Origin of the sequence: Streptosporangium sp. NPDC020072 (genome assembly GCF_040631445.1) — a bacterium.
Classification (GTDB): Bacteria; Actinomycetota; Actinomycetes; order Streptosporangiales; family Streptosporangiaceae; genus Streptosporangium.
In genome coordinates this window covers 392,771-449,142 of record NZ_JBEYAB010000004.1, presented here as the reverse complement: position 1 = coordinate 449,142, position 56,372 = coordinate 392,771, and the positions used below count along the sequence as shown (strand labels likewise).

54 protein-coding genes and 1 CRISPR repeat array (1 of these 55 cut by a window edge) are annotated in these 56,372 nt (G+C 69.7%); of the genes, 28 read left to right on the top strand and 26 right to left on the bottom strand.

What is annotated here, in order from left to right; translation table 11 throughout:
• The first annotated feature begins 895 nt into the window (after positions 1–895).
• The 3 genes from ABZ470_RS11705 to ABZ470_RS11695 all read left to right on the top strand — a co-directional run bounded on the left by ABZ470_RS11705 (position 896) and on the right by ABZ470_RS11695 (position 5,211).
• Positions 896–2,998, top strand: coding sequence for an ATP-dependent DNA helicase (locus ABZ470_RS11705; protein WP_362911282.1), 2,103 nt, complete (start codon positions 896–898; stop codon positions 2,996–2,998).
• 301 nt (positions 2,999–3,299) lie between these two features.
• Positions 3,300–3,872 carry a TetR/AcrR family transcriptional regulator gene (locus ABZ470_RS11700; RefSeq protein WP_362911281.1) on the top strand — a complete coding sequence of 191 codons (573 nt, stop codon included), beginning with the start codon at positions 3,300–3,302 and terminating at the stop codon, positions 3,870–3,872.
• Between the two features lie 28 nt (positions 3,873–3,900).
• The gene (locus ABZ470_RS11695; protein ID WP_362911280.1) at positions 3,901–5,211 is read left to right on the top strand and encodes an NAD(P)/FAD-dependent oxidoreductase; all 1,311 of its coding nucleotides are present in this window, start codon (positions 3,901–3,903) and stop codon (positions 5,209–5,211) included.
• 209 nt (positions 5,212–5,420) lie between these two features.
• Here the strand turns inward: ABZ470_RS11695 and ABZ470_RS11690 are convergent, their stop codons facing one another.
• Entirely contained in the window at positions 5,421–6,365 is a 945-nt protein-coding gene (locus ABZ470_RS11690) for an alpha/beta hydrolase (RefSeq protein WP_362911279.1), read from the bottom strand.
• A gap of 147 nt (positions 6,366–6,512) precedes the next feature.
• Between ABZ470_RS11690 and ABZ470_RS11685 the strand changes: the two genes are divergently transcribed.
• Both ABZ470_RS11685 and ABZ470_RS11680 read left to right on the top strand, forming a co-directional pair.
• Entirely contained in the window at positions 6,513–7,460 is a 948-nt protein-coding gene (locus ABZ470_RS11685) for a WYL domain-containing protein (protein WP_362911278.1), read from the top strand.
• 194 nt (positions 7,461–7,654) lie between these two features.
• Positions 7,655–8,071, top strand: coding sequence for a ribonuclease domain-containing protein (locus ABZ470_RS11680; protein ID WP_362911277.1), 417 nt, complete (start codon positions 7,655–7,657; stop codon positions 8,069–8,071).
• Between the two features lie 172 nt (positions 8,072–8,243).
• On the opposite strand, the gene ABZ470_RS11675 is transcribed toward ABZ470_RS11680, so the two are convergent.
• The 3 genes from ABZ470_RS11675 to ABZ470_RS11665 form a co-directional block, all read right to left on the bottom strand.
• Entirely contained in the window at positions 8,244–8,561 is a 318-nt protein-coding gene (locus ABZ470_RS11675; protein ID WP_362911276.1) for a hypothetical protein, read from the bottom strand.
• Between the two features lie 197 nt (positions 8,562–8,758).
• Positions 8,759–9,868 (bottom strand): serine hydrolase domain-containing protein, encoded by a 1,110-nt coding sequence (locus tag ABZ470_RS11670; protein WP_362911275.1) that lies wholly within the window; start codon positions 9,866–9,868, stop codon positions 8,759–8,761.
• A 140-nt stretch (positions 9,869–10,008) separates the two neighbouring features.
• Positions 10,009–10,536, bottom strand: a complete 528-nt coding sequence (locus ABZ470_RS11665; protein WP_362911274.1) for a hypothetical protein — start codon at positions 10,534–10,536, stop codon at positions 10,009–10,011.
• A 258-nt stretch (positions 10,537–10,794) separates the two neighbouring features.
• Here ABZ470_RS11665 and ABZ470_RS11660 point away from each other — a divergent pair, with 258 nt between their 5' ends.
• Both ABZ470_RS11660 and ABZ470_RS11655 read left to right on the top strand, forming a co-directional pair.
• The gene (locus ABZ470_RS11660; protein ID WP_362784599.1) at positions 10,795–12,063 is read left to right on the top strand and encodes an MFS transporter; all 1,269 of its coding nucleotides are present in this window, start codon (positions 10,795–10,797) and stop codon (positions 12,061–12,063) included.
• A 97-nt stretch (positions 12,064–12,160) separates the two neighbouring features.
• On the top strand, positions 12,161–12,844 hold the full coding sequence (locus ABZ470_RS11655; protein WP_352013962.1) for a TetR family transcriptional regulator: 684 nt from the start codon (positions 12,161–12,163) through the stop codon (positions 12,842–12,844).
• Here the strand turns inward: ABZ470_RS11655 and ABZ470_RS11650 are convergent.
• Positions 12,796–14,085: a cytochrome P450 gene (locus tag ABZ470_RS11650; protein ID WP_362911273.1), complete on the bottom strand. Its 1,290-nt coding sequence runs from the start codon at positions 14,083–14,085 to the stop codon at positions 12,796–12,798. The genes ABZ470_RS11655 and ABZ470_RS11650 overlap by 49 nt on opposite strands.
• 293 nt (positions 14,086–14,378) lie before the next feature.
• On the opposite strand from ABZ470_RS11650, the gene ABZ470_RS11645 reads away from it, so the two are divergent.
• The 3 genes from ABZ470_RS11645 (at position 14,379) to ABZ470_RS11635 (ending at position 16,933) form a co-directional block, all read left to right on the top strand.
• Complete coding sequence (locus ABZ470_RS11645) at positions 14,379–15,155, top strand: hypothetical protein (protein WP_362911272.1); 777 nt, start codon at positions 14,379–14,381, stop codon at positions 15,153–15,155.
• A gap of 318 nt (positions 15,156–15,473) precedes the next feature.
• Positions 15,474–16,049, top strand: a complete 576-nt coding sequence (locus ABZ470_RS11640; protein WP_362784615.1) for an RNA polymerase sigma factor — start codon at positions 15,474–15,476, stop codon at positions 16,047–16,049.
• The gene (locus ABZ470_RS11635; RefSeq protein ID WP_362911271.1) at positions 16,046–16,933 is read left to right on the top strand and encodes a hypothetical protein; all 888 of its coding nucleotides are present in this window, start codon (positions 16,046–16,048) and stop codon (positions 16,931–16,933) included. The genes ABZ470_RS11640 and ABZ470_RS11635 overlap by 4 nt, the downstream gene beginning before the upstream one ends.
• Before the next feature lie 132 nt (positions 16,934–17,065).
• Here the strand turns inward: ABZ470_RS11635 and ABZ470_RS11630 are convergent, their stop codons facing one another.
• Both ABZ470_RS11630 and ABZ470_RS11625 read right to left on the bottom strand, forming a co-directional pair.
• A complete protein-coding gene (locus tag ABZ470_RS11630) occupies positions 17,066–17,878 on the bottom strand; it encodes a hypothetical protein (protein ID WP_362911270.1) in 813 nt (270 codons plus the stop codon).
• Positions 17,879–18,039: 161 nt separating this feature from the next.
• A complete protein-coding gene (locus ABZ470_RS11625) occupies positions 18,040–18,624 on the bottom strand; it encodes a TetR/AcrR family transcriptional regulator (protein WP_362911269.1) in 585 nt (194 codons plus the stop codon).
• A 116-nt stretch (positions 18,625–18,740) separates the two neighbouring features.
• Here ABZ470_RS11625 and ABZ470_RS11620 point away from each other — a divergent pair, with 116 nt between their 5' ends.
• The 5 genes from ABZ470_RS11620 (at position 18,741) to ABZ470_RS11600 (ending at position 24,460) form a co-directional block, all read left to right on the top strand.
• Positions 18,741–19,820 (top strand): Gfo/Idh/MocA family oxidoreductase, encoded by a 1,080-nt coding sequence (locus tag ABZ470_RS11620; protein WP_362911268.1) that lies wholly within the window; start codon positions 18,741–18,743, stop codon positions 19,818–19,820.
• A 407-nt stretch (positions 19,821–20,227) separates the two neighbouring features.
• Entirely contained in the window at positions 20,228–21,991 is a 1,764-nt protein-coding gene (locus ABZ470_RS11615) for a hypothetical protein (protein WP_362911267.1), read from the top strand.
• Between the two features lie 474 nt (positions 21,992–22,465).
• Positions 22,466–22,978: a GNAT family N-acetyltransferase gene (locus ABZ470_RS11610; protein WP_362911266.1), complete on the top strand. Its 513-nt coding sequence runs from the start codon at positions 22,466–22,468 to the stop codon at positions 22,976–22,978.
• A gap of 315 nt (positions 22,979–23,293) precedes the next feature.
• Complete coding sequence (locus tag ABZ470_RS11605) at positions 23,294–23,578, top strand: hypothetical protein (protein ID WP_362911265.1); 285 nt, start codon at positions 23,294–23,296, stop codon at positions 23,576–23,578.
• A gap of 102 nt (positions 23,579–23,680) precedes the next feature.
• On the top strand, positions 23,681–24,460 hold the full coding sequence (locus ABZ470_RS11600; protein WP_362911264.1) for a MerR family transcriptional regulator: 780 nt from the start codon (positions 23,681–23,683) through the stop codon (positions 24,458–24,460).
• Here the strand turns inward: ABZ470_RS11600 and ABZ470_RS11595 are convergent.
• Positions 24,438–25,313: a helix-turn-helix transcriptional regulator gene (locus tag ABZ470_RS11595; protein ID WP_362911263.1), complete on the bottom strand. Its 876-nt coding sequence runs from the start codon at positions 25,311–25,313 to the stop codon at positions 24,438–24,440. The genes ABZ470_RS11600 and ABZ470_RS11595 overlap by 23 nt on opposite strands.
• Positions 25,314–25,445: 132 nt before the next feature.
• Here ABZ470_RS11595 and ABZ470_RS11590 point away from each other — a divergent pair, with 132 nt between their 5' ends.
• Together ABZ470_RS11590 and ABZ470_RS11585 are read left to right on the top strand one after the other, a co-directional pair.
• Positions 25,446–26,486: an aldo/keto reductase gene (locus ABZ470_RS11590; RefSeq protein WP_362911262.1), complete on the top strand. Its 1,041-nt coding sequence runs from the start codon at positions 25,446–25,448 to the stop codon at positions 26,484–26,486.
• 33 nt (positions 26,487–26,519) lie between these two features.
• Positions 26,520–26,819: a putative quinol monooxygenase gene (locus ABZ470_RS11585; RefSeq protein WP_362911261.1), complete on the top strand. Its 300-nt coding sequence runs from the start codon at positions 26,520–26,522 to the stop codon at positions 26,817–26,819.
• 75 nt (positions 26,820–26,894) lie between these two features.
• On the opposite strand, the gene hutI is transcribed toward ABZ470_RS11585, so the two are convergent.
• The 5 genes from hutI to ABZ470_RS11560 form a co-directional block, all read right to left on the bottom strand.
• Complete coding sequence (hutI, locus tag ABZ470_RS11580; protein WP_362911260.1) at positions 26,895–28,055, bottom strand: imidazolonepropionase; 1,161 nt, start codon at positions 28,053–28,055, stop codon at positions 26,895–26,897.
• Between the two features lie 231 nt (positions 28,056–28,286).
• Complete coding sequence (locus tag ABZ470_RS11575; protein ID WP_362911405.1) at positions 28,287–29,567, bottom strand: formimidoylglutamate deiminase; 1,281 nt, start codon at positions 29,565–29,567, stop codon at positions 28,287–28,289.
• Positions 29,568–29,686: 119 nt separating this feature from the next.
• Positions 29,687–30,844 carry an allantoate amidohydrolase gene (locus ABZ470_RS11570; RefSeq protein WP_362911404.1) on the bottom strand — a complete coding sequence of 386 codons (1,158 nt, stop codon included), beginning with the start codon at positions 30,842–30,844 and terminating at the stop codon, positions 29,687–29,689.
• A 47-nt stretch (positions 30,845–30,891) separates the two neighbouring features.
• On the bottom strand, positions 30,892–32,562 hold the full coding sequence (hutU, locus tag ABZ470_RS11565; protein WP_362911259.1) for a urocanate hydratase: 1,671 nt from the start codon (positions 32,560–32,562) through the stop codon (positions 30,892–30,894).
• A gap of 90 nt (positions 32,563–32,652) precedes the next feature.
• The gene (locus tag ABZ470_RS11560; protein ID WP_352013983.1) at positions 32,653–33,516 is read right to left on the bottom strand and encodes a MurR/RpiR family transcriptional regulator; all 864 of its coding nucleotides are present in this window, start codon (positions 33,514–33,516) and stop codon (positions 32,653–32,655) included.
• Positions 33,517–33,918: 402 nt separating this feature from the next.
• On the opposite strand from ABZ470_RS11560, the gene ABZ470_RS11555 reads away from it, so the two are divergent.
• The 3 genes from ABZ470_RS11555 (at position 33,919) to ABZ470_RS11545 (ending at position 36,015) form a co-directional block, all read left to right on the top strand.
• Positions 33,919–34,737, top strand: a complete 819-nt coding sequence (locus tag ABZ470_RS11555; RefSeq protein ID WP_352013984.1) for an SAM-dependent methyltransferase — start codon at positions 33,919–33,921, stop codon at positions 34,735–34,737.
• 538 nt (positions 34,738–35,275) lie between these two features.
• A complete protein-coding gene (locus tag ABZ470_RS11550) occupies positions 35,276–35,596 on the top strand; it encodes a prevent-host-death protein (RefSeq protein ID WP_362911258.1) in 321 nt (106 codons plus the stop codon).
• Complete coding sequence (locus ABZ470_RS11545) at positions 35,593–36,015, top strand: type II toxin-antitoxin system VapC family toxin (protein ID WP_362911257.1); 423 nt, start codon at positions 35,593–35,595, stop codon at positions 36,013–36,015. Before ABZ470_RS11550 ends, ABZ470_RS11545 begins: the two co-directional genes overlap by 4 nt.
• Before the next feature lie 178 nt (positions 36,016–36,193).
• Positions 36,194–36,401: a CRISPR direct-repeat array (repeat unit 25 nt; unit sequence CATCCCCGCGTGCGCGGGGAGCACC).
• Between the two features lie 483 nt (positions 36,402–36,884).
• Here the strand turns inward: ABZ470_RS11545 and ABZ470_RS11540 are convergent.
• From ABZ470_RS11540 to ABZ470_RS11525, 4 genes are all read right to left on the bottom strand, one after another.
• Complete coding sequence (locus ABZ470_RS11540; RefSeq protein ID WP_362911256.1) at positions 36,885–37,109, bottom strand: BldC family transcriptional regulator; 225 nt, start codon at positions 37,107–37,109, stop codon at positions 36,885–36,887.
• Between the two features lie 18 nt (positions 37,110–37,127).
• Entirely contained in the window at positions 37,128–37,361 is a 234-nt protein-coding gene (locus ABZ470_RS11535; protein WP_362911255.1) for a hypothetical protein, read from the bottom strand.
• Between the two features lie 370 nt (positions 37,362–37,731).
• On the bottom strand, positions 37,732–38,070 hold the full coding sequence (locus tag ABZ470_RS11530; protein WP_362911254.1) for a hypothetical protein: 339 nt from the start codon (positions 38,068–38,070) through the stop codon (positions 37,732–37,734).
• A 406-nt stretch (positions 38,071–38,476) separates the two neighbouring features.
• A complete protein-coding gene (locus ABZ470_RS11525) occupies positions 38,477–38,704 on the bottom strand; it encodes a hypothetical protein (RefSeq protein ID WP_362911253.1) in 228 nt (75 codons plus the stop codon).
• 394 nt (positions 38,705–39,098) lie between these two features.
• Here ABZ470_RS11525 and ABZ470_RS11520 point away from each other — a divergent pair, with 394 nt between their 5' ends.
• Positions 39,099–40,367, top strand: coding sequence for a transcriptional regulator (locus tag ABZ470_RS11520; protein ID WP_362911252.1), 1,269 nt, complete (start codon positions 39,099–39,101; stop codon positions 40,365–40,367).
• Here the strand turns inward: ABZ470_RS11520 and ABZ470_RS11515 are convergent.
• Both ABZ470_RS11515 and ABZ470_RS11510 read right to left on the bottom strand, forming a co-directional pair.
• Complete coding sequence (locus ABZ470_RS11515) at positions 40,348–41,010, bottom strand: HAD family hydrolase (RefSeq protein ID WP_362911251.1); 663 nt, start codon at positions 41,008–41,010, stop codon at positions 40,348–40,350. The genes ABZ470_RS11520 and ABZ470_RS11515 overlap by 20 nt on opposite strands.
• An 82-nt stretch (positions 41,011–41,092) precedes the next feature.
• The gene (locus ABZ470_RS11510) at positions 41,093–41,980 is read right to left on the bottom strand and encodes a helix-turn-helix transcriptional regulator (protein WP_362911403.1); all 888 of its coding nucleotides are present in this window, start codon (positions 41,978–41,980) and stop codon (positions 41,093–41,095) included.
• A 146-nt stretch (positions 41,981–42,126) separates the two neighbouring features.
• Between ABZ470_RS11510 and ABZ470_RS11505 the strand changes: the two genes are divergently transcribed.
• Complete coding sequence (locus ABZ470_RS11505) at positions 42,127–42,966, top strand: SAM-dependent methyltransferase (RefSeq protein ID WP_362911250.1); 840 nt, start codon at positions 42,127–42,129, stop codon at positions 42,964–42,966.
• A gap of 3 nt (positions 42,967–42,969) precedes the next feature.
• Here the strand turns inward: ABZ470_RS11505 and ABZ470_RS11500 are convergent, their stop codons facing one another.
• The 3 genes from ABZ470_RS11500 to ABZ470_RS11490 form a co-directional block, all read right to left on the bottom strand.
• Positions 42,970–44,136 carry a polysaccharide deacetylase family protein gene (locus tag ABZ470_RS11500; RefSeq protein WP_362911249.1) on the bottom strand — a complete coding sequence of 389 codons (1,167 nt, stop codon included), beginning with the start codon at positions 44,134–44,136 and terminating at the stop codon, positions 42,970–42,972.
• The gene (locus tag ABZ470_RS11495) at positions 44,133–45,536 is read right to left on the bottom strand and encodes a hypothetical protein (RefSeq protein ID WP_362911248.1); all 1,404 of its coding nucleotides are present in this window, start codon (positions 45,534–45,536) and stop codon (positions 44,133–44,135) included. The genes ABZ470_RS11500 and ABZ470_RS11495 overlap by 4 nt, the downstream gene beginning before the upstream one ends.
• 184 nt (positions 45,537–45,720) lie before the next feature.
• Positions 45,721–46,344 (bottom strand): TetR/AcrR family transcriptional regulator, encoded by a 624-nt coding sequence (locus ABZ470_RS11490; protein ID WP_352014001.1) that lies wholly within the window; start codon positions 46,342–46,344, stop codon positions 45,721–45,723.
• Positions 46,345–46,472: 128 nt separating this feature from the next.
• Here ABZ470_RS11490 and ABZ470_RS11485 point away from each other — a divergent pair, with 128 nt between their 5' ends.
• Complete coding sequence (locus tag ABZ470_RS11485) at positions 46,473–46,673, top strand: ferredoxin (RefSeq protein ID WP_352014002.1); 201 nt, start codon at positions 46,473–46,475, stop codon at positions 46,671–46,673.
• Between the two features lie 61 nt (positions 46,674–46,734).
• Here ABZ470_RS11485 and ABZ470_RS11480 read toward each other — a convergent pair whose 3' ends face one another.
• Positions 46,735–48,099 (bottom strand): glutamine synthetase family protein, encoded by a 1,365-nt coding sequence (locus ABZ470_RS11480; protein WP_362911247.1) that lies wholly within the window; start codon positions 48,097–48,099, stop codon positions 46,735–46,737.
• A gap of 175 nt (positions 48,100–48,274) precedes the next feature.
• Here ABZ470_RS11480 and ABZ470_RS11475 point away from each other — a divergent pair, with 175 nt between their 5' ends.
• The 3 genes from ABZ470_RS11475 to ABZ470_RS11465 all read left to right on the top strand — a co-directional run bounded on the left by ABZ470_RS11475 (position 48,275) and on the right by ABZ470_RS11465 (position 51,238).
• The gene (locus tag ABZ470_RS11475) at positions 48,275–49,084 is read left to right on the top strand and encodes an acetoacetate decarboxylase family protein (RefSeq protein ID WP_352014004.1); all 810 of its coding nucleotides are present in this window, start codon (positions 48,275–48,277) and stop codon (positions 49,082–49,084) included.
• A 211-nt stretch (positions 49,085–49,295) separates the two neighbouring features.
• A complete protein-coding gene (locus ABZ470_RS11470) occupies positions 49,296–49,868 on the top strand; it encodes a MarR family transcriptional regulator (RefSeq protein WP_352014005.1) in 573 nt (190 codons plus the stop codon).
• A gap of 380 nt (positions 49,869–50,248) precedes the next feature.
• Complete coding sequence (locus ABZ470_RS11465; RefSeq protein ID WP_362911246.1) at positions 50,249–51,238, top strand: DUF11 domain-containing protein; 990 nt, start codon at positions 50,249–50,251, stop codon at positions 51,236–51,238.
• A 170-nt stretch (positions 51,239–51,408) separates the two neighbouring features.
• Here the strand turns inward: ABZ470_RS11465 and ABZ470_RS11460 are convergent, their stop codons facing one another.
• From ABZ470_RS11460 to ABZ470_RS11450, 3 genes are all read right to left on the bottom strand, one after another.
• Positions 51,409–51,954 carry a DUF11 domain-containing protein gene (locus ABZ470_RS11460; RefSeq protein WP_362911245.1) on the bottom strand — a complete coding sequence of 182 codons (546 nt, stop codon included), beginning with the start codon at positions 51,952–51,954 and terminating at the stop codon, positions 51,409–51,411.
• A gap of 197 nt (positions 51,955–52,151) precedes the next feature.
• Complete coding sequence (locus ABZ470_RS11455) at positions 52,152–53,090, bottom strand: hypothetical protein (RefSeq protein ID WP_362911244.1); 939 nt, start codon at positions 53,088–53,090, stop codon at positions 52,152–52,154.
• 240 nt (positions 53,091–53,330) lie between these two features.
• Positions 53,331–54,023, bottom strand: a complete 693-nt coding sequence (locus ABZ470_RS11450) for a gamma-glutamyl-gamma-aminobutyrate hydrolase family protein (RefSeq protein ID WP_362911243.1) — start codon at positions 54,021–54,023, stop codon at positions 53,331–53,333.
• Between the two features lie 119 nt (positions 54,024–54,142).
• On the opposite strand from ABZ470_RS11450, the gene ABZ470_RS11445 reads away from it, so the two are divergent.
• On the top strand, positions 54,143–55,591 hold the full coding sequence (locus ABZ470_RS11445; protein ID WP_362911242.1) for an aldehyde dehydrogenase: 1,449 nt from the start codon (positions 54,143–54,145) through the stop codon (positions 55,589–55,591).
• On the top strand, positions 55,579–56,372 hold the 5' portion of the coding sequence (locus ABZ470_RS11440) for a catechol 1,2-dioxygenase (RefSeq protein ID WP_362911241.1). Its footprint extends 136 nt past the window's final position; only the first 794 of its 930 coding nucleotides appear in the window; its start codon is at positions 55,579–55,581; its stop codon lies off the right edge, out of view. The genes ABZ470_RS11445 and ABZ470_RS11440 overlap by 13 nt, the downstream gene beginning before the upstream one ends.

Genomic DNA, 56,372 nt, shown 5'->3' with positions numbered 1-56,372 from the left:
GCATCCGGTTGCTCGATCGTCTGAGCGAGGTCGGTGGTGATGGTCATCGTTCTCCGGTCTTCGTCGATCTCGTCACGACCCGGTCCGTGGCCGAGCCGACGGTGAATGAAAGGGCAGGGTGCGAGCGGGCCGGCTTGGGCTTACAGGCTCCGGACCGCATCTCCAGGCGGCTGCCTCGCGGCAGGGCGACGGCCGTTGGAAGGCCATCAGCCGTCGGCCGTCCCAGCCGGAGTCCGTGAGTCTTCTCCTCGCGTTGGTCTCGCCGACTTGGCGCAAGCCGATGGAGGACTCATCGGGGAGGACGAGTGCGGGGGCACGTGGGTGCCGTCCTGGCACACGTAGACGTCTCCGTCGTCCAGGGCCGGGATCGAACCCCCCGGGGTGCCGTCAGGAATGGCCATGGGCCCACTGTCGCCGCTGGTGCGCGTCGGCGGATTGGACAAATGTTCCTCTAGCCGCGACTTGGGAGCGTCTTCGGCTGCGACATGAGGTCACAACCGAACGTGTCCCCAGTCACCACGTAACCGATCGCAGGTCCTCAGTCGTTGCCGGTCACTCCGATTCCGGGGACGTCGTGGGGGTGGAGGTCCTTGGTTCACTCGTAAGTACTCGCGGAGAACCAGCTCGCAGCCCAGCTGTCTGGCCGGCTGCCGACCGGCGTGCAGGATCGGGTCCGGGTCGAGGCGCGGGCCGGGTTCGTGACGCGTCGTCCGGCTCGCTCGTCGGGAGGTGTGTCGTCGCGAGCGGTTGCGCGACAAGCGCGTTCATGCCTTGGCGCGGTGTCGCGCGTTCCTCGTAAAGGCTGGTCAGAAGGCCAAATTCCGCCGGGAAAGTCAAATTTGTCTTTGACGAACTCGCCCCCCAAGATGGACGCCCGACGAGGGGAGCACCGGTGGTGGACACGGTCGCCGGCAAGGTGGGGCAGATCGCGGACGAGCAGCGTTCGATCGAGGTGATGTACGCGCGTCTTGACGCGGAGGAGGCCGAGAGCGTCGCGGCGCGGGAGAAGGTGATGGCCGCTCCGGTCGAGGGCCCGGAAGGTCATCAGGCGAGAGACGCGGAAGTCTCACGGCTGGCCGGGGTCATCGGTCGGCTCCGGTTGGCTGAGCGGTCTCTGTGCTTCGGGCGCATCGACGGTTCAGAAGGCGGCGCGTCCTTGCACGTCGGCCGCATCGGACTGCGTTCCGAGTCGGGCGAGATACTGCTGGTGGACTGGCGGGCCGAGGCCGCGCGGCCCTTCTACGCGGCCACGATGGCCTCACCGCTGGGGTTGCGTCGTCGTCGTCACCTGCGTGTCGAGGATCGCCGGGTCGTCGACGTCACCGACGAGATCCTTGACGGGACCGACCCGACCGCCGAGGACGTCGTCGGCGACGGCCCTCTCGTTTCGGCGTTGAGCGGGGCGCGGACGGGGCGTATGCGCGAGGCCGCCTCGACCCTGCAGCGGGAGCAGGACGAGATCGTCAGGTCCGAGCATCGCGGGATCACGGTCGTCGACGGCGGCCCAGGAACGGGCAAGACCATCGTCGCCCTGCATCGGGCGGCGTACGTGCTGTACGCGTTTCCCGCGATCGCGGAGCGCGGTGTGCTCGTCTTCGGCCCGAACAGACGCTTCCTGGCCTACATCTCCAACGTGCTGCCATCGCTCGGTGAGAACGACGTCGAGTTGGCCACGGCGCCTGATCTCGTGGGGGTCGAGGCGACGAGAACCGAGCCGGAGGCGATCGCCCGCGTCAAGGGACGCGCGCGCTTCGCCGAGGCACTCGCGCGGCGGGTCCGGGCGCGAGAGCCGTACGGCGTGCCCCTGCCGCTCACCACGGCACACGGCAGCGTCACCTTGGACTCCACGCGTGTCGACGCCGCCCGACGCGGCGCCCTGCAGGGCGGTATCGGTCACAACCGCGCGAGGGAACTGTTCCTTGAGTACATCGTCGACGAACTCGTGAACGAACTGGAGCAGCAGACCGCGAAAGAGATCGCGGACTTCGAGGACGAGCTCAGGGAACTCAGCGGAATCGACCTCGATCGCATGTTCGCGCACCGCCCGGGAGATCCTGAACCGGAGGAGGACGGGCTCGACATCGACTGGGACCGCATCCGGGACGACCTCCTCGGCGACGCCGACATCGACCGGATGGTCGACACGGTCTGGCCCCGCCTTCGCGCGGAGGACGTCCTGCGCGGCCTGCTCTCTGATCCCGGTGCGCTCGCCCACGCGTTCGCCGAGCTCACCGAAGAAGACATCGACTCGATCGTCGAGGGAGTAAGGGCGGGGTGGAGCAGCGCGGACCTCCCGTTGCTGGACGAGGCGCGAGCGCTCGTCGACGGGCCCCCGGAAAGGGTCTACGGGCACATCGTCGTCGATGAGGCGCAGCAGCTCTCCGAGATGCGGTGGCGGATGCTCATGCGTCGCTGCCCGAACCGTTCGATGACCATCGTGGGTGACCTCGCCCAGACGGGGTCGACGACCACCGTCACGAGCTGGGAGGACGCGCTGGAGCCGTTCGTCGCGGACCGGTACGTCCATCACACGCTCACGGTCAACTACCGCACGACCGCCGAGATCCTGGAGGCGACCAGGCCCCTGCTCGCCCGAATCGCCCCCGCGCAGCGCCTCTCCCGCTCCATCCGCCACGGCGAACCCCCGGCCTCCGTCACGGTCGCCGAGGCCGACGTCGGCACCGGCGTCGGCGACCTCCTCGCCCGGCTTCGGGAGGACCACCCCGAAGAACTCGTCGGCGTCGTCGTCTCGTCTCGGCGCGCGATGGAGGTCGAACCGGGATCCCTCGGAGGCGACGCCACGGTCGTGGCCGCGCCCGACGCGCGGGGCCTGGAGTTCGACACGGTGATCATCGTCGACCCGGACGAGATCGAGGGGGCGAGCGAGGCCGGCCTCCGGGACCTCTACGTGGCGCAGACCCGGGCGACCAAGCGCCTCATCACGCTCACGATCGATCGCACTGTCACCCCCACCGGAGCGGCGGCGCCCGAAGGGTGAACCGCGAAGCATGACGTCGAACGGCCGGTGCTCGGGGCCGCCCCCCAGAAAGCCGGTCAGGGCAGGTCACGAGCCACCGGCCGCAGGCGTCTCGTCGAACGTCGCCGCACCGGGCCGGGGATCACCCGGCGTGCGAGAGGGTGATCGGACGGCTGTCGCCCTGTCCGGGGAGCGTTGGTCCACGGCCGAGAACGGCTGATCCCGAAGCGCCGCGGGATCTCATTTCGCCGATCGTATTGACACCCCGTCGGCGCCCTTGATATTAATCCACCAAGTGGTTGGTGGATTAAAGGGGACGGACATGGCGACGACGCGACGAGGCAGACCGCCGGGCGGTCCGGAGCGTTGGAACGCGCTGGTGCAGGCGGCGTACCGATGTCTGGCCGAAGGCGGGTTCGAGCGGTTGCGGATGCGGGACGTGGCCGCCCAGGTGGGCATCGACCACTCGTCGATCCACCACCACTTCCCCACCAAGCAGGACCTGGTGATAGCGGTCGTGGACCACACCACCCGGCAGTTCTGGTCGACCACGCCACCGGAAGGAAGCGCCGTCGAGCGGCTGCGGGGCCACCTGGCCACACTCCGCCAGAAGATCGCCGACCAGCCCGAGCTCCACATCGTCCTGCGTGAGCTGGATCTGCGGGCCCGGCGCGACCCCGAGCTACGGGAGATCATCGCCGGCAGGGAGGAGGGCTGGCGGAACTCACTGCGCACTCTGCTGACCGACGCCGCCGCTGCCGGAGCACTGGCCCCGGGCGTCGATCCGGCGACGGGGGCGGAGCTGGTCATCGCCACCGTCAAGGGAGCGAGCCTGGCCTCCGACCACGCCGACGACGTCCTCGAACTCCTCGAACGGTTACTGATCCGTACCTGACCCCGGTTCGCTCTCAGGAGGAGCATCCATGTCCACACGTACGCTCCGGGTCGTCATCGTCGGCGGCGGCATCGGTGGCCTGTGCCTGGCCCAGGGCCTGCACGCCGCCGGGATCGACGTGGCGGTCTTCGAGCGCGACGCCGCGCCCGACGCCCGGTTACAGGGATACCGGCTCAACATCGAACCGGTCGGCAGCCGGGCGCTGCACGACTGCCTTCCTCCACACCTCTGGCAGATCCTGGTGGCCACCGCCGGTGATCCCGGACCCGGCATGGGGGTGTTCACCGAGCGGATGCGGCTGCTGATGCGGGAGGACGCCCCGCCCGCGGGGCTCGACCCGTCCGAGCGGACGCACGCGGTCAGCCGGATCACGTTGCGGCGGCTGCTGCTCGCCGGTCTGGATGACGTCGTCCACTTCGGCAAGGAGTTCACCGGCTACCGGCAGAACCCCGACGGCACCGTCACCGCCCTTTTCGCCGACGGCACCTCGGTCACCGGCGACCTGCTGGTCGGCGCGGACGGTGCCAACTCGCGCGTGCGGCGGCAACTGTTGCCGCACGCGCGGCGGTCCTCCGTACCCGGCGTCGGGATCGGCGGCAAACTCCGGCTCGAAGACGGAGCGGCGTGGCTGCCCGAGGAGGTGACCAGCGCCAAGAACATGTTCCTGCCGAAACGGGACTTCCTGTTCACTGCGGTGTTCCGCCGCCGGGAGACGGACGAGGCCGTCGTCGAGCGTGTCGGTGACCGGATGCGGGCCGTGGGCCTGGACCCGGATCTCCTCGTCCAGGACGCCGGGGACGACGACTACGTCATGTGGGCCTACGTCGCCCATCGGCGCGTGTCGCCCACGGATCCGTCCGGCACCCAGGAGAGCGGGCGCGGGCAACGGCTGCGCGAGGTGGTCGCGTCCCGCCTGACGGACTGGCACCCCGGCCTGCGCGAGCTGATCACCCGGACGCCCGCGGACACCGTCGAGCGGTTCGACTTCGCCGCCGCCGAACGGGTGAGGCCGTGGACGACCACGAACGTGACGGTGCTGGGCGACGCCGTCCACTCCATGCCGCCGGTCGGCGGCCTCGGCGGCAACGCCGCGCTGTACGACGCCAACGTGCTGCGCCGCACGTTGGTCGCGGTCGACCGGGGCGAACTCGACCTGCTGCCCGCCCTCGCCGAGTACGAGCGCGCGATGTTGAGGAACGGCTTCGCCGCCGTGCGGGCCGCCACCATGTACCTGCGCCTGGCCACCCTGCCCAGCCGTACGGTCCGGACCGTCGCACGGACGTTCTTCCGGCTGTGCGGTGCGATCTCCCCGCTGCGCCGCGCGATCTTCTCGGACTGACCGTTCACCGAGCGTTCCAGCCGACCGGTCGGTGTCCGGGCCGTGGCACCGCCCGCCGCGCGTCGGTCAGGTCGTGCCGCCCCGAGGTCCCCGGTCTCGTTCCTCCTGGTCGTCGAACGGCCTACCGGAGACCTCGCCCTCCGTCCATGGCCGGCACATGCTTCTGCGGGCCGTCGGGCGACCGGCTCACAGCGCTCCTGGAACACGCGTCAGGTGGCGTCCCGCCGGCCCAGCCACTCCAGGATCACCTGGTTTGTTTCCTCCGGCTTCTCCTGCTGGATCCAGTGACCGCAATCCAGGCTGACCGTTTCCGCGTTGGGTACGAAATCCGTCAGTCTTTCGGACTTCGCGACCACGTCCCGGTCACCGTAGATCATCAGTGTGGGCTGTTGGATGATCGGGTCCACGTCCGCCAGCAGGTGCCAGTTGCGGTCAAGGTTCCTGTACCAGTTCATACCTCCTGTGAACCCTGTCGACTCGAAGGCGGAGACGAAAACGGCCAGTTCGCCGTCGCTCATCACGGGCTCACCGAGTGGCTTCTCCGCTCTGGCGAGATCGATCAACGCCATACCCGGCCGAGGCTCTCTTGGAGGCTCGTTCTTCCGGTAGATGTTGCGGAGGAACCGAAAGGTGTTCTCTTCGAACACGGCGTCTGCGACACCCGGCCGCCGGTTGAAGTGGACGAAGTAGAAGTCGCCGCCGAACGCCTCTTCCATGGACTCGATCCAGGGCCTCTCCCCGCGCTCCAGGTAGGGCAGGCTCAGGTTGATCACCGTGTTCACCCGGTTCGGGTGCAGCAGGGTCAGTCCCCAGACGACGGCCGCCCCCCAATCATGGCCGACGAAGGTGGCGTCTTCGTATCCGTAGTGATCGAGAAGTGCGATGAGATCACCTGACAGGTGTGCGATGTCGTATTCCGTCACTTCGGCCGGACGGGATGAATTTCCGTAACCCCGCTGGTTCGGGACGATGACGTGGTAACCCGCCGCGGCGAGGGCGGGCATCTGATGGCGCCAGGAGAAGGCGTGCTCCGGCCAGCCGTGACAGAGCACGATGGGTTTCCCCGCATTTTGTCGTCCTGCTTCGAAGACCTCAATTTCCACACCGTTTACCGAAACAAGAGTGGGCTTGGGAAAATCGACTGGATCGAACACTGCGTTTCCTCTTCGTCTTTTCTGAGTGATCAGGGGACGAAGGTGCCCGAAGAGCACCTCCGAAAGGCCGAGGGCCGATGTCGGTGACCATCCTGCCGACCGAAACCGGTCACCTCGTGACCGGTTTCCTGTGAAAGTGTTGTCGGCGTGCGAACCGATCGGCTGGTGGCCGTCCTTCTCCTGCTGCAGCGGCGCGAGCAGGTGACGGCGGCGGAGGTCGCCCGGGAGCTGGAGGTCTCCGAGCGCACCGCCCGCCGCGACCTCGACGCCCTGGCCATGGCCGGGGTGCCCGTTTACTCCATGCAGGGCCGAGGCGGCGGCTGGCGCCTCGTGGGCGGCGCCCGCACCGACCTGTCCGGGTTGACCGCGGGTGAGGCCCGCGCCCTGTTCCTGGTCGCCGGCCAGGCCTCGGCCGCGACGCCGGCCGTGAAGGCGGCCCTGCGCAAGCTCGTCCACGCCCTGCCGGAGCCCTTCCGGGCGCAGGCCGAGGCGGCGGCGTCGTCGTTGGTCATGGACCCGCAACGATGGGGGTCGAGTCGGATCGAGCACCGACCACCTCGCTTCCTCGACGAGCTCCAGGACGCGGTGATCCGCGGCGTCCAGGTGCGGCTCGGCTACGTCGACGGCAAAGGCGCCGAAACCGTGAGAACCGTCCACCCGCTGGGCATCGTCGCCAAAGGCCCGTCGTGGTACCTCGTCTCCGGCACCGAGGCCGGTCGGCGGACCTTCAGGATCGACCGTGTGTCGTCCGTCGGCCCGACCGACGATCCCGTGCACCGGCCTGAGGACTTCGACCTCGCCGAGAGCTGGCGCGAGATCGCCGACAAGATCGACCGTGGGCGAACGCCCCTCGAAATCCAGGCGGTGTGCGTGCCCCACGGGATAGGCCTGCTCCGGATGGCGTTCGGCGGTCGGCTCGAAGTGGGAGGTTCCACGCCGGACGGCCGCATCGAGGTCGTGATCCGCGGCTACGACGAGTACACGCTCGCCGGCGAGCTCTCCGGGCTGGTCGAATGGCTGGAGGTGACCGGCCCGCCAGGTGTGCGAGGCCACCTGGCCTCGATCGGCAACGCGCTCGTCGAGCGATACGGCTGAGACCGGCACACGCGCTGTTCGAGAATCCGCCGAACGACATCCTCTTGATCACGATGCGCCGACGGTATGCGATCAAACCGTCATGACCTTCGCGCCACTTCCGCGTATCCGGAACACGCCTGAACCATTACGGTAAGTAGCCGAATACATCCATGAGGTGATGATGGTAGGGATGTCGCCTAGAAAGGCCCCCCATGCGTACTTCTCCTACCCGGCTCCTCGTGGCGTTGGCCACCGCGATCACCCTGCTGACCGGCCTGACCGGGGCGCTCTCCCCCGCCGCCGCGCACACCTCACCCGCGGCGGTCTATCCCAACTGCGCCATCCCCGGCTGTGCCTCCGCCCGCGACGCGAACACGATCTGGGGCACCCAACTGCACTACCCCGCCGCCCGTAGATGGTTCCCCTGGCCCAACGGCCAGTCGAACTTCAGCGGCGGCGTCTTCGGCAACCGCGAGCACCAACTCCCGGCCGGGGGTGACTACGCCGAATACGACGTCTTCCCCCGCCGCCAGGGCAGCCCCCGCGACGCCCACCGGATCGTCCTCGACCGAAACACCGGCACCGTCTGGTACTCCCCCGACCACTACAGGAACTTCCACCAGCTCTGATCACGGCCCTCCGGCGACAGCGCCACCGGCGTCGCGTCGCCGGATTCCGGTCGTTCCGCCGACGAGGCCGCACCCGGACGACCGAACGCCTGTCAGCGGTCACGCCTTTCCGCACTCGTTCGACCGCTCGGGGGCTTCCCGCCACACCACGGCAAGCCCCGCCCCGATGCCGTCAGCTCTCGAATATCACGCTCGCGTACCGGACCCGCACGGCGGAACCACCCGGGACGACCCTCGCGACAGCCGTTCCACGGCAACCCCTGCCGGTGTACAGCACCGCGACACGGTCGGTGTTGTTCTCGGCGCCGACCGCGTCACCGAGGTCGTAGCACTGACGGTCGTTCGGGTCGGTCAAGGTACGCGAGATGCCGCGGGAGCTGTACTCGAAGGTCCCGGTCGCGGCGGAGGCGAGGCCGGGGGCGGCCACGATGAGCGCGGCCCCGACGGCCAGAGCGCCCGTGGCCGTGGCCGTGGACATCACACGTCGCACAACAATCACTCCTTGTGTTCGATTCATAACAAAGAGTAATTCAAGGAAAGGCGGCGCGAAAGCGCGCGTGGCGGCGACGGCCGCGGGGGACCGCCAGGCAATGAACCGACCGTTCCGCGTCGCCCGCCGGTGAGCATCGCGGCGGGCGAACGGGATCGGCGGCCGGTGAGGACGAAGCCCTCACCGTGAGCCACGGTCTAGGGGCACAGCGCGGAGGTCAGCAGGGTCATGGCCGCCTGGTGAGGGTCGCCGGAGAACGGGGTCATCGACACCGTGACCTGTCGCGAGCCGTCGGCCGAGTTGAACGCCACCGTGAGGTAGCCCGGGGCGCCGCCGCCGTGGCCGAACGCGGTGCCGCAGGGAAGAGGCGCCATCTCCAGCCCCAGCCCGTACCCCTCGGTCGTGCCGGGATCCTTCATCTCCTTCAGCAGACCGGGACGGAGCAGCTTGCCCTGGAACAGGGCGCGGTAGAACCGGTTGATGTCCTCGGTGGTGGAGACGATCTCACCCGCCGCACCGGCCATCGTGGGATTGAACCGTGTGACGTCGACGGGGACGACCTGGCCACCCCTGGTGACCGGCGCGTACGCGTGGGCGTGCGGGCCGTACACCTCCGGGGAGGCTCCCGGCACGCGGGTGTCACGCAGGCCGAGCGGTCGCAGGATCCGCTCCCTGATCTCTGTCGCGTACGGCCTGCCGGTGACCTTCTCGATCAGCATGCCGAGCACGATGTAGTTGGTGTTGGAGTACTTGTAGTCAGACCCGGGTGGGAAGTCGCGCGGGAGCTTCTCCGCTTTCTCCACCAGTTCGCGTGCCGACCAGGTGCGGTAGCGCTCCTTGGGGATGCCCGCCTCGTCCATCATGTCCGTCGAGTACTCGGGAAGGCCGCTGGTGTGCTGGAGGAGGTGCCTGATCGTGATGTCGGCGCCCTTGTCCACGAGCCCCGGCAGCCACTTCTCCACACTGTCGGACAGGCGCAGCCTTCCCTCTCCCACCAGTTGGAGCACCACGGTCGCCGTGAACGACTTGGTCACGCTCCCGGCCCGGAAGCGCCCGTTCACCGGGGCCGGCTGGGCGTTGTTCATCCTCGCCTTGCCGCTTGCGGCTCGCCAGGTCCTGTCCCCGTCGCGAACCTCGGCGATCGCGGCGACCGCACCGCCTGCGACGATCTTGTCCAGCATCGCCTGCAGACCCGGCCGACCGCTCGGGCTCGCGTCCGCCGCCGCGGGGGCGGTCACGGCGGGCGTCGCCAGCAACGACACGGTCAGGCACGCCACGACGGCCGTGCCGGTGCGTCTTCCCTTCACGGTGTTCCTCCGATTCACGGAGTCCGGCTCTCGGCCTCCGTCATATCAAGATCCGACGTGGGAGGGCGGTAGGGCATCGGAGTTGTCCCCTACGGAAACCCTGGTTCCACACGACGGTCTCCGACTTGGGAGGGACGCCGTCAGGCGGGGTCCCCTGTGGTGAGCCGGACGGACCACTCGCGTTCGGCGACGGCGAGGCCGCCCTCCAGTGTCTCGACGAGCGCCGTCCGGCTCACCGAAACCACCGTCGGCTCATGCCGGGCCTCGGTGCCCCAGGCGGGACCGCCTCCGTCACGGACCCGGCAGGCGAGGTGCACCCGGTCCCCGTCGGGGAACGCGAACGCCGTCACCTCGTCGGTGCACTCGCCCCATTCCAGGAACACACACCGTGCGAGTGCCGCCTCGGCGTCGGTACCGGCGTCGCCGTACAGCCCGTTCTCGGCGATGAGGAAGGACTCGGACGGCGAGGTGAACCCCACCGGTCGTGCGGCCGGCGTGTGGAAGCGGCCGAGTTCGTCCTTGAGCTTCTTGACCAGCAGCGGCGGGTAGAACGCGTTGTCCCACGTGTTCACGTGGAGCCCGCCGACGAAGACGTCGACGCACAGCAGCCCCGGGTCCCGTTCGACGTGGAACTCCAGGCCGAACCCGGCCCGCGACCCGAGCAGCATGACGGCCTCCCCGGCTCTGTCGATCCACGGCCTGGGATGGGTGTTGGTTCTCCCGAGCTGAGCTTCGGGGTGAGTCGGACAGCCCTCGGATGCGCTGACCGCCGTCATCGGAGCCGCGCGGAAACCTCGGGGGCGCCGGTTCTACACTCCCTCCCATAGTGGAACATACCGTGATGAAAACGAATAATCTCGCCGCGACCGTGGTGGCGGGCACCTCTGGGACCTTCGCCGACCAGGGCGAGGGGGACGCCTGATCCGATGAGTGACGCAACGAAGTTACCGGCCGGCTTCGGACGACTGTGGACCGCGCAGACGGTGTCCTCGCTCGGCGACGGGGTGATGCACGCCGCGCTGCCGCTGCTGGCGTTGACGCTGACCCGGGATCCGATGGTGCTGGCCGTCGTCACGGCCGCCGGGACACTGCCCTGGCTGCTGTTCGGAGTGCTCGGCGGCGCGCTGGTCGACCGCTGGGACCGTCGCCGCACGATGTGGGTCACGGACGCCGCGCGTGCGGTGCTGCTGGCCGTACCCGCCGCCGCGGCGGCGCTCGACGTGCTGAGCATCCCGCTGCTGACGGCCGTGGCGTTCCTGCTCGCCCTCGGCTCACTGTTCTTCGACACGGCCGCCACCGCGTACCTGCCGGACCTGCTCGGCCGCGACCCCGCCCAGCTTGAGCGGGCCAACGCCCGCCTGCGCGGCACCCAGACCGCGGCGTCCGGCTTCGCCGGGCCCCCCGCGGGCAGTGCTCTGCTCGCCCTCGGACGTTCGGTTCCGTTGCTCGCCGACGCGGTGTCGTTCGCGTTGTCCGCGTTGCTCGTCCGGTCGCTGCCCGCCGTACCGCGCCCTGTGGCGAGCGCCCGCGAGTCACTGCTCCGGCAGGCTCGGGCCGGGGCCTCCTACGTCTTCCGGGACCGGCTGCTGCTCGGGCTCGCGCTGCGTCCGGCGGTCGGGAACATCGCCTTCCTCGCCGTGGAGACCGTCCTGCCGCTGTTCGCCCGCGAACGTCTCGGCATCGGCGCCTTCGGCTTCGGCCTGCTCCTCACCGCCGAGGCCGCGGGCGGCCTGCTCGGCGCGGGCGTCGCCTCCTTCCTCGGAAGGCGCCTGGGCACCGGCACCGCGCTGACCTGCACCGCCACCATCGAAGGCCTCGCCATCGTGGGGCTCGCCGCGGCGCCGAACGCGTACGTGGCCGGGCTCGCGCTCGCCGTCTGCGGGGCGGGCATCGGCGCCACGATGGTCCTCGGCCCCTCGCTCCGGCAGGCCATCGTCCCGGCCCGTCTGATGGGCCGGGTCGCCTCCACCTCCCGCATGCTCTCCATGTGCGCCGCCCCGTTCGGCGCGTTCCTGGGCGGCGGGCTGGCCAACGCCTACGGCCTGCGCACCCCGCTGTACGTCGCCGCGGGTCTCCTGCTCACCATGACCGCCGTCACCGCGACCATGACCAGCAACCGCCGCGTCGAGGCCGCACTGAGCGACGCGCGCCTGGACCCCGTCGCGGAGAGCGCCGTACGAACCTCGTCCACATGACCCTTGGCCACCGCAGGACCGGCGTATGGCCATGGTCGCCCGACGGGTGACCATCTATTCTCCGGGTACGGCAGGCGCGAGCGCTGAGGTGCGGTGCATGGACGAAGGCGGCATGGGGCGGCGGGAGCGCAGGAAGCGCGCGACCCGGGCGGCGTTGAGCGAGGCGGCGCTACGGATGTGCGCCGAGCGCGGGGTGGCCAACGTCACCGCCGAGCAGGTCGCCGAGGAGGTCGGGGTCGCGCTGCGGACCTTCTTCAACTACTTCTCCTGCAAGGAGGAGGCGGTGGTCGCGGGTGACGCGGCCATCGCCGAGGCCATCGTCGCCGCCTTCCGGGGCCGCCCCGCCGCCGAGCCGGTGCTGGCGGCGCTGCGTGCGGCCGTGCTGGAGGTGGTCGACGAGGACAAGCTGCGCTTCCACGTCGAACACCTCCAGGTCCTGCGTGGTGACCCGGCGCTGCTGCCGTACCGGCTCAAGGCGTTCGCCGCGCGCGAGCGTGAACTGGCCGCCGCGGTCTCGGAGCGGACGGGGGTCGGGGACGAGGACCTGTATCCGGGCCTGGTGGCGTCGTGCATGCTGAGCGCGCTGCGGGTGGCGACCCAGCGCTGGCTGAGCGAGCCGGGCCCGCTCAGCTCGCTCATCGACACGGTGGTGGCCCAGCTCGACGCGGGGCTGGGCGCCCCGCTCGACCGGTCCCGGGCCGACGCGAACGGCCGCCCGGAACCGGTACGGGCTCAGGCCTGGGGGGCGTCCCAGGCGACGGGCAGGGAGTGCACGCCGTAGATGAACATGTCGTCGCGCATCGGCACCTCGTCCGGACGGCAGGCCAGCCGCAGGTGCGGGAAGCGGCGCACCAGGGCGGGCAGGGCGACGCTCAGCTCCGCGCGGGCCAGCTGCTGGCCGAGGCACTGGTGGATGCCGTACCCGAAGGCCACGTGCGGGTTACGTTCGCGGGTGAGGTCGAAGGTGGTCGGGTCCTCCCAGTGGGCGGGGTCCCGGTTGGTCTCCGGAGTCGAGATCATCACCGTGTCGCCCGCCGGGACCCGCACGCCGCCCACCTCCACGTCGTCGGTGGCGACGCGGAACGGACCCATGTGGAGGATCGAGACGTAACGCAGCAGCTCCTCGACGGCCCTGTCGGCTATCTCGGTGTTGTCACGCAGCAGTTCGAGCTGGTCGGGATGTTCCAGGAGGGCGAAGGCGCCCAGGGCGATCATGTTGGCCGTGGTCTCGTGCCCGGCGGCGAGCAGCAGGTTCGCGATGCCGACCAGCTCGTCGTCGGTGAGCTCTCCGGCGTGGTCACCGTGGATCAGCCCGGAGATCAGGCCGTCGTCGGGCTGGGCACGCTTGGCGTCGACCAGCTCGCGCATGAACTCCCGCATCTCCTCGCGGACCCGCAGCACCTCCTTCACCGGTGTGTCCATGCGGATGAGGGTGGAGGTGCGGCGCTGGAAGTCCGCGCGGGCCTCGTACGGCACGCCGAGCAGCTCGCAGATCACCAGGGAGGGCACGGGCAGGGCGAACGCTCTGACCAGGTCGGCCGAGGTGCCCGCGGCCTCCATCGCGTCCAGGTGATCCTCGACGATCTCGGTGATGCGCGGGACGAGCGCGCGCATCCGGCGCAGGGTGAACTGGCCGACGACCAGCTTGCGCAGGCGGGTGTGCTGCGGTGGATCCATGGCCACGAACTGCCCGGCCATGGCGCGTGCGTCGAACAGCTTCTCGCGCATCTCCTCGGGGACGGAGATCAGGGCGTTGCGGCGGTTGAAGCGGTCGGCGCTGAAACGGGGGTCGGACATCACGAAGCGGGCCTCGTCGATGCCGGTGACCACCCACATCTTCTCTCCGGTGCCCAGCGTCACCTGGTTGACCGGCGCCCGCGCGTGCATCCTGGCCAGCGCCTGCGGCGGATCGAACGGACACTGCCTGACCTTCAGCTCGTCGGGCAACTGCACCCGCAATGTGGCCTGGTCGGCCTCGGGTGCTTTCTCGACGCGATGGATCTCGGTGGTGGAACGAGGCATCAGCGCTCCTGTGGTGGATCACAGTGGATGGTGCGTCCTGTTTTCGACCATACCCGGACTTGCACGCCATGCAACTTTGACTTTTTCCGCCCGTCGAGAACACAGTCAGCCGATGCCATACCAGCCACGCGCCACATTCGCCCCAAAACAGGACATTCCATAATCGCCACGCCGTACGACCCCGAGAATGCACATCCGACACGAAAATATCGGGATTTTGGACAGATCTTTCTGCACGTGATCTGCACGCTCCCCTCAGAGGGTTCTGCATATGGCCGTGTCAGCATGACCGCGTGCCCAGATATGTGGTGATCGCCGTATTGGCGCTACTGGTGGCGGGGTGCGGTCCGGGGATGAAGACCGCTCCCGATATCACCGGATATGTCGAGACATATCTACAGGCGCACCCGGACGTCAGGCGGGTGGCGAAGCAGGGGACCCAGAGCGCCACCCTGGTCACCAGGGGACAGGACCAGGACGTCTTCGCCGATCTGGGCCAGGGTTTGCGCGGGCGGCTCATTCGGCTGGGAGACGCCGCGTACATGCAGATGCAGGACGAGACGGCGCCGGACAATTCCTGGGAGAAGATCACCGAAGAGCACGAGCCGTACAACCTGCTGGGCATCACCGTGGTGACGGACCAGGCCATGACGCTGGTGAACAGCCACCGGGTGCACGCGCTACTGGCGGCGCGGGGGCGGGTGAGCGGTCAGGCGTCCGAGGGCGGGCTTGACCGTTACACGGTCGCCATCGACGTGCGGGCGGCACTCGACGCGCTGGATCTCGCCGTGTTCCTCGACGCGTACGACCCGCTGCCGATCATGCAGGACACCACGGAGGAGTACGACAGGGTCCGAGCCGGTGACGGGGCGGCACAGGCGCGGCTGCGCGACCGGTTGCTCAAGGAGCTCGGCGCGCGGGCCACGTACGACCTCTGGCTCGACGGCCAGGGACGGCCGGTACGGCTACGGCTGACCGCGAAGACGCCGACGGAGATCACCTTCTCCGACTGGGGTCATACGACCGTGACCGCCCCTCCGGCCGACCAGGTCCGGGTGCCGACGAGTTGACCCCGCGCCCTCTTCGTGGGTATCTGCCACCGCAGGGAGTTCCCTGACCGGCCCGGCGCCCTCCTCTCTGGCCGTGTGGAGCGTGCGCCGTGTCCCGAGCCTGCGGTGACGTCAGGGGTCTGACGCCGCGTGCGGGGCCCTGGCGTGGGTTCCGTCGTCGGAGGCGGTCCCGTCGCCGCGTCCGTCTGGCCCGCGATGTCCGTTGCGCTCATGACGAGGACGCCGGTACGGCGGGAGGCCGATCCGATCGGGATGTAATATCCCGCCCCGCTGCTCACCAAGAAGGGGAAAGTCCCGAGTCAGCGGAAGGCGCAGTGGATGACAGACGTTCCGCCGGAGGATCTCCGGCAGACGATGCGGGATCCCGAGGCGTTCGAGGTCTTCTACCGAAGACACGTCGAACGGGTGAGCCGCTTCGTGGCCCGCCGGATGACCGATCCGCACACGGTGGACGACCTCACCACCGAGGTCTTCCTGGCCGCCGTCGACGCGGCGAACACCTACCGGCCCGACCGGGGCAGCCAGGAGGCGTGGCTGTTCGGCATCGCGCGCAACGTGGTGGCGTCCGAACTGCGCAGAGCGGCCAGGGAACTGCACAAGAACGGCAGGGCCGCGGGGCGCCGTCCTCTGGACGACGACGACATCGCGCGGCTTGAGGAACGTATCGACGCCGAACGGGCCACCCGCCCGCTGCTGGCGGCCATCGCGCGGCTGCCCAAGGGCCTGCGAGCCGTGGCCGAACTGGTGGACGTCGACGGCCTGTCCGTCACCGACGCCGCCACGGCCCTGCGCATCCGTGTCGCCACCGCCCGGGTACGGCTGCACCGCGCGCACCGCCGACTCGTGAACGAACCCGGCACCTGCCCGGAGACCATCTTGGAAGGATCGTCATGAACGGATCTCTCGCAGGCTTCGAGGAGCACCGGCTGGCCGAGCTGAAGGAGCACGTGGCGGCGCGGGCCGCGGCCGAGCGGGCCGGACGGCCACGCCGCCGGATCGTCATGGCCCTGGCGGCGGGGACGGCGGTCGCCGCCGCGGCGGGCGCGATCACCGTCTCGTCCGTCGGAGGGGCCGCCCCCGCCTACGCCGTCACCAAGGACTCCGACGGCGTCGTGCACGTCACCGTACGCGACGTCGCACCCGGCGACCTCCCGGACGTGAAGGGGCTGACCAGGCAGCTCCAGGAGCTCAACGTGCCCGCCGTCGTGGACTACGTCCCGGCGGGCCGGAAGTGCAGGGAGCCACGCGGCGCCGTCGTGACGGACGTCCCCGGGGGTCTCTACCGCACGCCCACGAACGTGCCCGGTGATCCCGGGGCCTGGCGGATGCAGATCGACACCAAGCTGTTCAAGCCCGGCCAGACCTTCGTCTGGACCCTGTACGTCGACCCCGTCAACGGATGGAACGGCACCAGCACGATCCTCATGCGGGACCCGGTGGCGCCCTGCGATCCGGTCCCCGACGACCGGCCGCACTACCTGGCGAAGACGCCTCCCCCCTGGGTGAGGGCGACGTCGCTGGGCGGGTACCGGGTCGAGGGCAGGACCGCGGGCGAGGTCCTCCCGGAGATCGGCAGACGCGGCCTCAAGGCCACCTACCTGGTCAGCGAACCCGCCCCCGACAGGCCACGCGACCCGGACATGCCCTACGTGATGTACCCCACGAGGCAGAACACCCCGGTGGGGGGTGACTGGCTCGTCTGGCAGGCGGACGAATCGACGAAGGGAACGATCCGCCTGTACGTCACACGAACCCTCGCCTTCCCCCGGCACCGCTGAACCGGCAGGACACCTCCGGGATCACAGACACGATCAACCACGGCATGGGGGCGCTCTACGTGTTCTCGGTGAGGAGTGCCGGAAGGGCGCCGTTGCCGGTGAGGCCGTCGACGCCCGGCGGCGGGCAGGAACTCACCAGTCGTCGGTGAGGAGGCTCTTGGGCGGGGCCGTGATCTTGACGGGGCTTCCCCATCCTCGATAGAGGATGTTCATCGTCATGGTCTCGACCTCGCCGCCGCCGTACTTCGGGTCGGGAGTGAACCTCATGATGGCGTGGAAACGTCTCGGCAGGTTGTCCGGGCCCACCCAGAGCTTCCAGGTGATCGGCCCGCCCCACAGACCTCGGCCCTCCTCGGTTCCGAAGAACATCCCGGCCTGCCTTCCTCCCAGCTCGGGAACCGTCACAGTGCCGCTGTGGAGGGTCGTCCTCACTCCCTCGAAGGTTCCACCGTCGGAACTGGTCGCACCGTTGGACGCGACCAGTTCGAGGAAGCCGGGGTTGATCCCGTTGATCAGGTCCTCTTTCCAGACGACCCCGGAGAAGCCCCGTCCATAGGTCCATTTCCCCAAAGCCGACGGCGACTTCCATATGTACTTGCCGTCCTTGGAACGCGCGTAGGCCTGCGAGTAGAAATCCCGGCCGATGCTGATCCCCCGGGACCGGCTTATCCCTTCTCCTTCCCGGGTGATCTCCGTGGTGTCGGCGGCGTACACGCCTGAAGTCCTGAAGCGGTACGCGCCGAACGCCTTCATGTCGAAGTAGGACGGAGGCCCGCCGTGTCGTTTGACGGAGAAGCGCACGCTGCTGTGTTTCGCGAACTGCTTCTTGATCGCTTTGACGACGGAGCCGAGAGAGCCCGGTTCAGGGGCCGCGTGAACGGCGCCGCCGGGAACCGCGACGCTCAGCAGACCCGCCACCACCAGCGCCACTCCCATGCGTTTCATGCGCCGATCGTCACAGACGATGATCTCCGTCTCATCACGGCGAGCCTCCTGCCCAGCGGCTCATCCGCTGGGCAGGCCGAGACCGGGAGGCGTCACCGTCTCCAGGAGCCGGGTCCCTGCGGAAACCACAACGCGACCTACCGTTGTGGATGTCCCACAGCTCAATCGCCCTTCAGTACGGCGTGCAGGGCCAGGTCGCCTATCCGGCGTAGTTCGTCGTGACTTCTGCCTGCGGCGGCCTGTACGGCTATGCCGTCGGTGATCGTGTGGACGAGGGCGGCCAGGGTGGCCGGGTCGTGGCGGGAGGGCAGGTCGGTGGCCTGTTCCAGCCTTCTGCGCAGCGCCGCCTCACCGGCCTTGCGCACCGCGATGGCGTCCCGCCGTACGGCGTGCGCGTCGGGCCCGCAGGCGTGCACGCTGTTGACGCACAGGCAACCGTGGGGCGTGTCCTCTCCCGCGACCAGGTCCACTGCCCCGCGGACCAGCCGTTCGACGACCTCCCTGCCGGTGGGGGCGGCCAGCGCGTCGGCGGTGTAGGCGCCGGGACCGTCGAGGTAGCGGGCGAGGACCTTGGCGAACAGTTCCTCCTTGTTGCCGAAGGCGGCGTAGAGGCTGGGCTTGTTGATGCCCATCGCGGTGGTCAGGTCGGTCAGCGAGGTGCCCTCGTAGCCGTGCCGCCAGAACACCTCAAGCGCGCGGTCGAGTGCGGTGTCCGCATCGAACGAGCGTGGGCGCCCGCCGGGCATGCCGTCCTCCGTGCTCTCCTCCGAGTTTTATACCTATCGGTACGTTACCCCTTGCGCGAGGGCGCCGCATCATCCTAATTTCGTACCAATCGGTACGGAACTAAGGGGTGACACGCATGATCCGAGTCGGGGTTGTCGGTGCCGGCGGTTGGGCGAACAGCTCGCACCTGCCCGCGCTCGCCGCGCTTGAGGAGTTCGACGTGACCGCGGTCGCGACCACCGATCAGGCCGGCGCGGACCGGGCCGCCGCCGCCCACGGCGTACGGCACGCCTTCGCCGACGTGGGTGAACTCGCCGCGCATCCCGATGTCGACCTGGTCGTCGTCTCGGTGAAGACCCCCGGGCACGCCGCCGTGATCAGGGCCGCCCTCGCCGCCGGTAAGCACGTCGTGTCCGAGTGGCCGTTGGGCGTCGACGCCGACGAGGCGAGGGAGCTGACCGAGGCCGCCGTCGCCGCGGGTGTCGTCCACGCGGTCGTGCTCCAGGGGCACCACTCCCCGAGTGCCCGCTTCGTCGCCGACCTCCTGGCCGAGGGCCGGATCGGCACGCTCGAATCGGTCGCGCTGGTGGCGGAGGGCGCCCCCTTCGGAGGCAACCGGATCTGGCCGGACCTGGTGTTCAGTCTCGACCCCTCGGCGGGAACCAACGTCCTGACCATCATGGCCGGTCACTTCCTGGCCGCGCTCGAACGGGTCGCGGGCCCGCTGACCGAGGTCTCCGCCCGGCTGCCCCGCCTGCACGACCGCGTGCTGGTGACCGGGACGGAGCGGATCGTGCCCAACGCCACGCCCGGTCACGTGCTGCTGCACGGGCTGCTGGCGAGCGGCGCCACCGCCTCCGTCGTCGTGCACGGCGGCAACGCGTCCACCCAGGACGCCTTCCTTCTCAAACTCGTCGGCAGCGAGGGAACGCTGACCGCCACCCCCGCCCAGCCCGGGACGTTCATCCACTGGGGCGACTGGAACATCAGGATCGGAGACGACGTCCTGGCCGTGCCCGACACCTGTCGCACGGTTCCGGACAGCGTCCGGTCCGGCCCTCCGGCCAACATCGCGGCCCTCTACCAGGAGGTGGCCCGAGCCCTCGCCGAAGCCCGGCAGCCGTATCCCGGTTTCGATACCGCCCTACGCCACCACCGGCTCCTCGCCGCCGTCGAACGGTCGGCGGCCGAGGGAACCGCCCAGAGAGTCGCGTGAAGGACGCAGAACCATGAGCGGACCTTCCAGGGCCGCCACCATGGCGAAGGGGAACCGGTCGACCTCCAGGCAGAGCGCGACGTCGTCGGGATGGACTCCCTCGCGACGGACGGGGTTTCGACCAGGTCGGCGATGCCGAGGAAACGGGCGTCCGTTCCGGTCATGATCGCACATACCCGACCCGGGACATCCGAGCGTGAACCGGCGACCCACGACGGCGGCGGCCCCGGTCCGTACGGCGTCCGGCCACCGAGCCGCGCCCGTGACCAGGCCGAACCCGCCATCGCCTTCGCGGATGTGACGGGGGGATCCTTCCCCGGCAGGAGGGGGCGGCGGCCGGTCGGCGGGGGGTGGGCTCCTTCCTCAGCAGGAGGTACCCCATGTGAGCGTTACTCATAGTTGACGGCATGACGCGAAGATCCTTACATCGCCCCCTGCCTCGCGCGCTCGCAGGAGCGGCCCTCGCCACGGTCCTGGTCGCGGGCGCCGGCCTCACCCCCGCGAGCGCCACCGTGGGCGGCGACGTCCCGCTGCTCAACGACTACGACGCCGAAACGCTCGCGAACCTCCCCAACACCAACGGCCTGGATTACCTGGCTCAGCGGTACGCGCCGACCGACACCTGCCCGCCGACGGGTACCGGGCCGGGTGGGCCGCTGTTCTGGGGGGACGACAAACCCACCCAGTTCCGCCAGGGTGTCCCCCTGCCTGGGCAGAAGGTCGTGAAGATCGTCATCATGGGCGACTCGTACATATCGGGAGAGGGGGCGGGAGACTACTTCAACAAGCGCGGTTTCCTGCCCGATCCCTACCTCTGGGTCGGTAACGGGAAGCCGCCCATCCCGGCGCTGGGGCACACCCAGGCCGACTACGAGGATGACTTCCGGCACCGTTCGGCCAACGCGGCGGTCCTGCAGGGCATCGACCTGCTACGCCGCGCCAATCCCGAGGTTTTCTTCGACGTACGTTTCAACGCCTCCTCCGGCGCCGCCAGCGAGCACTTCTTCGTGGGCCAGAACGACCACGGCCGCGTCAACCCGCCGCAGAGCCAGGGGCTGGACAACGCCACCGACCTGGTGATCTCCGGCTTCGGCGGCAACGACGTCGACTTCGGACCCAGGCTGCAGGCTCTCCTCGACAAGAAGGGCAACCTGAGCGCCGTCGAGGCGGAGACCGAGCCGTTGTTCGACACCACCCGCACCTCCGAACAGGAATGGGCGGATTCGGAACCTCCGCGCCCGCCGTTCGTCCGTCCGCTGACGCAACCGTCGACCCTGTCGGCGCGACTGGTGCAGCTGGTACGGGCGACGAAGACCGCCACCGGCGGCAAGGCCAGGATCATGATGGTCAACTACCCCCAGTCTCTCGCGAACGGCCTCCTTCCCGGAGGCCCGATGAGATGGTTGACGTTCATCCTCAACCGGGACGCGGACTGGGCGAGACTCCGTGCCCTGTCGCCTCGGCTGACCGCCTCCATCAAGAAGGCGCAGCAGGTCCTGGCCGACCACGGGGTCGCCGCCGACCTGCTGGACATCGAGAACGCCTTCGCCGGCCACGAACTGGGGACCAGAACCCCCTACACCCGCAACCTCGTCTGGGCACCCGCCGGGGACGCCTTCAACCAGAAGCAGCAGTCAGGGCATCCCAACCAGCAGGGGCAGAAGGCGCTGGCGGGACACTACGCCCTGATGATCGCGGGCGAACTCGGGCTGCGCGTCAAGGCGCCCGACGGAGCGCGTCCACCGGCCAGAGCGGCGCAGCCGTGCGACTCCAGCCGCAACGACCGCCACAACCTGCCCGTCACCCCCACCCAGAGCGGTGGATCGACCGGCGGCACCGGCGGCGGTGGGGGAGGCGGCAGCAGCACCCCCAACGTGGGTCCGCGCTCGACCATGACCTTCGTCAACCTCGATCCGCCGCTGTTCCCCACGAACCCCGGCTCGCAGCCCAGGCCCACGCCCACCGGCTCGCAGTCCTCCCCTGGGACGGGGGGTACGGCGTCCCCGCGGTGGAACATCTATCCGGTCGACACCGTCCAGCCGACCACACCGACCATCTCCTTCGACCTGACGCAGCCGTTGCCCATCCTGTGGCCCCTGAGCAGTGGTGGGACGAGCCCGTACCGGGACGTCTACGAGGTGAAGATCAACGTCGAGCAGCTCATCCGGTGAGGCCCGGCTCCGGCCGTACCGGGAACTGAGCGGCCACGGGCGGGCATCCGGACGCCCGTGGCTCGCCCACCGGTCCCGCCCCACGGGTGAGACCCGGCAACGCTTTTCCTGTCCGTGCCGTCTTCCCCGTCATCCCGCAAATGTCATTCAAGTGCTTCGCAGATAAGAGAATAAATTCGGGGGGTCGCTCACGACTCACCCTCTCCGTAACGCGTAAACCTTTTGTTCACGCTGTTCCGATCGGCGTCGTTGATGGTTTCTGCAGGAGTTCTGATGGTTTCTGTGACATCAGCACGGACAGCCGAGACCGTCCCACACCACTGTGAAACATCCGGAAGTTCACCAAACCGGCGCCTCCGGCCCAAGTCACGAGGAAACCCTGATATGTTTCCCGGGAAACGTTGAGCCTCCTCGGCCAGGACCCCGTCCCGCGAGGAGGCTTTTCGCGTTCCACGACCTTCACCGGGGAGATCCATGTCAGAGGTTTTCGTCCAGCTCGCCCACGAAGCCGACCTGCCCGTCGCCGAGCGGCTCTGGCTGATGTTCTGTCATGACATGTCGGAGTTTCGCGGAGCCCTGCCCGACGCGGACGGGACCTTCAGGAGCGACCGGTTGCACGCGGCGTTCACCGATCCCGGCTGGGCGCCGTATCTGGTGACGAACGGCGAGCGCCCTCTCGGCCTGGCCGTCGTCCGCGGCCTGGACGGCCCGGTCCGCGTGCTGAGCGGTTTCTTCGTCGTGCGCGGCGCACGGGGGACGGGCGTCGGGCTGCGTGCCGTACGGCAGGTCGTCGCACGGCATCCGGGCACGTGGGAGATCGCCTTCCAGGACGACAACGCCGGCGCGGCGCGTTTCTGGCGCCGGGTCGCTACCGCGATCGCCGGGGACGCCTGGACCGAGGAGCACCGGCTTGTCCCGAACCGGCCCGACCTGCCACCCGACGCCTGGATCTCGTTCACCGCCCGGGGGGCCATCGGCGAGCCGTGAGGGCCCCCGCTCTACCCCCACCGATCACCGCCATCTGGCAGAAAATGCCGACATCCAGCCACCAAAAGCAGATAAACAGGCCCCTTTTCTCGCTTAACAAATAAAGAACCCCTTCCCCACTGAACACATCATTCCGGAGCGACAAAACAGGAAATGCCTCCGAAAAAACCACCGAGAAGCCAGGGGAAGACAGCATTACCGCCAGTGATTAAAAACTCACGGTCAGTCAAATGGCCCGGCGTGGGAGAGCCTCGTCCAGCCGAGAATGAGTCACGATCGGTTACGTCAAAATCACAAACCGTGAAGGGACTCAACATGATCCGTCGTCTTCTCGCAGGTCTGGCGCTCGCAGGAGCGGTCGTCGCGACGCCGCTGGCCGCCGGGGTGCCCGCCAGCGCAGCAGCCGACCCGGCTCCCGCCGAGATCGTCACCGCCCCGACCACCGCCGACGACCCCACACCCGAGACCGGCGAGATCACCATCCGCTGGATCTCTCCGGCTCGGTGCCAGTTGGGTGGCGGCGTGCCCGTGCGCGTGATCGGGCACTGGGGCTTCTGCCGGGGTGGCGTCTTCAACGGCTTCCCCGTCCGTTTCCTCTAAGAGAACCGGGGTGTCGGCCTTCCCGGTCGGCACCCCCCGAAGTCTCGCTTCCTCCAGAAGAGACTTGAACCCCCCGTAACGGGGGGTTCTACCTTTTCAAGGGTGACCGGGAAGGACATCACCGGACGCCGGTGGAGCATCGGAGAACTGGCGCGGGCCAGCGGGACGACCGTGCGCGCGCTGTACCACTACGACGAGATCGGCCTGCTGCCGGCGAGCGAACGCACCGCCTCAGGACACCGCCGCTACACCGAGGACGACCTGCGGCGGCTGTACCGGGTTCGGACCCTGCGCTCGCTCGGCCTGTCGCTCGACGAGATCGCGGTCGTGCTCGCGGACCCGGCGGACGACCTGACGACGATGCGCGGGCTGCTGTCCGCGCAGCTCCGCGGCCTTGACGAGCAGGCCGAGCGGATCGACCGGCTTAAGCTGCGGCTGCGCGACCTACTGGGGCAGCTCGACGGCGGCACGATGCCCGACCCGGGGCGGTTCATGACGACCCTGGAGATGATCTCTGTGTTCGAAACCCATTTCACCCCGGAACAGCGCGAACAGCTCGCCGAGCGCAGGGCCGTACTCGGCGCCGACGCCGTCGAGGAGGCCAGGACCCGCTGGGCCGGTCTGGTCGAGGAACTCCTCGGCCACGTGCGGGCCGACACCCCCGTGGACGACCCCCGGGTCCGGGAACTCCTCGCCCGCTGGGACGAACTGGGCGCCGCCTTCCACCCCGGTGGCGGGACGACCGGCGACACCCAGGAGGCGGCCCGGCGGATGTGGCGGGACAACGGCGCCGAACTCAGCCGGAACCTCCCCTGGCCCGCCGACCTGATGGCCGCCCTCGTCCCCTACCTGGAGCGCGTCAGGAACGCGGCTGAGGGCTGACGAGGCTCTCCTTCGCCCAGAGGGCCAGCAGCCGCAGCGCGGTCTCCGAACCGGACCCCTCCTCGACCGTGTGGGCGATCAGTGCCTGGTCGGGGTCGTCGGGCAGCCGGAGCGTCTCGTATCCGAGCTCCAGCTCACCGACCACCGGGTGCCGGTAGACGTACCGGCCGTGGGTCTTGTCGCGGACGCCGTGCTCACTCCAGAGCTCCCTGAACTCGGAGCTGGCGGCCGACAACTCGTCCACCAGCACCGCCGTCTCCGGATCGTCGGGATAACGCGCGATGTCGAGCCTGAGGAAGGCGGTCACGTCCGCGGCCTTGCCGTACCAGTCGGCGTAGAGGCCACGCGTCCCCTCGTCCAGGAACACCAGCCGGGCCAGGTTCCGCCGCCGCGGCGGCAGCGCGCCGAAGTCGGTGATCAACGCCGCCGCGAGCGGGTTCCAGGCCAGGACGTCGGTGTTGCGTCCGACGACGTACGCCGGGACCCCGGACGCCAGGTCGAGCAGCCTGCGCAGTCCTGGCCTGACCCGCTGCGGTTCGGGGGCGTTCTCCCGCCGGTCGGCCTCCGACCAGGGGCGGGCGAGCCGGTACAGGTGGTCGCGTTCGGCCGCGTCCAGCCGCAGCGCGCGGGCGACCGCGTCCAGGACCGCCTCGGAGAAGTGCAGGGTACGGCCCTGCTCAAGCCGTACGTAGTGGTCCACGCTCACCCCGGCGAGCATGGCCAGCTCCTCCCGGCGCAGCCCCGGGACACGTCTGTTGCCGCCGTAGGCGGGCAGCCCGAGCTCCTCGGGCCGCAGCCTGGCGCGACGGGATCTTAGGAATTCGCCCAGTTCCACACGTCTGTCCAGTGCCATGAATCCAGTATCCCCAACCCCGGAAACGCGAGCCTGGTCACGCCGTGCCCAGGCACGGGCCGCCACTGGGTAAGCCGTGGAAAGAGCAGGAAAGTGGTGGACATCAACCCGGTAACTCCGAAAGGCACCGACATGACCACCGTTCCCCTTGGCAGCACCGGCATGAACGTCAGCCGTCTCGGCTTCGGCTCCTGGGCCGTCTCCGGCCCCGGCTGGCACTTCGGCTGGGGCGCCACCGACGACGCCGAGTCGATCGCCGCCATCCGGCGCGCGGTCACCTCCGGCGTCAACTGGATCGACACCGCCGCCGTTTACGGCCTCGGCCACTCCGAGGAGCTGGTCGGCAGGGCCGTGGCGGGCCTGCCGGAGGCCGAGCGGCCCTACCTGTTCACCAAGGTCGGCCTGGTCTGGGACCCGGACGACCCGCTGGCCGCGCCGCGCCGGATCATGAAGCCCGCCAGTGTGCGCCGCGAGGTCGAGGACTCGCTCAGGCGGCTCGGGGTCGAGCACATCGACCTGTACCAGGTGCACTGGCCGGACACCGGCGAGTCGCTGGAGTTCGCCGGTGACGGTAGTGGCGCCGTCTCGCCGAACGCCACACCGCTTCAGGAGTACTGGCAGGTCATGGCCGACCTCAAGGCCGAGGGCAAGGTCCGGGCGATCGGCCTGTCCAACCACTCCCCCGAGCAGCTCCAGGCGGCCGAGGAGATCGCCCACGTCGACGTCGTCCAGCCGCCGTTCTCGGCGATCAACCGTTCGGCGGCGGCGGAGGTCGCCTGGGCCAACGCCCACGGCACCGGCGTGATCGTCTACTCCCCGCTCCAGTCGGGGCTGCTCACCGGCACCTTCTCCGCCGGACGCGTCGCCTCCCTGCCCGCCGACGACTGGCGTCGCGCCAGCCGCGACTTCACCACGGGCCTGCCCGCCAACCTCCGGCTCGCCGACGCCCTGCGTCCCGTCGCCGCGCGGCACGGCGTGACGGTCGCCGAGGTGGCCATCGCCTGGACGCTGGCCTGGCCGGGCATCACCGGCGCCATCGTCGGAGCCCGTACGGCCTCGCAGGTCGACGGGTGGATCGCGGCGGACGCGGTGCGCCTCACCCCGGCCGACCTTGAGGAGATCGCCGTCGCGATCACCGCCTCGGGCGCGGGCGTCGGCCCGGCCCGGCCGTGAAGCCCTTTCCGAGAACCGAGGAGGAGTGCTGACATGTCCCTGACCGTCATCGCCGAACTCCTGGCCAGGCCCGGCCAGGAGGACCGGCTCCGTACCGCCCTCGAAGCGATGATCGAACCGTCCCTGGACGAACCCGGCTGCCTGGCCTACCGGCCGTACGTCGACCCCAACGAGCCCGCCCGGATGGTCGTCGTCGAGGAGTGGACCGGCCCCGAGGCCCTGACCGAGCACTTCGCCACCCCGCACTTCCAGCACGTGCGGCAGGTCCTCGACCTGATCCTCGCCGCCCCGATGACCGTCGGCACCTTCACCCCCACGAAGTTCGACGGGTGACCGAGAACCGTGCGCGAATGCGGGATAGTTTCGCGCACGGTGCGGGATGGTTTCCCGCATTCGCTCATCCGAGGGTCAGACGGCGCGTTCGCCCCGGTGCCAGACCGCCGAGACGAGGGGGACGCCGGGGCGGTAGGCCAGGTGGACGTGGGAGGGGGCGTCGAGCAGGACGAGGTCCGCGCGGGCGCCGGGGCCGAGGTGGCCCACGTCCGTACGGCGCAGCGCCCGCGCCCCGCCCATCGTCGCCGCCCACACGGCCTCGTCCGGGGTCATCCCCATCTCCCGCACCGCGACGGCCACGCAGAACGGCATGCTCGTGGTGAAACTCGACCCCGGGTTGCAGTCGGTGGACAGCGCGACCGTCGCCCCCGCCTCCAGCAGGCGCCGGGCGTCCGGGTAGGCGGCCCTGGTGGAGAACTCGGCGCCGGGCAGCAGCGTGGCGACCGTGTTCCCCGAGGCCAGGGCGTCGACGTCGGCGTCGTCGAGGTGGGTGCAGTGGTCGGCGGAGGCGGCGCCGAGTTCGACGGCGAGCCGTACGCCGGGGCCGTGACCGAGCTGGTTGGCGTGGACCCGGGGGGTGAGCCCGCGCTTGGCGCCCGCTTCGAGGATCGCCCGCGCCTGGTCGCCGTCGAAGGCGCCGCGCTCGCAGAAGACGTCGACCCAGCGGGCGTACGGCGCGCACCGGTCGAGCATCGGCCCGGTGACGAGGTCCACGTAGGCGTCGGCGTCGGCGTCAGCCGGGACCACGTGGGCGCCGAGATAGGTCACCTCGTCGGTGTGCTCACCCGCGATCCGCAGCGAACGGGCCTCGTCCTCGACGGTGAGCCCGTAGCCGGACTTGCACTCGATGACCGTGGTCCCCTGGCGCAGCGCCTCGGCGACCAGCCTGGCGACGTTGGCCGACAGTTCGGCGTCGCTCGCCGCCCTGGTCGCCGCGACCGTCGTGCGGATCCCCCCGGCCGTGTACGGCGTGCCCGACATGCGGGCGTCGAACTCGGCCGTGCGGTCCCCGGCGAAGACCAGGTGGGCGTGGGAGTCGACGAAGCCGGGGATCGCGGCCCTGCCCCCGGCGTCGTGGACCTCGTCGGCCGCCGGAGCCGAGGAGGCGGGACCCACCCACGCGACCGTGGGCCCGTCGAGGACGACGGCGGCGTCCTCGACCACGCCGAGCGGCCCCTGCCCCAGCGAAGGATCGTTGGTGACGAGACGGGACAGACCGGTGACGAGCAGGCTCACGGTACCTCCGGACGTGCGGAAAGACAGGCGGAACAGGGACTCACCACGGCACGGCGTGACTGGGTACAGGGACCGGTCCCGGCGCTCACCACGGCATGGTGCGGGACGGGCCAGGGACCGGCCCCTGCGTTCATGATGCCGCCGTCGTGCCGGGTGACACGGCTCCGACGCGGCGAGGAGACCACGGCGCACCTCGGCTCATGTCTCCGGTGCGACGGGGAGACCACGACGTCACGACGCCCAGAGGCGGCCGACGGCCCGGCGCAGGGCGGCGGGGACGTCGGGGACGAGCCGGTGGGCGCCGTGCCGTACGACCAGCCTGCCGCCGACCACGACGTCCCGCACGTCGACGGCCGTCGCGGCGAAGACGGCGGTCTCCGGGCGGGGCCGTGGGGTGGCGGTGCGGACCGAGTCGAGGGAGACCGTCACCAGGTCGGCGACGGCGCCGACCTCGATGCGGCCCGCCTCCGGCCAGCCGAGTGAGGCGTGTCCGTCGCCGGTGGCGGCGCGCAGCAGTTCGTCGGCGCTCCAGTGCCCCCTGCGGCGGGTGCGCAGCCGTTCGTCCAGCTCCATGCCGCGCGCCTCCTCGAACAGGTCGATGACGGCGTGGCTGTCGCTGCCCAGGGTGAGCCGCGACCCGGCGAGCTGGAGGTCCTTGGCCGGTCCGATGCCGTCGGCGAGGTCCCGTTCGGTCGTCGGGCACATGCAGACGGTCGTGGCGCTGCCGCCGAGCAGGGCGACGTCGTCGCCGGTCAGGTGGGTGGCGTGTACGGCCGTCGCCCGGGGGCCGAGCACGCCGTGGTCGGCCAGCAGCCTGGTCGGCGTGACGCCGTACGCCTCGACGCAGCCCTCGTTCTCGGCGGGCTGCTCGGACAGGTGCGCGTGGATCGGCGCCAGCCTGCCCTCGGCCCAGGCCGCGACGACGGCGAGCTGGTCGGCGGGGACGGCCCGCACGGAGTGCACGGCGGCGCCCGCGACGGCGTGCGGGTGCTTGTCCAGCGCGACGGCCAGCGCCTCGGCGCGTTCCGCCCAGGCGTGGGCCGTGCCGTCGCTGAAGCGGGCCTGCGTCGCGTCGGGCGGCGCCCCGAACCCGGACGACAGGTAACAGGTGTCGAGCAGCGTGATCCGGATGCCCGCCCGTGCCGCCGCCTCGACCAGCGCCTCCCCCATGACGTTCGGGTCGGCGTACGGCGTGCCGCCCGGCGCGTGGTGCAGGTAGTGGAACTCCCCGACGCAGGTGATCCCGGCCAGGGCCATCTCGGCGTAGACGGCCGTGGCGAGGTCGAGGTAGGTGTCGGGGTCGAGGGCCGCGGCGGCGCGGTACATCGTCTCCCGCCAGGTCCAGAAGGTGCCGCCGCCGACCTGGGTCTCGCCGCGCAGCGCCCGGTGGAAGGCGTGCGAGTGGGCGTTGGCCAGTCCGGGCAGCACCAGCCCGTCGAGGACCACGGCGTCGCCGGGCTCGCCGCCCGGCCGCAGCGCCGTGATCCGGCCGTCGGTCACCTCGATGAGCAGCCCGGACTCAAGGGGGTCGGAACCCCCGGACCCGGATACCCCAGCCCCAGGGGTTCCGGGACCGGGGGCTCCTGCCTGTGCCCCTCCCGTCCAGGCGTGTCGTGCCCAGAACCTGCCGTTCACAGCAGGTCCTGAAGAACGTCGGTCAGGGCGCTCACCCCGGCCAGACAGTCGGTCTCCTCGGCGTGCTCGTGCGGGGAGTGCGAGACCCCGGTCGGGTTGCGCACGAAGAGCATCGCGGTCGGTACGGCGGAGGCGAGGATGCCCGCGTCGTGCCCGGCGCCGGTCGGCAGCACCGGGACCCCGCCCAGGACCCGGGCCAGCCGGTCCCGCAGCGGGACGTCGAAGTCGACGACCGGCGTGTAGGACTCCCGGGTGACCTCGGCCCCCTCGGCGGCCTCGGTGATGGCCTTGACCAGCGCGTCCAGCGTCGCCGAGTCGGCGGCCCGCGAGTCGAGCCAGGCCGTCACCAGGGAGGCGATGGCGTTGGTCCCGTTGGGTTCGACCCGAACCTTGCCGAAGGTCGCCAGCGCCCCGGCCTCCCGCGCCAGCTCCCTGGCCGACAGCACGGCCGCCGCGTAGGCGAGCATGGGGTCGTGACGGTCGACGAGCCGGGTGGTCCCGGCGTGGTTGGCCTCGCCGGGGAAGTCGAACCGCCAGCGGCCGTGCGGCCAGATGGCGGAGGCGACGCCGACGGCGTGCGGGGTGTCCGCGAGGTACCGGCCCTGTTCGACGTGGAGTTCGACGAACGCCCCGATCCGCGACAGCCGCTCGTCGTCGCGGCCGATCGCCTCCGGGTCCCGGCCCGCGCGCTCCATCGCGTCGGCCAGCCGTACGCCGTCGCCGTCACGCAGGTCCCTGGCGTGGCCGGGCTCCAGGACACCGGCCATCAGCCGGGACCCGACGCAGGCGACGCCGAACCTGGCGCCCTCCTCGTCGCCGAAGTTCACGACGGCCAGCGGCCTTGAGGGGGTGACGCCCCGCTCGCGCAGCGCGTCGAGGGCGGCGAAGGAGGACACGACGCCGAGCGGGCCGTCGTAGGCGCCGCCGTCCGGCACCGAGTCCAGGTGCGAGCCGACGACGACGGCGTCCCCGGCGGCCGGGTCGCCCAGCCAGGCCCACTGGTTGCCGTTGCGGTCGATCTCGTAGCCCAGGCCCCTGGCCTCGGCCTGCTCGGCGAACCAGGCGCGACACTCGGCGTCGGCGGAGGTCCAGGCGTGGCGCCGGTAACCGCCGCTGCCCGCGTGCCGGCCGACGGGCAGCAGCTCCCGCCACATCCGGCGGAAGCCCTCCCCCGCCGCGCCCGCCTTCTCGTATGCGTCGCTCACGCGTCGCCCTCGCGCATCGGGACGCGCACGTCGCGCTCCTCGGCGACCTCGTTGGCCCGGTCGTATCCGGCGTCCACGTGCCTGATGACGCCCATGCCGGGGTCGTTGGTCAGCACCCGGCGGATCTTCTCCCCGGCCAGGGCCGTACCGTCGGCGACGGTGACCTGGCCCGCGTGGATGGAACGGCCGATGCCGACGCCGCCGCCGTGGTGGATGGAGACCCACGACGCGCCGGAGGCGACGTTCACCATGGCGTTGAGCAGCGGCCAGTCCGCGATGGCGTCCGACCCGTCGAGCATCGCCTCGGTCTCCCGGTACGGCGAGGCCACCGAGCCGCAGTCGAGGTGGTCACGGCCGATCGCGACGGGGGCGGACAGCTCGCCGGAGGCGACCATGTCGTTGAAGCGCTCACCGGCCCGGTCGCGCTCGCCGTACCCGAGCCAGCAGATGCGCGCGGGCAGGCCCTGGAAGTGGACGCGTTCCCCGGCCATCTTGATCCAGCGGGCCAGGGACTCGTTCTCGGGGAACAGGTCGAGGATGGCCCGGTCGGTCCTGGCGATGTCGGCGGGGTCGCCGGACAGCGCGGCCCAGCGGAAGGGACCCTTGCCCTCGCAGAACAGCGGCCTGATGTAGGCGGGCACGAAACCGGGGAAGTCGAAGGCGCGCGCGTAGCCCGCGAGCTTGGCCTCACCGCGGATCGAGTTGCCGTAGTCGAAGACCTCGGCTCCGGCGTCCTGGAAGCCGACCATCGCCTCGACGTGCCTGGCCATGGACTCGCGGGCCCGCTGGGTGAAGCCCTCCGGGTCCTTGGCGGCCTCGTCGGCCATGTCCTCGAAGGCGACGCCGATCGGCAGGTAGGCCAGCGGGTCGTGCGCGGAGGTCTGGTCGGTGACGACGTCGATCTCGGCGCCCCTGGCGAGCAGCTCCGGTACGGCCTGCGCGGCGTTGGCCTCGACACCGATGGACAGCGGCCTGCGGGCGTCGCGCGCCTCGTAGGCCAGGCGCAGGGCCTCGTCGAGGTTGTCGGCCTTGACGTCGAGGTAGCGGTGCTCGATGCGCCGGTCGATGCTGCGCGGGTCGCAGTCGATGCAGATGACGACGCCGCCGTTCATGGTGACGGCCAGCGGCTGGGCGCCGCCCATGCCGCCGAGCCCGGCGGTGAGGGTGATCGTCCCGGCGAGGGAGCCGCCGAACCGCTTGGCGGCGACGGCGCTGAAGGTCTCGTAGGTGCCCTGAAGGATGCCCTGGGTGCCGATGTAGATCCACGACCCGGCGGTCATCTGCCCGTACATGGTCAGGCCGAGCTGTTCGAGGCGCCGGAACTCGGGCCAGGTCGCCCAGTCGCCGACCAGGTTGGAGTTGGCGATCAGGACACGCGGCGCCCACTCGTGGGTCGTCATGACCCCGACGGGACGGCCGGACTGCACGAGCAGGGTCTCGTCGCCCTTCAGCGTGCTCAGGGTGCGGGTGATGGCGTCGTAGGAGCGCCAGTCACGCGCCGCCTTGCCGGTGCCGCCGTACACGACGAGCTTGTTGGGATGCTCGGCGACCTCGGGGTCGAGGTTGTTCATGAGCATCCGTAGCGCGGCCTCCTGCTGCCAGCCGCGCGTGTTCAGCTCCGTCCCACGCGGAGCCCTGATCGGACCTCGGCCGTTCTGCTCAGCCACGCTTCCGCCCTCCAGCACGTCGGCCGTCAGCCGACATGTTCAAATAGATGTATTCACTTGTATCCCGCTTGAATAGTTTCAGTCAACAGGCTAGTCCGTGAAGATCTCCCTGGCCGCGGCCGACACCTCGAACGCCTCAAGCCGTCCCTCGGCCCCCGGGATCTCATCGCACATCGCCTCAAGAAGGACTCTGCCCAGCATCATGGGGCCGCAGGCCGTGTCGAAGACCAGACTCGTGCCGACCTCGGCGGCCAGCACCACGTCCGACAGCGCCGCGGCGGGCGCGAAGGCGCTGTCGGCGACCGTCACCACGCTCAGCCCGGCGTCCCTGGCGACGGTGAGCGCCTCGGTCAGCTCCGCCGGATAGCGGGGCAGCGCGAAGCACAACAACGCGGTCGCCCCCGCCGCCGCGGCCCGCTCGATCCGGTCGGCCAGCATGGACCCGCCCTCGTCGAGCAACCGCACGTCCGGGTGGACCTTGGCCGCGAAGTAGGAGAACCCCGCGGCCTGCGCGGCGGCGGCCCGCAGCCCGAGGACCGGCAGCGGCCGGGAGACCGACAACAGCCGCGCGGCGGCGACGACCGGCTTGGGATCGGCCAGCGTCCCGGCCAGCCGCCGCAGGTGGGCGATCTCCGCCAGTACGGCCCGCTGCAACTCGTTCGGCGCCTCCTCCTCGGCGCCCTCCCCGGCCTCGTCCTGGACGACCGTCTCCGGGGAGCCCAGCTCACGCAGCTGCCTGCGCAGCGCGGGGTAGCCGTCGAACCCGAGGGCCATCGCGAAGCGGGTCACCGACGGCTGACTGACCCCGGCCAGCTCGGCCACCTCCACGCTGGACAGGAAGGCCGCCTCCCCGGCGTGCTGCACCAGGCAGTGCGCGATCCTGCGCTGCGCGGGGGTCAGCCGGTGCCCCTCGAACAGCCGCAGCATGCGGGGTCCGGCGTCGTCGTGACTCATACTTCTCCTCGGTCGGGGGCGTCGGTCGGGGCCCAGCGCGGCCGTGACTCAGAACCCGGGTCTGGAGTGGGGCCGGGCTTCAGACTTGGGCATGGAATATATTCATTCATCATGCCTCCTGCATGGCTACATGCAGAACGGTGGAGGCTCCCTAAAGGGCTATTCGGTCACCGCCCGGTCGGCCGTCCGCCGGAGACCAGTGACAGCCGTCACCGTCGTTTGCCCGCCTTCCGTGCCAGGCCCGGGCCCTCAACGCATGATCATGCGCGGAAGTGGACATGACCCGCGCGAAAAGTGCCATGAACCGCCAGGCTGGGGCTACCGGTTGCCGGAATATGACCCCGGGGCATAAGAAAAGCGGATAACCTCCGCAGAAAATGGATCTGCTGGACGGAGAACACGGTGGCATCGTCGAAGCCGGAGAGGCCCAGGCTCGACACCACGACCCCGAACATGGGGCGGGTCGCTGACTACTTCCTGGGTGGCAAGGACAACTTCGCCGCCGACCGGGAAGCGGCCAAAGCGGCGATGGCCATCACCCCCGAACTGCCCGTGCTCTGGCGTGAGGGACGGCGCTTCCTCGGCCGGGCCGTACGCTTCCTCGCCCAGGAGGCCGGGATCCGGCAGTTCATCGACGTCGGCTGCGGTCTGCCGACCCAGGGCAACGTGCACGAGATCGCCCACGCGGTGGCCCCGGACGCCCGGGTCGTCTACGTCGACAACGACCCCATGGTCGTGGTCCACGGCCAGGCCCTGCTCCAGGACGACCGGCTGACCGTGGTCGTCGAGGCCGACCTCCGCGACCCCGAGGCACTGCTCGCCGACCCCGGCCTCACCAAGATGATCAACCCCGAGGAGCCGGTCGCGATCCTGCTGTTCGGCGTGCTCCAGGACATCCAGGACGACTCCCAGGTCGACCAGATCATCGACTACCTCCGCAAGACCATCTCGCCGGGCAGCTACCTGGCCATCTCCCACCCGGTCGGCGACCTGCGCCCCGAGGCCACCGCCAAGCTCGCCGCCTTCTACCAGAACGAGGGCGCCGTCACCGGCCCCCACAGGAAGGGCCTGCGCAGCAAGGCCGAGATCGAACGCTACTTCGACGGCCTCGCCCTGGTGGACCCCGGAGTCGTCTACATCCCCGAATGGCGCCCAGAGGACGACCTGATCCACCGCCCCGACTCAATCTGGGTAGTCGGCGGCATCGGCCACAAGGAATAGCGCCTCCCCCTCACGCCTGGCCGTACCCCGGACCCGAGCCTAGGGCCGTGACAACTCCAACGGCAGCGCCTCCAGCCCGCCCCTGCTCCGCTGGATCACGGCGACGCCGGGCTCAAGACAGGCAAAGAGGCCGCAACCACGCTGCCGTTAAGCGTGATCGTCACCGCCACGCCCTGAAAACCGTCCCCACGGGCGCGGGGAGCACTCCCCTCGGGCCGTGTACCGGTAGGGGTAGCCCGGGCCATCCCCGCGTGTGCAGGGAGCACCTCCTGACATCCTGCTGGCAAATCGGCCTGATCTTGAGCCGTGCGGGCTCTGAGCCGGGCGGCGGGCTCTCCGCGAGCGACCGTGCCTGTCCACCGCTGATCGCCCTCAGTGGCCCGGCGATGTCCTTCGACCTGCCGATCTGTGAGCACGGACTTACTTTCCACCTCGACCTTCTCCTCATCACCGGCGGTTCTCAGACCAAGGTCCCGAACGGCTTGGCGAACCGTGCCATCTTGTAGCACCGGGTAGCACATTCCTATAGGGATGAAGAGTGAACACTCCTCACCCCGACCCCTCCCATCAGACCTCCCAGCGTGACCTGCGCAACCGGTCAGCCGAGATCATGGATGGACTGGAACGAGGGGAGGAGGACGCCGTCACCCGTAACGGCCACCACATCGGCGACCTCGTTCCCATCCGCCGCCGACGCCGGGCCGTCTCACGAGCGGAGTTCACCGCCGTCTCTCGCGGCATGCCATGGCTGGACGACCGGAAATACCGCGAGGACATGGACCGCCACGTCAACGACGAGTTTTACGACCCCTACGACCGCGCTTACGGCAGAGGCGCGGTCACGGAGAACGAGGAATGACCCACGCCCAGGGGTTGCTCGGCACCAACATCCTCATCCTGCGCGCCGGCATCGACCCCGACGAGCTTCCCGACGAGATGCTGATCAGCGCCATCACCACTGCGGAGCTGTCAGTCGGCGTGCTGGTGGCCACCGAACCGCAGGAGCTCGCCCAGCGGATGAAGATCCTGCAGACCGTCGAGGCAGAGTTCGATCCACTTCCCTTCGGGGACGCCGCCGCCCGTGAGTACGGCCAACTGTGGACGGCCGTCGTCGCCTCAGGACGTAAACCCCGCCCCCGGACAGCGGACCTGATGATCGCCTGCGTGGCCATCGCAAACCAGCTGCCCCTCTACACCTGCAACCCCAAGGATTTCAAAGGCCTGGACCACCTGCTCTCCGTGATGCCGGTCACTCGGCCGCGCTGGGACAGCGGATGAGCGCAAGGCAGTCGAAACTCCCGGTGATCGGCTAGATGCATGCCATACGGACCTTGAAGTGCCCGTAGAACGACCGAAGCCCAGACTGGGGAACCATCCCCGGCCTGGGCTTTTCGTTAGGCGGAGCCTAGGAGATTCGAACTCCTGACCTCCTGCTTGCAAGCAGGCGCTCTGAGATCATCCCCGCGTGCGCGGGGAGCACCAGACGGGGAATCGTCTACGTCATACCTGCTCCGGATCACCCCCGCGTGCGCGGGGAGCACCACTCATTACCGTCTGCTCGAACCGTGGGCCGGGGACCATCCCCGCGTGCGCGGGGAGCACGGGTCCGAGTCCGAGGAGTTCCCGGTGTAGACGGGACCATCCCCGCGTGCGCGGGGAGCACCCTCGCCGACCTGCGGGTTTATCAGCGGCAAGGGCCGAAAATCATCACTTCCATTGACTTGGACATACCGGACACACCATGAAGTTCACCGAGACAGCGCCGACCACAGGCTAACGTGCGACACGACGCAAAACTCCCTGATCCACAAGCAGACCCCGACACGGGAAACCCACCACGCATCAGAAAGCCATACCGTCACCCTTGCCTTCAGACCCCGCACCCGCCAAACGCCGTGCCCGAAATGCCCGACTCAACGAAAGTAATGATTTTCAGCCCTCACCTCCGACAAACCCGCAGGTCGCCGAGGGTGCTCCCCGCGCACGCGGGGATGGTCCGGCCGACCGGCACCGGCAAGACCACGGCCATGCGTGCTCCCCGCGCACGCGGGGATGGTCCCGTCGTCGTCGAGGGCCCCGCCGGGCTGGACATGTGCTCCCCGCGCACGCGGGATCGTCTGCCCCCTCGAAGAGGTGGGAGATAACGATCAAGGTGTGGTGTTGAGGAGGGCGTTGATGTCGGTTTCTCGGTAGCGGCGTTGGTTGCTGGGGGTTCTCACTGAGGGGATGCGACCGGTCAGCGCCCAGCGGTTGACGGTTTTGGGGTCGACGCCGAAGATGCGGGCGACCTCGCCGGGGGTGAGCAGTCGTTCGGTGGTGCCGGTTCCGGTGGTGAAGGTGCCGTCGGGGGCGACGGCCTTGAGTGGGGACACGGGAGGCTCCAAAAGGGGTCAGTGGCGGGTGCGGCGGAGGATTTCGTCGTGGTGAGCCAGGGCTTCGGCGAGGCGGTGGAGGGTGGTTCGGCCGAGGATGTCGCGGGCTCCGGCCGCGCGTTCGTCAGGCCGTAGCGGTTTGTAGCGGATGGCCCACCATCGGGGCAGGCCGGGCAGGTGGAGATGTTCGTAGCGCCAGGCGGGGTGGGCGCTGATGAGCAGGTCGATCATTCGTCGCTCGTAGTCGGTCATGGTCGTCCTGGTTCGGAGGGCGGACAAGAAACTCAGGCCGCAGGCCGGGGGCACTTCACCGAAGTCCGTGGACCTTTCTTCGTGCAGGTCATGAGGGCGGTCGTAAGGCCCTTCAAGTCGTAAGGCCCTTCGAGGGGGCGGGTGCCCGGCCCCGAGCCGGGGAGCACGACGGCCGGGCACCCTGGAGGAGGACCGGCCCCACGAGTGAGACCGGTGCGCCAGACGACTCCCCTTCCCCAACACGCTCAGAACGTGCGTGGGAGCCGCCTTGCGAAGATGTGCGGTCCAGGTCCCTCCTACCTGGACCGCACGTTCATGGGGTACGGCGGGTAGCGGGTGGGATGAGTTTCCACCGCCCGCCGTACCGGCTTCACGAGCGCAGTAACCTGCGCAGTCCGGTGGGACGATCCAGCGCGGCGCCCTGACCGGTCCGTACGGTTCGAGCGGCCTGGACCAGACCGGATGCCCTCGCCAACTGCCTGACCCGAGCGGACTGGATGGCGCGGGCGACGGCGACGGCCTGGATGCTCGGCGGCACCACCGGAGACACCTGGGCGCTCAACTTACGGTCCAGTTCCTCGGCGGACTCGGCCCGCACCAACAGCACCTTCCCGGGGTACGGCCTGCCGGACAGGACGCTCCGGTAGGCGCTCCACAGGCCGGACCGCGAGCTGTGGAAGACCAGCCAACCCGGATGAGCCGTCTGCACGGAGTTACACGCTCGATCTGAAAACTCAGAAACTTGACGAGGAGCCCAGGCCGGGAGCATCATGCCGCCCTCCCACCCGGCGAACGCCTTTCGGTCACGTCCCGGCCCCGCACCTCAGCGGCCGGACGCCTCCGCCGAGCCAACGAAGGCGGCGCGAGCCGGATCGCCCGGATCATCTCCGCCTCCCGCATCCGCTCCTCCAACCCCTCACCAGTCGAGTCCTCGACGATGACCGGGCGTGGGCCGTCCCAGGCAGCCATGGCGTAGAAGCTGCGTCGGCCCAGACTGTAGAGAACCGTCCAGTCCGCCCACGCCAGGTCGATTCGCTCGGCCTCAGCGCGGGCCGGGCCATCCCACACCCTTCGATAGACCGGCGCGTACTGCAGGCCGTCCCGATGCCGACCGGTCACGAGGCCGCCCCCTCACCGGCATCGCGGGCCTTCTTCTCCTGCTTGGCCACGGCCTCCCGAACCTCCTCGAAGGTGTCGGCGTCCACCGTCGGCTCCGCCCCCGCACGCAACGCCGTACGCGGGAAAGCACGGTTACGGATCGCCCAGAACCGCCCGGCATCACTGATGATCAACCGCCACCCCGGAATCGCCGGGGCGGTCGTCGTGGACGTGTCGTCGTGCACGGCTCGGGCCTCCCTTGTTCTGATCAAGAACTCGTTCCGGCGGTCCAGCCACCGGGCGGGTCCGCCTGCGGGCAGTAGGGACCTGGAGTCCCTTCGTTCGGTAGAGCTTGTGGCTGGTGCAGGGGTCAGGTATCCACGTTGCTGCCCTGGCAGGCCTTTCACGCCGGGGGTATGGACCGCGCGCAAGACCGCTACCGGCAGGCCAACCCATAAATGGATGCCTGAGCTCGTCGTCTGTAATGGTGAGGCAGCCACACGGCTCAGAGAAGGCCATCTAGAGGACTTTCAGAGGACTCTTAAAGGACGTAGCCAGCGAGTATGCGCAGGTAACTACCCCTCAGGTAGCCTTTTTTGTACTCTGAAGTCCTGTAGTAGCTCAAGGTTGGAGGCCGTCATGCCGCGAGAGTCCGGCAACGTTCACCTCAAAGCAGCCCGCCAGCACGCCGGATACGCCTCACAACAAGCCCTGGTGGACGCGCTCGCCCGCGCCGGAAGCGAACTCGGCGTGGACCACACCGAGGTGAGCCTTCGGCAGGTACGCCGCTGGGAGAGCGCCAACCCGCCATGGCCGCACGCCGTTCACCAGCGCCTGCTTGAGCACATCCTCGGGCTTCCGATCGCGCAGCTGGGATTCACCCCGCCCTGGGGCGCCCAACCCGAACGGCAGAACGCAACGCCCCGAACCTCGACCACCATGTCGGCCACCCCACCGCTGCCTCTGCCATCTCCGACGACCACGACACAACCGGCGTCGATCGCAGTGGACTACGCCTCTGTGACCAAGGCACACAGACGGCTGTACTGGCGCGTCCAGCCACCCCTGATCCGCGCCGCAGCGACAGAACACACACGATTCGGCACCCAGCTGCTCAGCGAGATGAGCGGCGCGCCCCGACGCGTCCTCGCCACAGCCCTGGCCGAGTCCCTCCTGCTGGTGGGCCGCATCGAGTTCTTCGACCTGCGCCAGCCGAACGAGGCCGACGCCAGGTTCGTTGAAGCTCTGCAGGCGGCCGGAGCCGCCGACGACCAACTGCTCGGCGCCGCCATCCTGGGCCACGCCGCCTTCGTGCCCGGCTGGGCAGGAGACCGGGACGGAGCCGCCGAACGACTCCGCGCCGCCCGTGCCTACATGCGACGTGCGGGTTCCACACCCGCACTCTTCACGGCCTGGCTGTACGCGGTCGAAGCGGAATGTGAGACACGATGCGGCAAACACCGGGAAGCGCTACGCGTCATCACCAAGGCAGAAGACACCCTGGCCGACGCTGACGAAACCCCGCTGCCGGAGTGGTTCGACTGGTTCTCACCGATCCGTCTGGCCTCCTTCAAAGGCAACACCCAGCTCAAGGCAGGCCACCTGCCCCAGGCCCGTCAGACCCTTCTTCACGTTCTGGAAGAACTGCCCGACGAGGCCAGGAAACAGCGCACCGTCGTCCTGGGCGACCTGGCCGCCGTCGAGGCCGCCGAAGGCAACCCGGAAGCCGCATGCGCCCACGCCGACGAAGCCCTCGACCAACTGTCGATCACCTGGTACGCCACGGGGATGGAACGCATCCGCGAGGTACGGCGAGCTCTCGAACGATGGGCCGACCTCGACTGCGTTCTCCAACTGGACGATCACCTGTACGAGTGGCGCACCACCCTCATCGCGCTTCAGCGTTGAGCGTCTCTATCCCGCCCAGCAGATCAGCCAGGGAGTCAAGGCGCAGGCTGGGGAGCCGGGCGGCCTCCGGGTCGGCCTGCTGGATGGTTCCCCACGGGCCGCGCCTGACCAGCGCGGTCCTCATCCCCGCCGCCACCGCCGGGCGGATGTCGTTGTCCAGGCGATCCCCCACATACAAGATCTCCCCGGCCTCGAACGGCACCATCTCAGCCAGCCGCGTGAAGAACAACGGGTCAGGCTTGGCCGCCCCCCAGTCGTCGGAGGTGCCGATCAGGTCCACGTCCTTGGCGAACAGCTCCCGCAGGATGCGACCGGCCCGCACGGTCTGGTTACCGGCGATCCCCAGCCACAGGCCGGCCTCGCGCAACGCCGCCAGCGCGGGCCGTACATCCGGGTAGAGGTCCTCCTCACCGAAGGTCTCCGCCCGGCCCGCCGCCGCACGAACCTCCCGCTCCTTGTCCAGGTCGAACCCTGGACGAAACACCTGGAAGGTCTCCCGGTAGTCACGCCCCTGAGCGATCACCGCACCGAACACGGCACTGAAGGTATGCCGGGGAACACCGAGCCAGTCCGCCCAGGTGCCGTACTCACGGCTCTCATCCACCAGGCACTCACCGACATCGAACACCACCGCGCGAATCATGCCCGCAGCCTACGACGCCCCCTCCCGCACAAGCGGACATGAAGACGACAGGAAACACACCCTCAGCGAAAGCCCGAAGCCCTCACAGTTCCTTGAGGATTCGCTCCAGGATCACCGGGGTCGCGTTCGGTTGTTCGGCTTCTATGTCGAGGCTGTTCATGACGTGCCAGTACTTCTCGGTCTCCGAAGGTTTGTCCAGGTAGAGGGCACCGGCGAGTTGTTCGAGGTAGACCACGTCGGGCAGTTCCCCCTCGGGGAAGCGCAGGATCGTGATGGGGCCCGCCGCGCAGGCGTGTCCTCCCATGTGGAACGGCATGATCTGCAGGGTGACGTGGGGCAGTGCGGACAGGCGGATGAGGTGCTCGATCTGGGCGCGCATCGTCACGGAGCCGCCGATGAGACGGCGTAGCGCGGCCTCGTCGATCACCATCCACAGCTTCGGCGGGTTCCTCCGGAGCAGCAGCTCCTGGCGTCGCATCCGCAGGGCCACCCGTCGTTCGGCCTCCAGGGGGCTGACGTCGCGACGGCCGAGCTGGACGACGGCCCGCGCGTAGCCCTCGGTCTGCAACAGGCCGGGGACGAACTGGACCTCGTAGCTGCGGATGACGCTCGCGGCCTGTTCGAGGCCGAGGAAGGCCTCGAACCAGTCGGGCACCACGTCGTGGTAGTCCTGCCACCACCCCGGCACGTTCGCCTGCTCGGCCAGCGAGAGCAGCGTCGCACGCTCGGCCTCGTCCGCCACGCCGTACAGGGTGAGGAGGTCGGCCACGTCACGCCGTTTGAAGCTGGTACGGCCGAGCTCCAGCCTGCTGATCTTGGAGTGCGAGGCCCGGATGTACTCCCCGGCCTCCTCGCGGGTGACGCCCCTGGCCTCGCGCAGCCGGCGCAGCTGCGCGCCGACCAGCATCCGCGCCACCGTTGGTCCCGTCCGCCGGTAGTCAGGCGTGAGGTTCTCCTCCGACGAGGTCATGCTCGTCCGAACAGTACGCACGCTCGCTCCCTATTCAGGATGTACGGCCGGGTCCAAGCTTTACATGCCGGACAGGTCCGGCACAGGGGGATGAATCCATGGAACCAAGTGTTCATTATCATCCTAATGATCATGACGGAGGCGTCATGACACGGGAGCAGGGAGAGCTTGTGGACGACAGGACGGGTTTCTCCGAGGCCAGCAGGCTGAACCCCGGGGTCGCGCACAACGCCAGGGTCTGGAACTACTGGCTTGGCGGTAAGGACCACTACCCGGCGGACCGTGAGGTCGGCGAACGGGTCTTCGGCATGTTCCCGAACATCGTGCACGTCGCCCGCGCCGACCGTGCCTTCCTCGGCCGTGTGGTCAACCACCTCGCCGGGCAGGCGGGCGTCAGGCAGTTCCTCGACGTCGGGACCGGCCTGCCGACCGTGGACAACACCCACGAGGTCGCCCAGCGCCTCGCCCCCGAGTCGCGGATCGTCTACGTCGACAACGACCCCCTCGTGCTGGTGCACGCCCGCGCCCTGCTGACGAGCACGCCCGAGGGCGCGACCGACTACATCGACGCCGACGCCCGCGACACCGCGAAGATCCTGCGCGAGGCCGCCAGGACACTGGACCTCGACCGGCCCGTCGCGGTCATGCTGCTGGGCATCCTGAACTTCATCCTCGACACCGACGAGGCGCTGGCCATCGTGCGCGGGCTGATGGCGGCGGTGCCCTCGGGCAGCTACCTGGTGCTCACCCACCCGACCCTGGAACTGGGCGGGGAGGCGAACATCGAGGCGATGCGGTTCTGGAACGAGCACGCCACGCCCCCGATCACCGCCCGCAGCGGCGAGGAGATCGCCCGCTTCTTCGACGGCCTCGACATCCTCGACCCCGGCCTGGTCTCGTGCTCCCTGTGGCGCCCCGACCTCCCCGAGATCGGTGGACTCCCCGCCCGGATCTCCCAGTACGGTGCCCTCGCCAGAAAGCCCTGACCGTCAGAGGGCGAGGAGATCGGTGACGGTCACCGGGTGGAGGCGGCGGCGGGCAAGGCCCCTGAGGATGTGGGGCATCGCCTCCGCCGTACCGGGGTGGCCCAGGTGCAGGCTGACGATCGAGCCCGGCCGTACGGTGTCCAGGACGTTGGCCGTGACGGTCGCCACTCCGGGGTCGTTGTGGTCGTCGGAGTCCACGTCGTAGGACAGGCAGGTCCGGTAGCCGACGCGGGCCGCGAGTTCGCGGACCATGGGTGTGGCGTGGTGGGCTCTCGACGGCCTGAAGTAGGAGCCGATCGTCCCGGTGAGGCGGCGCAGCCTGGCGGCGCACCGGGCGATCTCGTCGTAGGCCTCGCGCTCCCCCATCGAGGAGATGTCCAGGTGGTGCTCGGTGTGGTTGCCCAGGTCGTGGCCACCGGCCAGGACGCGCCGGGCCATCCGGGGGTACCGGGCGAGCCAGTCGCCGACCGCGAGGACCGTCAGATGGGCGCCGTGCCGTTCGGCCTCGGACAGGACGCGTTCGGCCAGGTCGGCCGGTCCGGCGCCGTGGAAGGTCAGCGCGACCTTAGGCCGGTCCCGGGGACCGTTGCTCACCTCGCGGGCCATGCGCCCGGCACCGGACCGCCTCCTGGCGGACATGCGCTTCCGGGTGGCCGGGGTGGCGGCGGGACCGGGAGCGGGGGCGGGGTGGATGCCCAGGGCCTGCCACGGGTCCGGTACGGCCTGCCCGGGACCGGGGGCGGGGTGCCAAGGGCCTGGGGCGGGGCTCTGAAGATCCGGAGGATCGGAGGTGGGCCGCCATGATCTCCGGACGGGGTGCTGGAGATCCGAGGCGGCCTGCCCGGGAGCGGTGGGCCGCCAGGGGCCCGGGGCGGGGTGCCGGTCGTCGGGGAAGGGTTGCCAGGGTTCTTGAACGGCCTGGCGAGGGCCCACAGCGGGGCTCGCAGAGGGCCCCACGGCGAGGCCCGGAGCGGCCGGGACGGAGAGGGGCCGGGGAGTCGGCACCAGGGAGGCCTCCCCTGGGAACGCCCGCGGAACCGCCTCGGGCACCATCTCGGGAGCCGCGCCCGGCCCTTTCCTGCCCGGGGAGCAGGAGACCACGCCGCCGAGGGCGGCGACGATCCCGAGGCCCAGGACCAGGCGCCGTCCGACCACGGCCTCCCCGTTCACCGGAAGATCCCGGTGTGGCCGAGCGAGTAGCGTCCCGGCTGGGGGTAGACGGCCAGGCCGTGCGGTCCGGCGCCGACGGGGATCTTGCGGATGAGACGGCCGTCGGCGGTGTCGAGGACGTAGACGACCCCGTCGTACCTGCCGGACAGCCACAGGCGGCGCCCGTCGGCGGACAGGCCGCCCATGTCCGGTGAGCCGCCGCCGGGGATACGCCAGGTGGCGACCGGTTTGTGGCGGGCGAAGGAGATGACCGAGACCGACCCCTCGCCCCGGTTGGACACGTACAGCAGCTTCGAGTCACGACTGACGTAGAGGCCGTGGGCTCCCTCTCCGGTCCTGACGAAGCGTTTCACCCGGAAGTCCTTCGCGCCGACGAGCCACACCCCGTTCCTGGACATGTCGGCGACGTAGAAGGTGGTGCCGTCGGGGGACAACTTGACGTCCTGCGGCATGCTCCCCCGAACCCCGGCCGTCCCATGCCCTCCGGGCACCATGTGACTCCCGGCCACCACGTGCCCTCCGGACGTCACATGCCCACCCGGCGCATGGTCCCCGGTCCTCACCTGCCCCCCGGACGCCCGCCCACCCGGCATCACGTGACCACCCGGCATCGCGTGCCCAGCCCGCGCATGCCCTCCGGACGTCGTGTGGCCGTCGGCCGTGGCGTGCCGTACGCCGTCGGTGTCCGGGTGGCCGTGGGGCACCTTCGCCTGGGTCAGGTCGACGACGGCGCGGACCTTCCTGGCGGCCACGTCCACGGCGACCAGCTGGCCGGAGAACTCGCAGCTGGCCAGGAAGACCGTCTCGTCGGCGGTGAAGTCGCCGTGGTTGACGCCCCGGCAGGGCATCGGCAGCGAGTGCCGCAGCCGCATGGTACGCGGGTTGCGGAAGTCGAGGCGGTTGTTGCGTTCGGCCATCACCAGGGCGGTGCGGCCGTCCGGGGTGAAGTACAGGTTGTAGGGGTCGTCGACGGGGATGGACCTGCCCGGTCTGCCGGTCTTCGGGTCGATCGGGGTGAGCGTGTTGCCGTCGTTGTTGTTGACCCACAGCGTCTTGAGGTCCCAGGAGGGGACGACGTGCTGTGGTCGTCCGTGGACGGGGAACTCGCGGATCACCCGGTAGGTCCTCGGGTCGATCACGCTGACGGTGTCGCTCTCGCTGTTGGGCACGTAGACCCGCGGCGGGAAGTCCCTCACGGCCGGGCTGAGCATCCCCGGCCGGTCGTGGGCGTAGACGTCCGGCGTCTTCGGCTCCGCCCTCACCGGGACCCGCCCGTGTGGGGGCTCGGCGGGGCCGGCCGGTACGGCGGGGCCGCTCCCGCATCCCGGCACGCACGCGAGCGCGATGACCAGGGCCGTGCCGGCGCGAAGCCGCCCTCGTCCGTCTTCCAGCCGTCTCATGACCGCCCCCGTCGCCCTGGTTCCAACGAGGGCCCGTCCCGCGGAACACCTGGGCGACTCCCCGCGGAACAGGCCCAGGGAAGACGCTAGGAACCCCTCGGTCAGGAAAGGGTCATGCCGTGGTCATCGGTGGCCCGCCTTTTCCCGCTCCCGGGCGCGCGCCGGCCACCCAGGTCAGGAAATGTCAGCTCTCGAAGGGAGGTACGGCGCGCAGCCCGGCGAGGGCGAGGCCGACGGCCCTTCTGCACCCCTGGAGCACCTCCTCGGCGGGGCCGCCCTGCTTCAGACCCATGGAGATCGCGAGTTTGGCGGTCCCGACCACGGAGCCGACGGCGGCGCACGCCTCGACGGCGTCGAGTTCGCCGGGGAAGGCGTCCTGGAGGGCCTCGACCATCTGGTGCTGGACGTCGAACATCAGCAGCAGCGCCTGCGCCCTGAGTGAGGGGACGCTCATGACCAGGCGGTTGATCTCGGTGATCTCCCAGCCCATCTCGGCGTCCTCGGCCAGGGTTTCGAAGATCGTCTCCACGGCGCGGGCCAGCAGGTCGGCGGGGCCCTCGTCAGGGCGGCGTTCGGCGAACGTCCGCAGCAGGCGGTCGAGGCTCTCCCTGGCGTCGCACAGGACCACCTCCTCCTTGCTCGCGAAGTAGCTGAAGAACGTCCGTGTCGAGACGTCGGCGGCCATGGCGATCTCGGAGATGGTCGTCTGCTCGTAGCCCTTCTCCAGGAAGAGGCGTAGGGCCCCGGAGATCAGAGCATGTCTGGTACGGAGTTTCTTGCGTTCGCGCAGCCCGGGGACCTCACCCATGGGCGAATCTTAGTGCATGGAATTATGTTATGCACTTATTGCAAACTTACACCACATGTACTTTTATGGGAGATGACAAACGATCTCCTCCCACGCCACCGCACGGGCCACACATACTGGAGGATCCGATGAAAATCCACACCGACACGCAACGGTGCGTGGGCGCGGGCATGTGCGCGCTCACGGTGCCCGAGGTGTTCGACCAGAGCGAGGACGACGGCACCGTCGTCCTTCTCGACGCCGAGCCCCCGGCCGCCCAGCGGGCCGCGGTCCAGCGGGCCGAGCGGCTGTGCCCTTCGGGAGCCATCTCGGTGCTTCTCGACGACTGACCGCCTGGCTCCCCGTCCCGGCCGCGTGACCCGCGAAAGTCCGGCCGGGACGGGAAGATCATCAGAGGTGGTAGGCGTACTCGCGGAACTCCCAGTCGGTGACGGTCCTGGAGAAGCGCTGCACCTCGTCACGCTTGTAGGCCAGGTACGCCGCGGCGAACTCCTTGCCCAGCACCTCGGTCAGCTCCGCGTCGGCCTCGAAGGCGTCCAGCGCGGCGGGCAGCGTCATCGGCAGCACCGGCGCCTTGGTCGCGTCGTAGCCGTAGCCCTCAAGCGGGGCCGGGGGCGTGATCCGGTCGCGGATGCCGAGGTAGACGGCGGCCAGCAGTCCCGCGATGCCCAGGTAGGGGTTGGCCGAGGCGTCGCCGAGCCGTACCTCGATGCGGCTGCCCGCGCCGCGCTCCGGCGGGATGCGCAGCATGGCGCTGCGGTTGTCCAGCCCCCAGTCGTTGAGCCAGGGCGCCAGGGTGTCGGGGCCGAAGCGCTTGTAGGAGTTGATCGTGGGGTTGAGCAGCGCGGCCAGGGCCGGGGCGTGGGCGAGCACACCGCCGATGGCGTGCAGCGCGGTGACGGAGAGGCCGTGCTCGGCGTCCTGGTCGCCGGGCTGGGCGGCGAAGACGTTGCGGCCCTCGGCGTCCACACATGACAGGTGGACGTGGAAGCCCGAGCCGCCCTCGTCGTCGAAGGGCTTGGCCATGAAGGTGGCCATCAGGCCGTCGTGCCGGGCCAGCTCCTTGATCGCGCCCTTGAAGCGGAAGGCGCGGTCGGCGGCGTCGAGGGCCTCGGAGTGGTGCAGGTTGATCTCGAACTGGCCGCCGGAGAACTCGTGGTTGCCCATGGTGACGCCGATGTCGAGCTTGCGCAGGGTGCGCAGCGTGCGCAGGACGTGGGACAGGCGGTCCCCCTTGCGCCCGGTGACGTAGACGTTGCCCAGGGCGTCGTCGTAGCGCCGCCACCCGCTGGACGAGCCGGGCGTGGGGTCGGGTTCGAGCAGGTAGTACTCAAGCTCGGGACCGGCCATGGCGGTCAGGCCGAGGTCGGCCAGGCGGGCGACGGCCGCGCGCAGCACCTGGCGGGGGGATTCGAGGAAGGGGTCGCCGGTCGCCGGGTCGTAGGCGTCGCCGAGGACGTGGGCGACGCCGGGCTCCCAGGGCAGCTCCACCAGGGTGCCCAGGTCGGGGCGGATGGAGACGTCGGGCAGGCCCCGGTCCAGACCCCCGGGGACGGGGACGGTGTCCCCCTGGGGTGAGGTGTAGTAGACGGCCTGGCAGAAGGCGACACCGCTGTGGACGACGTCGGGCAGGCGTTCCAGCAGGACGTCCTTGCCGCGCTCGGTGCCGATCAGATCGGGGTAGCCGACCCGGACGACGTCGATGCCCTGTTCGCTCAGGCGCTCGACCGTCCGTTCTGCGGACTCCGCGCTCACTGCGTCCCCCTTGGTTCGTCCCAGGATTTCGTTTGGATGCAAAACATACGCCTCGAACAGCCGGGGAACAAGGCTCCAGCCAGGAAGGCGGCCGTTCCCATCGTGACATCTCGCAGTTCAAGGCATATCGTATGGCCCCAAACAGTCTGAGACGTTCCCTAGGCAAGGAGACATCGTGGCCACGGTGCGCGGCTTCTTCACTCCCAAGACGGCGACCGGCCGCTCCTCGCTGGTCCCGGCTCCGCCGTGGTACTACTCCGGTGATCTGCTCACCGTCGAGTATCGCACCGACCCCGCCAGGGTGGCCGAGCTGCTGCCCGAGCCCCTGACCCTCGCCGACGAGGACCCCGGCGCGGTCGCGATCATCTGGGCCGACTGGCAGTCCTGCTCGGGAAGCAAGGAGGAGCTCCTCGACCCGGTGCGCTCGCAGTACAAGGAGTGCTTCGTCGTGGTGCGCTGCGCCTTCGAGGGGCGCACCTTCTCCCGCTGCGTCTACATCTGGGTGGACAAGGACTTCGCGATCGCCCGCGGCATGCACCAGGGCTACCCCAAGAAGCTCGGCTCGATCCACCAGACCCGCCCCTACCCGTACGGCCAGGCCGCGCCCCGCATCGGCGAGGGCGGCACGTTCGGCGCCACCCTGGCCGCCGCCGACCGCCGTCTGGCCCAGGCCGTCGTACGGCTGAACGAGCCCAGCGAGACCAACGGCTTCGTCAACGGCCACCCGATGGCCCACAACCGCTGGCTGCCCTCCATCGAGCCGGGCGGCGGCCTGGCCCTCGACGAGCTGATCTCCAGCGCCGGGCAGTCCTTCGAGGGCGGCCAGGCCTGGAAGGGCGACGCCGAGATCGAGCTGTTCGACGCCCCGACCGAGGAGCTGTCCGCGCTGCGCGTCGAGGAGGTCATCGGCGGCTACTACCGGCAGGTCGGCGTCGTCTGGAACGGCGGCACCCTGCTGCAGGCGGGTGGCTCCGGAGCCGAGTGACCTTCCGGATATGACAGGACCCGTGCGGTGCAACCCCGTACGGGTCCTGTCATATCCGGCGCCAGTCCGTTGACGTGCGCGGCGGACATCCGCTGGGATGGAAAGGAGAGCGCTCCCCTGACCGGCGGAGGGAGTGACGCCGTCGAAAATGGCGTGAGGATCTGTTCTTCCCGGCCGGCCACCACCCGCCGTACGACATCGAGGAGTTCGCGTGCCCGCGTACTATTCATTGACGGAGACCGAGGAAGCGGTCAGCCGCCGCCTCGGGAGCATCCCGATCAGACGCGAGGCACTGGCCGCCGTCTCCAATCTGCACCGTGCGGCGACCGCCGTACGACAGCACCTGGAGAACTCCGCCCTGCGCGTGGCCGACCTGACCTGGAGCGCGTTCGTCGTGCTGTGGGTGGTGTGGATATGGGAGGAGATCGAGACCCGGCACGTCGCCGCCGAGGCCGGCATCTCCAAGGGCACGCTGACCGGCATCATCAAGACCCTTGAGTCCCGTGGCCTGGCCGTACGCAGCCAGCATCCCGACGACGGCAGGCTGGCCCTGCTGCGGCTGACCCCCGAGGGGGTCTCCCTGATGGAGCGACTCTTCCCCGCCTTCAACGACGAGGAGGCGTTCGTGGTCACCGACCTCGACGCCGAGGAGGCCGTGACCCTGGCGGAGTCCCTGCGCCGGATCGTCACCCATCTTGAGGAGCACGGCGAGGAGCGCCGCGCGAAGCTCCGTAAGGAGAACCCGGCTCCGCCGCGTCGCGGTGGCCGCCGCCGCGCCGAGTAGCCCCTTCGCTCCGCCTCGGGCGGGGTCCCACTCGTTCTCCGGGTGGGACCCCGCCTTTTTGCGCTTTCCGGCCTGAAGGACAAAACCCGGTTGATATGGCCCTATTTGCCATTCCGGGACGATTGCCCCTGGCCTTTCCCTAGGGGAGTTAACGGAAGACCATCGCGGCTTTCCGTTAACCACCCCATCGGAAACCCCTACTACAAACCATTGACAAAACACCACACCGGGTGCGCGACCTCGCGTTTCTCAAGGAAATAGCATGCATTGCTTTATTACCTAAAAGGAGAACCGTGATAAAAGAGACATTGTTCGCCAAAGCTATCCTGCGTTCTCGTCGCTCGGTGTGGCTGTCCGTGGGAGCGGTGACCTGCGCGCTCATGATGGCCCTCCCAACCTCGGCGAGCGCGGCCGGCACGACCGGCGCCCCCAAGGCCGGCAAGATCGCCAAGATCGCCAAGTCGGCCCACGTCGACAGGATGGGCAAGGTGGCCAGGAGGGCCAAGACGGCCAGGGGGCCCGTGCTCCGGCACCGCGCACGGGCGGCCGCCGACCAGAAGAGGGCCCGGCTGGTCGTCCATCACCGCACGGTGTTGCGCGAGACGCCCCGGGCCCTGCGAATCAGGCAGGCCGACCCCGAGGCCACCGTCAACGCGGGCCAGACCGGTATCTACACGCTGAGCGTGACCAACAACGGCCCCTCGGTCGCCACCAACGTCGTGGTCACCGACACCCTGGACCCCAGGCTTGAGATCGTCCCTCCGCTGCCCGAGGGATGCACGGCCGAGGGCCAGGTCGTCACGTGTACGGTCGCCTCGCTCGCCGTCGGCGCGACGCAGACCTGGGACATCACGGTCAGGGTCCGGCCCGACACGCCGGTCGGGACCGTCATTCCCAACGTCGCCGACGTCGACTCCGACAACTCGACGCCGGAGACCAGTAACAACGCCAACATCAACGTCGCCGCCGAGTCCGACCTGTCGATCACCAAGACGGCCGGCACGCTGAACTCCGGTGGCACCGGCACCTACACCATCAAGGTCACGAACAACGGGCCGTCGGACGACACCGGAGTCGTCGTCACCGACACCCTGCCCGCCGGTCTGACGTTCGTCTCCAGCACACCGTCCGGTTGCACCGCCGCGGGACAGGTGGTGACCTGCCCGGTCGGCACCCTGCCCGCCGGAGAAAGCACGGACATCGTGCTGAACGTCAACGTCGACGCCACCGTGACCGGAACGGTCAGCAACACCGCCAGCGTCACCGGCGACAACCCCGATCCCAACACCGACAACAACAACATCACGATCGACACGCCGGTCAACGCCGTGGCCGATCTGACGATCACCAAGTCCGTGCGGGCCGGATAACCCCGCTTCCCGTAGCGCTCGCCGTCCGCCCAGGCGGACGGCGAGCCCGACGGACCGAACGGACGCAGAAGCGGCCACGACATGGCTCAGGCGGCTCCCTTGTCGGGAGCCGCCTGCTGTGTGTCTCAGGACGGTTCTAGGACGGTTTCACGGCGGTTTCGGGGCAGGGCTCAACCGGTCCGGCGGGCCGTCCACCGTACGGCGGAGCCCGCGACGACCAGCAGCCCGGCCAGGCCGAGCAGCCAGGCGGGGAAGCCGGTGAACGGCAGTTCCTCCCGGGGCACCGGCGCCGGTCCGGCGACGAGCGGCGGCCTCTCGAAGAGCGGCGGCCTCTCGACATGCGGAGGTCTCTTGACGTGCGGAGGTCTCTTGACGTGCGGAGGCCGGTTCGTCACCGTGATCTCCGCGCGCCCGAGGTTGTTGTCGAGACGCGACTCGGGGGTCACGCCCGACACCTTCGCGACGTTGCGCAGCCGGTAGCCGTCCGGTGTGTCCGGGGAGACCAGCCCCCGCCACTCGACGGTGACCGCCTCCTCCGGACCCAACCTCCCCAACCGGCAGGTCAGCACCCGGTCCTGGTAACCGCAGGAGTCGGGGCTGACCGAGAGGAACGTCAGCCGGTCGTCGAGCGGGTCACGTACGACGACCTCGCGCGCGACCGCGGGTCCCACGTTCCTGATGGTCATGGCGAAGACCACCTCATGACCGGCGCGCACGGTTTCTTCCGCTTCGGCCGGTCCCTGGATGCAGGCCAGAGACAACAAAGCCATTGGCCATACGGCGTTCGATCTCTTCACTCATAAGCCGATCAAGTCGCTGAACAGGGAAAACTCCACGAGTTATACACCCGGTCACAGTCTGTCGGCATCGTGCCACACCCAGGGCAGACCAGTTCGTCAGACAGCGCGGACGATCAGCTCACCGGGCTGACCGACTTGGTGATGGACAGGTCGACCCCCGCCGCGGCGCATCCGGCGGGCAGGACGGCGGGGTCGGGCGGGGGCACCACGGCCCTGACCACGTTGGTCACCGTGCCCGTCACCACGTCGAAGATCTGGCTTCCCGTCTGCGAGGTGTCGTAGAAGACGATCTGCGGACTGCCGGCGGCGCGGCCCGCCACCACGGTGAGGCCGGTGAAGCGGTAGCTCCCCGCGCCCGTCATCTGCCCGGTCACGGCGATGGTGAAGTCACTGCCACTGGTCACGCCGGTCGCGGTGCTGGTGTAGGTCCCGGAGATGTACAGACCCATCCTGTTCGCGGTACCGCCGGTGGCCAGGACGATGCCCTCGTTGGTGGTCGAGCCCTCGGACTCGTAGCCGAACCGGAAGTCGGCTATGCACCTGTTGTAGAGGGTTCCCGAGGTGGTGGCCGAGCCGATGACCGTGATGGTCCCGGTGTTCGTCGTGGTCGAGCCGTTCTGGAAGGCGCCGACCGTGGTGTCGCCGACGTTGGTGAACGAGCTCTGCTCGGCCAGCGTCAGCGAGCCCACCAGGTCGATCGTGCCCTCGTTGGTCAGGCTCGCCGTACCGAACAGCGTCTGTGATCCGGTGCCCTGCCAGGTGGCCCCCTTGTGGTTGATCAGCACCGAGTTGGCACCGGCCTGGATGATGCCGCTCACCGAGACCGTGCCCTCGTTCTCCAGCAGGAAGCCGTTGCTCAGCGCCTGGAGCGTCTGCACGTCGAGTTCGCCCCGCACGTGGATCGACCCGACCGGGGCGACGCCGAAGGAGGTCACCGTCCACTTCGCCCCGGGGGCCAGGCAGGCGACGCCACCGCCGGTCACCATCGCCGAGAGGCTGTTGTAGGTCCCCGCCTGGAAGAGCACGACCATGCCCGCGGAGATCGGTGGCACGGGGCTCCCGCTGGTGAGGGTAACGGTGGGATTCGCACACGCCGTGTCGTAGTCAGCCGCGTAGGCCCTGGGAACAAATCCCACAATAGTGGCCATAGCCACGCAAGCCCCTGCAATCACAATACTCACGCACTTCACCATGCATGCTTTATCGGCATCGTTATGCGGTTGTAACCACCTTCATCCGATCAATGCAGCAAACGCCTGGGACAAGGGTGAATGAAATAGGAACAATCACCCTTAATTTCGGGAGGCGGTCACCAGGGCGTCGAAGAGGCACTGGTTGGCCGGGTCCTTCGCCGCGGTGTCCTCCGGGTGCCACTGCACCCCGAGGAACCACCCGGCCGCGTCGGGCAGCTCGGCCGCCTCGACCGTGCCGTCCACGGCGTGCGCCACCGCCACCAGGCCCTCACCCAGCCCGGAGGCGCACTGGTGGTGGTAGCACGAGGCGCTGATCCGGCTCTCCCCGGTGATCCCGGCCAGCAGCGAGCCCGGCCGTACGGTCACCGGGTGCACCATGTGACGGTGGTCGGCCTCCATGTGCTGCCGGAGCCTGCCGCCCCGCAGCACGTTGACCACCTGCAGCCCCCGGCAGATCGCCAGCGTCGGCAGGCCGGTCGTCAGCGCGTACTCGGCGGCGGCCAGGTCGAAGGCGTCCTGCTCGGCGTCCACGTCGTAGACCGTCTCGTGCGCCATGGCCTCGCCGTACGACTGCGGGGCCAGGTCGCCGCCGCCGGGCAGCAGCAGTCCGTCGGCCACCGCGAGCCGCTCGGCCGCCCGCTCGGCGTCGACCGGGTGCATGAGGAACGGCTCCCCGCCCGCCCGGTACACCGCGTCGGCCAGCGCCCGGGCGGTGACCACGGCCTCGTACCGCAGGGCGGAGGTGGTGGCGGCGAAACGCGACGGGATCGCGATGAGCGGACGTCGAGACATCCCGGACTCCTTCAAAGGTTCATTTGAAGCCAAACGGTACCCTAGAGCTCCCCCTAGGTCTTGACCTGCCATTGCGGCTCACCCTAGGTTGTTTGGAGCCAAACGATTAGGAGAAGCGGATGGCCACTGTCGCCGGTATCCCCGTCCACGGCGATCACTGGATCGGCGGCGAGCGGGTCGGCTCGCCCACCACGTTCGACGATCGCTCCCCCATCGACCAGTCCCTCCTCGCCCAGGTCGCCCGGGGTGGGGCGGCCGAGGTCGACGCCGCGGTCGGCGCCGCCCACGCCGCCTTCCCCGCCTGGGCCGCGACCTCCCGGGCTGAGCGGGCGCGGTTGCTGCACGCGATCGCCGACGGGGTCGAGGCCAGGCTTGAGGACCTGGCGATCGTGGAGACCACCGACAACGGCGCCCTGCTGCGCTCCCATCTGCGGGGGGTCATGCCGCGGGTGGCGCACAACTTCCGCTTCTTCGCCGACTGGCTGCTGGAGCTGGGCCACGAGGACTTCGAGACCCGGGGCCACACCAATCACGTCAGCTGGGACCCGGCCGGGGTGTGCGCGCTGATCACGCCGTGGAACGCGCCGCTGATGCTGGCCACCTGGAAGATCGCGCCCGCGCTGGCGGCGGGCAACACGGTGGTGCTCAAGCCGGCCGAGTGGACGCCGCTGACCGCCTCCCTGCTGGCCGACATCACCGCCGAGGCCGGGCTGCCCGCCGGGGTGTTCAACGTCGTGCAGGGCTACGGTGCCGAGGCAGGCGCCGCCCTGGTCGCCGACCCCCGGGTGCGGCGCATCAGCTTCACCGGCTCCGTGCCCACGGCCCGGACCATCGCCTCCGCCGCCGCCGCGAACCTCACCCCGCTGTCGCTGGAGCTCGGCGGCAAGTCGCCGCTGATCGTGTTCGCCGACGCCGACCTGGACCTGGCCGTGAACCTGGCGGTCGAGCAGTACGACAACGCCGGGCAGGTCTGCCTGGCCGGTACCCGCCTGCTCGTCGAGGAGTCCGTCGCCGAGGAGTTCACCGCCCGGTTCGTCGAACGCGCTCAGGCCCTGAAGCAGGGTGACCCCCGGGACCTGTCCACCGACCTGGGCCCCAACATCCACCCCAGGCACCTGGAGCGCATCGACGGCTTCGTCCAGCGCGCCCTGGAGGCCGGGGCGAAGGCCGTCATCGGCGGCGGCCCCAACACCGACCTGGGCGGCCAGTACTACCGGCCGACCCTGATCACCGGTGCCGCCGAGGGGAGCGAGATCCTCACCGAGGAGGTCTTCGGGCCGGTGCTGACCCTGCAGACCTTCACCGGCGAGCAGCAGGCGGTGGAGATGGCCAACGGAACCCGGTTCGGGCTGGCCGCCACCCTGATCACCGGCGACCAGGAGCGGGCCGAGCGGGTCAGCGCCCAGCTCGTCGCCGGGACGGTGTGGGTGAACTGCTTCTTCGTGCGTGACCTCAAGGCGCCGTTCGGCGGGTCCCGGGAGTCCGGGGTCGGCCGTGAGGGCGGCACCTGGAGCTTCGACTTCTACTGCGACGTGAAGAACACGGTGAGCGCGCCATGGGCCAGGTAGTCGGGGCGGGCCTGCTGGCCCACGTGCCCACCATCGTCCTTCCCGAGGCCACCCGGCGGGAGCTGAACAACGGCCAGGAGATCACCCTGGTCACGGGCCTGCGGCAACTCCGCAAGGACGTCTTCGAGACGGTGGACTACGACACGGTGGTGGTGCTGGACTCGCACTGGGCCACCACGGTCGAGTTCGTCGTCACCGCCCAGCAGCACCGCGCGGGCCTGTTCACCTCCGAGGAACTGCCCCGCGGCATGTGCCGGATGCCCTACGACTTCCCCGGCGACCAGGAGCTCGCGCACGCCATCGCCGCCAGGGCGGCCGACCACGCCACCTGGATCACCGCGATCGAGGACCCCTACCTGCCGATCTACTACGCCACCACCAACCTGTGGACGCATCTGGGCGTGGCCGGTAAGCGGTGGGTGAGCATCGGGGTGTGTCAGACCGGTGACGCCGAGGACCACCTGCGTCTCGGACGCGCCCTGGGGGACGCGATCGCCGCGACGGACCGCAAGGTGCTGCTGATCGCCTCCGGCGCCCTGTCGCACACCTTCTGGCCGCTGCGGCATCTGCGGGCGCACGAGGCCTCCGGTCCCGAACACATCATCACCCCCGAGGCCCGCGCCGCCGACTACGAGCGGATCGGCTGGTTCAAGGAGGGCGATCACGCCCGGGTGCTGGACACCATGCCGGAGTTCGCCCGGTTCAAGCCGGAGGCCCGGTTCGGCCACTACCTCATGATGATCGGCGCTCTGGGTGAGGGGGACTGCACCGCGCCGGGCCG

Coding starts and splice junctions, on each gene's coding strand:
- ABZ470_RS11700 (WP_362911281.1), top strand. CDS start 3,300: ATGGCGACGACGCGACGAGGCAGACCGCCGGGCGGTCCGGAGCGTTGG.
- ABZ470_RS11695 (WP_362911280.1), top strand. CDS start 3,901: ATGTCCACACGTACGCTCCGGGTCGTCATCGTCGGCGGCGGCATCGGT.
- ABZ470_RS11680 (WP_362911277.1), top strand. CDS start 7,655: ATGCGTACTTCTCCTACCCGGCTCCTCGTGGCGTTGGCCACCGCGATC.
- ABZ470_RS11665 (WP_362911274.1), bottom strand. CDS start 10,536: ATGCTGCTCGGGTCGCGGGCCGGGTTCGGCCTGGAGTTCCACGTCGAA.
- ABZ470_RS11660 (WP_362784599.1), top strand. CDS start 10,795: ATGAGTGACGCAACGAAGTTACCGGCCGGCTTCGGACGACTGTGGACC.
- ABZ470_RS11655 (WP_352013962.1), top strand. CDS start 12,161: ATGGACGAAGGCGGCATGGGGCGGCGGGAGCGCAGGAAGCGCGCGACC.
- ABZ470_RS11650 (WP_362911273.1), bottom strand. CDS start 14,085: ATGCCTCGTTCCACCACCGAGATCCATCGCGTCGAGAAAGCACCCGAG.
- ABZ470_RS11640 (WP_362784615.1), top strand. CDS start 15,474: ATGACAGACGTTCCGCCGGAGGATCTCCGGCAGACGATGCGGGATCCC.
- ABZ470_RS11635 (WP_362911271.1), top strand. CDS start 16,046: ATGAACGGATCTCTCGCAGGCTTCGAGGAGCACCGGCTGGCCGAGCTG.
- ABZ470_RS11630 (WP_362911270.1), bottom strand. CDS start 17,878: ATGAAACGCATGGGAGTGGCGCTGGTGGTGGCGGGTCTGCTGAGCGTC.
- ABZ470_RS11625 (WP_362911269.1), bottom strand. CDS start 18,624: ATGCCCGGCGGGCGCCCACGCTCGTTCGATGCGGACACCGCACTCGAC.
- ABZ470_RS11620 (WP_362911268.1), top strand. CDS start 18,741: ATGATCCGAGTCGGGGTTGTCGGTGCCGGCGGTTGGGCGAACAGCTCG.
- ABZ470_RS11615 (WP_362911267.1), top strand. CDS start 20,228: ATGACGCGAAGATCCTTACATCGCCCCCTGCCTCGCGCGCTCGCAGGA.
- ABZ470_RS11610 (WP_362911266.1), top strand. CDS start 22,466: ATGTCAGAGGTTTTCGTCCAGCTCGCCCACGAAGCCGACCTGCCCGTC.
- ABZ470_RS11605 (WP_362911265.1), top strand. CDS start 23,294: ATGATCCGTCGTCTTCTCGCAGGTCTGGCGCTCGCAGGAGCGGTCGTC.
- ABZ470_RS11595 (WP_362911263.1), bottom strand. CDS start 25,313: ATGGCACTGGACAGACGTGTGGAACTGGGCGAATTCCTAAGATCCCGT.
- ABZ470_RS11590 (WP_362911262.1), top strand. CDS start 25,446: ATGACCACCGTTCCCCTTGGCAGCACCGGCATGAACGTCAGCCGTCTC.
- ABZ470_RS11585 (WP_362911261.1), top strand. CDS start 26,520: ATGTCCCTGACCGTCATCGCCGAACTCCTGGCCAGGCCCGGCCAGGAG.
- ABZ470_RS11570 (WP_362911404.1), bottom strand. CDS start 30,844: ATGTGGCGGGAGCTGCTGCCCGTCGGCCGGCACGCGGGCAGCGGCGGT.
- ABZ470_RS11560 (WP_352013983.1), bottom strand. CDS start 33,516: ATGAGTCACGACGACGCCGGACCCCGCATGCTGCGGCTGTTCGAGGGG.
- ABZ470_RS11545 (WP_362911257.1), top strand. CDS start 35,593: ATGACCCACGCCCAGGGGTTGCTCGGCACCAACATCCTCATCCTGCGC.
- ABZ470_RS11535 (WP_362911255.1), bottom strand. CDS start 37,361: ATGACCGACTACGAGCGACGAATGATCGACCTGCTCATCAGCGCCCAC.
- ABZ470_RS11520 (WP_362911252.1), top strand. CDS start 39,099: ATGCCGCGAGAGTCCGGCAACGTTCACCTCAAAGCAGCCCGCCAGCAC.
- ABZ470_RS11515 (WP_362911251.1), bottom strand. CDS start 41,010: ATGATTCGCGCGGTGGTGTTCGATGTCGGTGAGTGCCTGGTGGATGAG.
- ABZ470_RS11510 (WP_362911403.1), bottom strand. CDS start 41,980: ATGACCTCGTCGGAGGAGAACCTCACGCCTGACTACCGGCGGACGGGA.
- ABZ470_RS11505 (WP_362911250.1), top strand. CDS start 42,127: ATGACACGGGAGCAGGGAGAGCTTGTGGACGACAGGACGGGTTTCTCC.
- ABZ470_RS11495 (WP_362911248.1), bottom strand. CDS start 45,536: ATGAGACGGCTGGAAGACGGACGAGGGCGGCTTCGCGCCGGCACGGCC.
- ABZ470_RS11490 (WP_352014001.1), bottom strand. CDS start 46,344: ATGGGTGAGGTCCCCGGGCTGCGCGAACGCAAGAAACTCCGTACCAGA.
- ABZ470_RS11485 (WP_352014002.1), top strand. CDS start 46,473: ATGAAAATCCACACCGACACGCAACGGTGCGTGGGCGCGGGCATGTGC.
- ABZ470_RS11465 (WP_362911246.1), top strand. CDS start 50,249: ATGATGGCCCTCCCAACCTCGGCGAGCGCGGCCGGCACGACCGGCGCC.
- ABZ470_RS11450 (WP_362911243.1), bottom strand. CDS start 54,023: ATGTCTCGACGTCCGCTCATCGCGATCCCGTCGCGTTTCGCCGCCACC.
- ABZ470_RS11445 (WP_362911242.1), top strand. CDS start 54,143: ATGGCCACTGTCGCCGGTATCCCCGTCCACGGCGATCACTGGATCGGC.